This is a genomic window from Streptomyces albofaciens JCM 4342 (assembly GCF_008634025.1).
GTDB classification, from domain to species: Bacteria; Actinomycetota; Actinomycetes; order Streptomycetales; family Streptomycetaceae; genus Streptomyces; species Streptomyces albofaciens.
Genome location: NZ_PDCM01000001.1, coordinates 833,170 through 890,164, shown reverse-complemented (window position 1 = coordinate 890,164; position 56,995 = coordinate 833,170). Strand labels below are relative to the sequence as shown.

Genomic DNA, 56,995 nt, shown 5'->3' with positions numbered 1-56,995 from the left:
CACCGCCGCCCCCACGCAGTCCCTGCTCATCGTCCGTTCCGCCCAGCGCGCCGACAACTCCCCCACCGGTCGATAGACCACGAGATCGTTCGCCGAGCTGACAGCAGTTCACATCCTTGACCACCAGCCCTCTTGACCACCCCTCGTCATGAACGGTTCAATCCCCGAAGTCCCCGCTCCCGCACGGGGGCGACCGCCCCGCGGAACGTACGGCGACGTGTTTCCCGTTCACAAGGCGGACCCCTGGAGGGGCCATGAACAGTCTCGACTGGGCCGTGCTCATCGGCTACTTCGGCGTGATGGTCGCGATCGGTGTGTGGTCCCACAAGCGCGTGGACGACGTGGGCGACTTCTTCACCGCGGGCGGCCGGATGCCGTGGTGGCTGTCCGGCATCTCGCACCACATGTCGGGCTACAGCGCGGTGATGTTCACGGGCTACGCGGGCATCGCGTACCAGTACGGCATCACGTCCTACGTCACCTGGTCGTTCCCCATCGCGATCGGGATCGCCATCGGGGCGCGCCTGTTCGCCGGGCGGCTGAACCGGCTGCGTTCACGGCTGCATGTCGCCTCGCCGCTGGAGTACCTGAAGAGCCGCTACAACCTGCCCACCCAACAGGCGCTCGCCTGGTCCGGCGTCCTGCTGAAGATCGTGGACGTGGGGGCCAAGTGGGCCGCGATCGCCACCCTGCTGTCCGTCTTCACCGGCCTCACCCTCAACCAGGGCATCCTGATCACGGGCGCGGTCACCGGCGTCTACTGCACGGTCGGCGGCCTGTGGGCGGACGCGCTCACCGAACTCGGCCAGTTCGTCATCCAGTTGCTCGCGGGGGTGGCGATGCTGGTGGCGGTGCTGGCCGAGCTGGGCGGCGTCAGCGCGCTGTGGACGGTGTGGGACCGGCTGCCCGACAGCCACGCGCACCCGACGGTCGGACCGTACACGCTGACGTTCCTGCTCGCGTACCTCTTCATCAAGACCTTCGAGTACAGCGGCGGGATGTGGAACCAGGCCCAGCGCTACATGGCCACCCGCAGCGCCCATGAGGCGCGGCGCTCGGCGCGGCTGTCCGCCGTCCTGTGGTTCGTGTGGCCGATGGTGCTGTTCTTCCCGATGTGGGCCGCGCCGCTCCTGGTGAAGGCCGAGAAGCCGGACGCGTCCGACTCGTACGCGCTGCTCACCGAGCACCTGCTGCCGCACGGCCTGCTGGGCCTGGTCATCGTCGGCTTCTTCTCGCACACGATGGCCATGTGCTCCTCGGACGCCAACGCCATCTCTGCCGTCTTCACCCGGGACATCGCGCCCGCGCTGCCGAAACTGGGCGCGCGGGCCCGCACCTGGTCGCACCGGGCGGGCCTGCTGGCGGCCCGGCTGTCCACCGTGGCCTTCCTGGCCCTGTCGATGGCCGTCGCGACGCAGGTCAACTCACCGACGTTCAAGGACATCATCACCGTCGTGATCAAGTGGGTGGCCGGGCTGGTGGGGCCGGTCTCGATCCCGTTCCTGCTGGGCATGGTGCCGCGGTTCCGCCGGTCGGGGCCGACCGCGGCGCTGGTGTCCTGGGCGGCGGGCCTGTTCGCCTTCTGGCTCACCAACTACGGGCTGACCGGCGTCCAGCTCCAGATCCAGATCGTCGCGCCGGTGGCCACCTCGCTGGTGCTGTACGTCCTGATCGGCCGCCTCAAGCCGGAGGACACGCCGGAGCGGGACGCGGTGCTGGCCCGTATCAACCCCGATGACGACGGGGACGGCACGGACGGTGCATACGGTGAGGACGGCGCGTACGGTGAGGACGGCGGCGGCGCCGGTCGTGCGGACGCCGCCGCCCAACCCCCTACTTCGTGTAACCGATCCGCTCGTAGGTGATGTCCGCCATGCCCTGCGCCCCCAGGTTGGCCAGGGACTTCTTCGCCGCGGTGATCTCGGGGAGCTGGTACGTGGGCAGTACACCCGCGATCCGCCACACCTCCGCGTCGGCCTCGTTCACCGCCTCCAGGGCCGCTGCCGGATCGGTGGTGCGTCCGGCCTTGCCCAGCAGGTCGTCCAGCTTCGCGCTGCCGGTCTTGGAGATGTTGCTGCCGCCGTCGCCGGCGTAGATGTTGCTCGATCCGGTGGCGGAGAACGGCGTACGGGAGAAGCTGTACGGCGCCACGTCGAACTCGCCCGGCGTCAGGTACTTGTCGAAGAACTCGTTGACCGGCACCGTACGGACATCCAGCTGCACCCCGACCTGGGCCCACATCTGGGTGAGGATGGTGGCCTCGTTCTTGGAGGCGGGCTGGCCCGTGGGGATCAGGAAGCGCAGCTTCAGCTCCTCACCGCCCTTCTTGCGGACCTTGCCGTCCAGCTTCCAGCCGGCCTCGTCGAGCAGCCGGCCCGCGGCCTTGGGGTCGTAGGTGCCGAGATCACCGGCGTTGTCGCGGTAGCCCTTCTGGTTGGGGACCAGGAAGTGGTTGTTCAGCGGCTTGGCCTCCCAGTTCAGGCCCTTGGTGCTGGACTTCGCGAGGGTGTCCCGGTCGGTGGCCTTGAACAGCGCCTTGCGGACGTTGGGATCGCTCAGCTTCGGGCTCTTGCCGTTGAAGGTCAGATGCCGGTAGTTGGGCCCGCCCGCTTCCCGTATCTCACCGGACTTGACCGCCGAGGCCTGCTTGAAGGCGGCCACACCGGCGTTGAGGTCGAAGTAGTCGATCTCCCCGTTGGCGTAGGCGTCGGGCATCGACTCGGTCGTCATCGCACGAAAGACGATCTTGTCGAGCTTGGGCTTCTCGCCCCACCAGCCGGGCTCGGGCACCAGGGTCACGGTCTGCGCGGTCTTGTCGATGCCGGCGAGCTTGTACGGCCCTGCGGTGAGCGGGATCTTGTTGAGGTACCCGGTGGTGAAGCCCTCGGCGTCGGCCATGTACTTCGCCGGGTAGAGCGGCGTGTTGTTGGGCGCGCCGAACAGGGCGCGCCAGGACGCGTACGGCTTGTCGAAGGTGAGCACGGCCTCGTGGTCGTCCTTGCCCTTGCGCACCGACGACACGTCCTCGTACCCGGCCGGGGAGCCGACCTTGAACGCCGGGTCCTTGCTGCTCATGGCCCGTACGTTGGCCTCCAGGTCCCGGTAGGTGATCGGCGTGCCGTCCGACCACTTGGCCTTGGGGTTCAGCCGGTAGGTGACGATCTGCTTGCCGCCCTCCGTACGGCTGGTCGCGTCCAGCAGGAAGGCCTTGTTCGGGACCTGCTCGCCGTTCGGCGTCGAGTGCCACAGGGAGGGCATCAGCGCCTCGACGACGGAGTTGGTGGCGGCCTGGTTGCCGTCCACCTCCATCTCGTTGAACTGCACGGGGAACTGGTCGATCGCCCAGTTCAGCGTCCCACCCTGCTTGAGCTGCGCCGGGTCGGTCCGGTTGATGTCCAGCGCGGTGGTCTTCGGCGCTTCCTTCTTGCCGCCACCGCCCCCGTCGTCCGACCCGCCGCAGGCGGTCAGCGCTGACGACGCCACCGCGACGGTGGCGACGAGGGAGAGCGGAACTCTGGAGAGCTTCATTGCGGAGATCGTTCCCTTTCTCGACTGGACTGACGAAAACACAGGGAGGGAGCCGCGCGGGAGTGGTTCTTCAGCCTCCTGCGGGCGGGGTGGGGTGGTGGCTGGTGGGGTGGTGGCTGGTGGGGTGGTGGCAGGCGGAGAGGTGGGGGGAGTCCTGGTGGGGGGAGCCTTGAAGGAGAGAACCCTGGAGGGGAGCGCCCTGGGAGGGGGAGCCCTGGAGGGGAGAGGGCGCGCGGTCGGCCGGCACTGGCCGTAGCGGTGGGTCGTCCTCCCGGCAGCGCCGCTGCTCCGGCGCGCCGAGCGTCGCGTACAGCGGGCAGCGGCCGCGGAAGCGGCAGCCGGACGGCACGTCCGCCGGGCTCGGCAGGTCGCCGCGCAGCAGGACCCGGGCGCGGGTCCGCTCTTTGCGCGGGTCGGGCAGTGGTACGGCGGAGAGCAGCGCCCGTGTGTACGGGTGGGACGGCGCGGCGAAGACCTCCGCGGTGTCGCCGGATTCCACGATGCGGCCCAGGTACATCACCGCGATCCGGTCGGCGCTGTGCCGTACGACGGACAGGTCGTGGGCGACGAGCAGGTAGCTCAGGCGCAGCCGGGCCTTCAGCTCGTCCAGCAGGTTGAGCACACCGGCCTGGACCGACACGTCCAGCGCGGAGACCGGCTCGTCCAGCACCAGCAGCCGCGGCTCCAGGGCCAGGGCGCGGGCGATGGCGATGCGCTGGCGCTGGCCGCCGCTGAACTCCCGGGGGTAGCGCCCGGCGTCGTCGGCCGCCAGGCCGACCAGTCCCAGCAGTTCGGGGACGCGCGCTGCGATCCGGTCCTTGGGGACGCGGTGGGTGCGCAGCGGCTCGGCGAGGATGTCACCGACCGGCATGCGCGGATCCAGGGCGGCGGCCGGGTCCTGGAAGACGATCTGGAGGTCTCGGCGCAGCCTCTTGCGCCCGGCCCGGTCGAGTTCCCGCACGTCCCGGCCGAAGAGCCGGACGGTACCCGCCTGCCCGGCCGCCAGCTCCATGATCTCCAGCAGGGTGGTCGTCTTCCCGCAGCCGGACTCACCGACGAGGGCGAGCGTCTCCCCTTCCCGTATGGCGAAATCGATACCGTCGACGGCCCGGACGGTGCCGGTGGTGCGCTTGAGGAAGGTGCCGCGGGTGAGGTGGAAGTGCTTGGTGAGGTTGGTTACTTGGAGGAGGGTGGGGGCGGGTGGAGCGGAGCTTGCTGAAGTGGGGGTGGGGGCGGGTGTGGCGGGCGGTGGGGCGGGGGTTCGGGCTTGCCGCCCCTGGGTAACCCCCTGCTGGGGGGCCGAGTCCGTTCGATTCGGCCTGGTAGAGGCCCGGTTTGCGGGGATGGGGGCGGGGGCGTGCGTGGTGGCGGTGGCGGTGGGCCCCGGGCCCGTACGCACCGGTTCCGGGCCGCCCGTACGCACCCCCCGCCCCACACCAAAGATCTCCCCCCGCGGCAAGCTCCCCTCAGCGATCTCATCGCCCCGATGGCAGGCAACGGCGTGCCCGGCGTCCGTGCCCCGATCCGGCACAGACTCCGTGCCCCGATCCGGCACGGCCCCCATACCCCGCCCCGGCACGGCCCCCATACCCCTCCCCGGCACGTGCTCCGTACCCCACGCCGGCACAGGCTCCGTCCCCCACGCCGGTGCGGGTTCCTCTTCCCGGCAGCGGTCCACGGCGACGGGGCAGCGAGGTGCGAAGGGGCAGCCGCGTGGCAGGGAGGACAGGGACGGCGGACTGCCGTGGATGGGCACCAGGGGCACGCCGGCGGGGGCGTCCAGCCGTGGCGTGGCACCCAACAGGCCGATCGTGTACGGCATCCGGGGCCGGTAGTAGATGTCGTCGACCGTCCCGTACTCCACCGGCCGCCCCGCGTACATCACCTGCACCCGGTCCGCGAAGCCCGCGACCACCCCCAGATCGTGCGTGATCAGGACGATCGCGGCGCCGGTCACCTCCCGGGCGGTCTTCAGTACGTCGAGGATCTGCGCCTGGACGGTGACGTCCAGGGCGGTGGTCGGCTCGTCGGCGACGATGACCCGCGGGTCGTTGGCGATGGCCATGGCGATCACCGCGCGCTGCCGCATCCCGCCGGAGAACTCGTGCGGGAAGGCGTCCGCGCGCCGGTGCGGGTCCGGGATGCCGACCAGGCCCAGCAGCTCGACGGCGCGCGCACGGGCGGCCTTGCGGCTCAGGTCCTGGTGGACGCGCAGCGCCTCCACGAGCTGGCTGCCGACGCTGTAGACGGGCGTGAGGGCGGACAGCGGGTCCTGGAAGACCATGCCGATGCCCTTGCCGCGGATCCGGGAGAGGGCGGCGTCGTCGAGGCCGAGCAGTTCCCGGCCGTCCAGCCGGACGGAGCCCCGTACCTCCGCGCCGTCCGGCAGCAGCCCGAGTACGGCCTGCGCGGCGGCGGACTTCCCGGCGCCCGACTCGCCGACGATGCCGAGGACTTCGCCCGCCCGTACGGCATGGCTCAGGCCGCGTACGGCGTGCACCGGACCGGTCTCCCCGGGGAAGGTGACGTGCAGGTCGGTCACCTGGAGTACGGGGCCGGGGGCCTGCGTTCCCGGCGCGGAGGCGCGCTGCCCGGTCACCGCCGGCGGCCTTCCGCGACAGCGCCGTACCCGCGCTTCCCCCGCCTCTTGACGCGCGCCTGCGCCCCCGCCGCGTCAGGGTCCAGCGCGTCCCGCAGCCCGTCGCCGACGAGGGCGAGCGAGACCCCGATGAGCACCAGGCACCCGGCGGGGAAGAAGAACAGCCACGGGTAACTCGCCGCCATGTTGGTGTTGTCCGCGATGACCGTGCCCAGGGACACGTCCGGGGGCTGCACCCCGAAGCCGAAGTACGACAGCCCGCTCTCCCCGATGACCGCGGCCCCGGCCTGGATGACCGCCTCGATGATCAGAAGTGAAGCCATGTGGGGCAGGATGTGCCGGAAGACGATCACCGGTGCCGGTACCCCCAGGTACTTCGCGGCCTTGACGTACTCCCGTTCCTTGAGCGTGAGGGTCACGCTGCGCACCACCCGACCGGTGATCATCCAGCTGAACGCGGCCAGCAGCACGACGAAGACCGGCCAGCCCGCCCCCCGTACCAGAGGCGACAGGACGGCGACGAACAGGAACGCGGGCATCACCAGCAGCAGATCGACGGCGCCCATCAGGACGCGGTCGGTCCAGCCGCCGAAGTACCCGGCGAAAGCGCCCACCACGGCCGACAGGAAGGTGGAGATCACCCCCACCAGAAGGCCGATGACCAGAGACTTCTGGAGCCCGCGCAGGGTGAGCGCGTACAGGTCCAGGCCGCTTTGCGTGGTGCCGAACCAGTGCTCGGCGGACGGCCCGGACAGCAGGTTCAGGAAGTCGTGGGTGCGGTGGTCCCACCGGGTCAGCAGCGGGCCGGCGTACGCGGCCAGGAAGAGCAGGACGAGCAGCGCGAGGCCGAGGAGCGCGGGCCGGTTGCGGGCGAAGCGGCGGGCGGTGAGGCGGGGGCGGGACGTCCGCCTGAGCGGTGACGTACGGGCGGGGGACCTCTGGCTGACCGGCGATGTACGGGCGCGGGCGGTCACGGGACGCGTCACCGTACCCGTACGCGGGGGTCCAGCGCCGCGTACAACAGGTCCGCGAGCAGGCCCGCGACCACCACCAGGGCGGCGGTGAACAGGCCGACCGCCGCGACCGAGTTGACATCCTGCCCGGTGACCGAGTCGACGAGCAGCTCGCCCATGCCGTGCCAGCCGAAGGTCTTCTCCACGAAGGTGGCACCGGCGAAGAGCAGCACGATGTTGTAGACCAGCAGCGGTACGACCGGCAGGACGGCGGTGCGCAGCCCGTGCCGTACCAGCGCGGTGCGGCGGCGCAGGCCCTTGGCGCGGGCGGTGCGCAGGAAGTCGGCGCCGAGCACGTCCAGCATGGTGCTGCGCTGGTAGCGGCTGTAGAGGGCGACCTGCACGATGATCAGGGTCAGCGCGGGGAGCAGCATGTGCTGGGCGCGGTTGAGCAGGGCGGCGGGGTCCCACCGGCCGGCGTACTGCGCGTCGTACTCGCCGAGCACCTTGATCGTCTGCGTACCGTCGTTGAGGGCGGTGGCCCCGATCTTCAGCGCCACGCCGATCACGAACACCGGCATGGCCAGCACGAAGAACGAGGCCAGGGTGGAGAACCGGTCGAACAGCCGGTACTGGCGGATCGCGCCGTACGCGCCGACCGCCACGCCGAGGGCCGAGCCGACGAGGGTGGCCAGGAGCAGCAGCCGGGCGCTGACGCCGACCCGGCGGCCGAAGTCGTCGTTGACGGAGTCGCCGTCGACGGTACGGCCGAGGTCGCCGTGCGCGACATCAGCGGCCCAGCGTGCGAAGCGGATCACGACCGGGGTGTCCGGGTTGAGGTTGTAGTCGTCGAGGGTGCGGGTGACGGCGGCTTCGGGCAGCGGCGGGTTACGGCCCTCGAACCGGGCCCGGGGGTTGAGGCTCAGGCCCGCGAGGAAGTACGTCAGGGACGCCGCCACGGCCACCAGGACCAGGTAACTGGCCAGCCTGCGCAGCAGGTAGCGGCCCATGGTGACTCTCCCCCTCGTACGCCTTCGCCGCGGAACGCCCGCGGCCCCCTGGGCTGTTCTCGCATGCGCGGGGCCGGTTTGTCGACCAAGGGCGGGGCAAAGCGGGGCATTGGGGTGGGGCGGGGCGCGAGGCGGGACGCCCCTAGGCCCGCGGGTACCGCTCCAGCCACCCCGGCGCCGAGTTCCCCGGGCCGTGCAGTGCCGGGCCCTGTGTCATCTCCATGGCGAAGTCGTCGGCGAGTTGGAGGATCGTGGCGCGGCCCTCCAGCTCGGCCAGCCACAGTGGCGGGAGTGCCGTCTCGCCGTGCAGGGTGCCCAGGAGGTTGCCGCAGACGGCGCCGGTGGAGTCGCTGTCGCCGCTGTGGTTGACCGCCAGCAGGAGCCCGTGGCGGACGTCCTCGGCGACCAGTGCGCAGTACACGCCGATGGCCAGGGCTTCTTCGGCGGTCCAGCCCTCGCCCAGCGACTCCACGCGCGCGGCCGTGGGCATCCCCTGCCGTACGGCGCCGAGCGCCTGCTGCAAGGCCTCGGTGGTCTCCTCGTGGCCGGGCCGGGCGGCCAGGTGGGCGAGGGACTTCTGCACGGCGCCGTCCAGGTCCTCGCCCCGGGCCAGGGAGTGGGTGATCACGGCGAACGCGCCGGCCGCGAGGTAGCCGGTCGGGTGCCCGTGCGTCTGGGCCGCGCACTCGACGGCCAGCTGGAAGACCAGCTGCGGCTCCCAGCCGACCAGCAGCCCGAACGGCGCCGACCGCATCACCGCGCCGCAGCCCTTGGAGCCGGGATTCTTGGGCTGTTCCAGCGTCCCCATCGTGTCGTCGCCGAGGCCGGACAGGCAGGCCCGGCCGGGCGCCCGCTGCGCGTACAGCCACTCCTCGCGCGCCAGCCACCCGTCGTCCTTCTTGCGCTCGTCGGGGCCCCAGTCGCGCTGGGTGGCGGCCCAGCGCAGGTACGCGCGGTGCACGTCGGTGGGCGGGTGCCAGGCGCCGGTGTCGCGGCGTACCTGGGCGCGGATCAGGCCGTCGACGGTGAACAGCGTCATCTGGGTGTCGTCGGTGACGGTGCCGCGCCGCCCGAAGGCGGGTACGTAATCGGTGACGCCCTCCTGGCCGTGCGCCTCGCGGATCGCGTCCAGCGAGTCGAACTCGATGCCCGCGCCGAGCGCGTCGCCGATCGCCCCGCCCAGCAGGCAGCCCCGCACCCGGCTGCGGAAGTCCTGCTGTTCGGCGCGGCCCCAGATGGCCGCGCCGCCTGCCGCTGCGCTCACGTTCGTTCCCTCCCCGTAGCCGCCCATTCCTTTACGGGGTCCTTACGCTCCCCCTGCCGCAGCACTGTAATCGACCAAGAAAGGCCAAAACTGGGCGAGGAGCGTTATGCGATCAGTCACCCTGGCCGAGGCTTTTTGATCGATACGGTCCCGATCAGCACAGACGTGCCCCCTGCGTACCGAGGTCATGCGACCGGCGCCCGGTGGGCATGCTCCCTCCATGCCCGAGTTCGAATGGGACCGCACCGCCATGGCCGTCGTCGCCTGTGCCCTGGCCGGTGACAGCGACGGCGCCGTGGAACTGCTCCGTCCGCTCTCCCAGCGCGACGTGTGCCAGATCACCGTCCGGCTCGCCGCGATGGCCGCCGACGCGCTGATCTCGGCCGCCGAGGACACCGGCGGCGACCGGGCGGAGGCGCTGGCGCAGTGGCAGCAGTGCATCCTCCAGCACGAGGCGGAGGCGGAATCGGGGGACGGGTGAGGGGTGCCGGGGGGCGGCCGGTCAGGCTGAGGTGGGCGCGGCTTCGGCCATCCGGTGCAGGAGTGCGCGGCGGACCGCCGCCAACCGGCCGGTGGTCGTGGCGTCGCGGTCCGGCCACAGCGCCGCGAGGTCGCGCAGCCCGAACTCCGCCTCGGCCATCCGCTCCCAGGGGGTGCCGTCGCCGAGCAGGCCGGCGAGCGAGGTCCGCGCGCCCGCCCAGTCGGAGAGGGCGCAACGGCTGACGATCGCGATGGCGGCCGGGCCCGTCAGGTCGTCGTCGTACGGCGGCCGGACTTCCGCGTTCCGTGGCGCCTCCCAGAAAGGCGCCAGTGCCTCCCAGACGGGCGCGGCTGCCCGTACCCCGCTCGCCGCGGTGGCCAGCAGCGCGGACTCGTACCGGACCACCGGTTCGTCAGGGGCGAGCGCCGAGGCCGCCCCGACGGCCTCGCGTGCCGCGTCCGGTCGTCCCGCCCGGCGCAGGCACCCGGCGCGCGCGGCCTGGAAGACGGCCCGGGGAATGTCCGGTACGTCTGGGTCGATGGCTCGGTCGTAGTCGGCCAGCGCCTGGACCTCCGACCCCAGCAGCTGGTGCGCCTTGGCGCGGCGGGCGGGGACCCACGGGTTCGCCGTCCCGAGGGCCACCGCCAGGCCGAAGTTCGCCACCGCTTCGTCGAGGCGGCCCGTGAGGAGGGCGATCCTGCCCCGGGTGGCGGCGGCCCACGCGTACTCCGGGTCGGTCGCCAGCGCGCGGTCGAACTCCGCCAGCGCCTCCGTGTACCGGCCCATGGCGCGGTAGGTCATACCGCGCTCGGCCATCGCCCAGGCGTAGCCCGGGTGCAGTTCGATGGCGCGTGTCAGCCCCGCCAGCGCCTCCTCGTAGCGGTTCAAACGGCGCAGGCAGACGGCGCGGCTGCCGTGGGACGGGCCGTGCTGCGGGAACAGTTCCAGCGTCCGGTCGAACACGGTCAGTGCCTGCTCGTGGTGGCCCATGATGCGTTTGATCTCGCCGAGCTGGAACAGCGGGGCCGCCTGGTCCGGGTCGATGTCCAGGGCCCGGGCGAAGTCCTCGGCCGCCCGCTCGAAGTCACCGGCGTAGCGGTGGGTCAGGCCACGGCCGAAGACCGCGTCCGCGTCGTCCGGTACCAGCTCCAGGGACCGGTCGAAGTCGGCGAACGACTGCTGCCAGCGCTCCGCCTTGCGGTGTTCACGGCCGCGGACCCGGTGGATCTCCGCCTGCCCCGCCGCGTCGAGGCCGGGCCCGGCGAGCAACGCCGTCAGGGCCCCCGCCAGGCCGTCCGGCCCGTCGAGGGCAGCCGTCAGCCGGGTGCCCCAGTCCCGGACCTCGGGCTCGTCGCCGTCCTCGCCCGCCTGCCGGACGGTCTCGGCGACCAGGCGTACGGCGGTGGGCTCGTAGCGGGCCATGGCCGTCACCTCGGACAGCGCCTCGGCCAGGCACGCCCTCGGGTCGGCGCACAGCGCGTGGTAGATCTCCCTCAGCCGCAGCTCGCGCCAGCGCTCGTCCCACCGGCACCCGGCCGGGCTCCTGCCGCTCCCGCGCTCCTCCCGCCCCCGCCGCGCCGCCTCCGCCAGCCGCCCGTGCCGCTCCGTCCAGGCGCGCGGCGACCTGCGCCGCTGGAGCCGCAGCATCGCCGTACGCACCACCTCGTGGTACCGCCACCGGCCCCCGCGCTCGGACACGAACGGCAGCGTGCACAGCCAGCCGAAGTGGTCGGCGGCCTCCGCGTCCACCGCCTCCCGGTACACGTCCTCGTCCAGGTGGCGCGGCAGGGCGGCGGCCAGCGCAGCTTCTCTGCGTACCGGATCGGTTTCCCACTTCAGGAAGCGTTCGACGGCGGTGTCACTGGGGTCGTCGACGGCGTCCGCCGCGCCCGGCCTGCTTCCGGCGAGGGTGGAGACGAGCACCGGCAGGCCACCGGAGAGCCGCAGAATGGCCTCGACCGTGTCCGCGTCGGTCACGTCCCGGGCCGCGAGATACCGCCGGGCCTCGGCCTCCGTGAAGGTGTCCAGCGGTACGTCCGTGACGTGTTCCAGGTGGTCGGCCCAGCAGCGCCGGTCCAGCGGATCCCGGCCGGACAGGATGACCATGACGTTCTGCGCCAGCGGTCCGTAGCGGTCGCTGAAGAGGAGGTCGCGCAGCCAGGTGTCCAGGAGCGGGCCGGTCGCCTCGTACGTGTCGAAGAACAGCGCCAGTACGGGCACGGCGTCGGCGGCGTCGCCCAGCTCCCGTACGAAGACGGGGGTCAGGACCTCGACCGGGGACAGCACCAGCTGCACCTCGTCGTGATTGCGCAGCCGCGCGCCGATGCGGCTGCGCAGCCGGTCGGCGCCCCGGGCCAGTTGCGTGGTGTCCACCGCGCCGGCGAGGGGCCCGACGCCCGGGATCAGGCCCATGCCCGCCACACCCGCCCTGGCGATGACCATGCTGCCGGGCGACGGCGGTGCCTCGCCGCCCGGTTCGTCCGGCCCGGCGAGCGCCGCCTCCGCCTCGTGCCGCCGCTCCCGGTAGGTGGCCAGCAGCTTGTCGAAGGACTTCAGCGGGCTGCCCTGGCGGCCCAGCCGGGCGCTGATCTCGGCCATCGTCTCCGGAACACCGTGCACCGACTCGTCGACGTACACGGTCAGCGCGCCCAGCTCGCGTGCCATCTGCTCGAACCGCTGCGCCAGGGAGGTCTTTCCGACGCCTCCCTGGCCGTGCAGGTGATGGAGGAACCGGAAGTCCGGGTCGGCGGGGTCACGGGCGAGGTCGGCCCGGAACGCGGCCAGTTCGCCGTCGCGGCCGACGAACCCGTCGCCGCGCCGGGCGCGGATCAGCTCCTGGCGCGAGAGCCGCCTGCGGTCCACCGCTCACCTCCCGGGCCCGCGCTCCCCCGGCGGGCCTCCGGGCGCAACCGTAGCCGGAGACGGTGACGCCCGGCCCCCCCCGTTACTCCACCACCGGCAGCAACTCCGGCAGATGCCCGTCCGAGGCCAGCGCCGCCGCCTCCCGCTCCGCCGCCACCGGTCCGTACGTGGTCGTGCGGGCCCGCGAGGGGCGGCCCGCCGCGTCCGCGATGGCGACCAGGTCCTGGATGGAGCGGTAGGACCCGTAACTGGAGCCCGCCATACGGGAGATGGTCTCCTCCATCAGGGTGCCGCCGAGGTCGTTGGCGCCGGAGCGGAGCATCTCGGCGGCGCCCTCCGTGCCCAGCTTGACCCAGCTCGTCTGGATGTTGGGGATGTGCGGGTGCAGCAGGACGCGGGCCATGGCCGTCACGGCGCGGTTGTCCCGGGTGGTGGGGCCGGGGCGGGCGATGCCGGCCAGGTAGACGGGCGCGTTGGTGTGGATGAACGGCAGCGTCACGAACTCCGTGAACCCGCCGGTCTCCTGCTGGATCCCGGCGAGCAGCCGCAGGTGGCCGAGCCAGTGCCGGGGCTGGTCGACATGGCCGTACATCATCGTCGAGGACGAGCGGATGCCCAGCTCATGGGCGGTCTTGATGACCTCGACCCAGGTGGCGGTGGGCAGCTTGCCCTTGGTCAGCACCCAGCGGACCTCGTCGTCGAGGATCTCGGCGGCGGTGCCGGGGATGGTGTCCAGGCCCGCGGCCTTGGCCTCGCTGAGCCATTCGCGGATCGACAGGCCGGTGCGCGTGGCGCCGTTGACGACCTCCATGGGCGAGAAGGCGTGGACGTGCATGCCGGGGACGCGTTCCTTGACGGCGCGCGCGATGTCGAAGTACGCGGTGCCGGGCAGGTCGGGGTGGATGCCGCCCTGCATGCAGACCTCGACCGCGCCCACGTCCCACGCCTGCTGGGCGCGGTCGGCGACCTGGGAGAGGGACAGGGTGTAGGCGTCGGCGTCCGTACGGCGCTGGGCGAAGGCGCAGAAGCGGCAGCCGGTGTAGCAGACGTTGGTGAAGTTGATGTTGCGGGTGACGATGTACGTGACGTCGTCGCCGACCGTGGCGCGGCGCAGGTCGTCCGCGATGCCGCAGAGCGCGTCGAGCGCCGGGCCGTCGGCGTGCAGCAGGGCGAGCGCCTGGTCGTCGGTGAGCTTGGTGGGGTCGTCGGCGGCCTGCGCCAGGGCGGCGCGCACGTCCGTGTCGATGCGCTCGGGCGCCATGCCGGGCGCGGCGGCCTCGCGCAGCGCGTCCCAGTCGCCGTACACCTCGTCGAAGTCGTCGCGCCGGTCGGCCGTGCGGCCGTCGGTGTCGATGGTGCGGTGCAGGTCCGTACGGCCGGTGGAACTCATCGAGAAGCCCTCGTCGGGCTCCTGCCAGGGGCGGCCCTCGACCTTCGCGTCCGGGAGGGCGAGCCCGGTCTCCGGGTCGGCCAGGGCGCGGACGTGCGGCAGCAGGCGCGGGTCGAGCCAGGGCTCGCCGCGCTGTACGTACTCCGGGTAGACGGCCAGCCGCTCGCGCAGCTCGAAGCCCGCGGCGGCGGACTTCTCGGCCAGCTCCTCGATCCGGGGCCACGGCCGCTCGGGGTTGACGTGGTCGGGCGTCACCGGGGAGACGCCGCCCCAGTCGTCGATGCCCGCGTCGATGAGCAGCGCGTACTCGGAGTCGACCAGGTTGGGCGGCGCCTGGATGCAGCCGGCCGGGCCCAGGATGTGCCGGGCGACGGCGACGGTGGCGGCCAGGTCCTCCAGCTCGGCGTCCGGCATGCCGCGCATGGCCGTGTCCGGCTTGGCGCGGAAGTTCTGGACGATGACTTCCTGGATGCCGTGGTACGCGCGCTGCACCTTGCGCAGCGCGAACAGCGACTCGGCACGCTCCTCGTACGTCTCGCCGATGCCGATGAGCAGGCCACTCGTGAAGGGCACGTTGGAGCGCCCGGCGTCCTCCAGGACGCGCAGCCGTACGGCCGGTTCCTTGTCCGGGGAGCCGTGGTGCGGGCCGCCGGGCTCGCTCCACAGGCGCTCGGCGGTGGTCTCCAGCATCATGCCCATGGACGGGGCGACCGGCTTGAGCGTCTGGAAGTCCGTCCAGGACAGCACGCCGGGGTTGAGGTGGGGCAGCAGCCCCGTCTCCTCCAGGATGCGGATGGCGATGGAGCGTACGTACGCGATCGTGGAGTCGTACCCCTCGGCCTCCAGCCACTCGCGCGCCTCGGGCCAGCGCTCCTCGGGCTTGTCGCCGAGCGTGATCAGCGCTTCCTTGCAGCCCAGTTCGGCGCCGCGGCGGGCGATGTCCAGCACCTCGTCCGGCGACATGAACATGCCGTGGCCGGCGCGGCGCAGCTTGCCGGGCACGGTGACGAACGTGCAGTAGTGGCACTTGTCCCGGCAGAGTCGGGTGAGCGGGATGAACACGCTTTTGGAGTACGTGATGACACCGGGCCGCCCGGCGGCCGCCAGCCCGGCGTCGCGCACCCGGGCCGCGGACGCGCACAGGTCCCGCAGGTCGTCGCCGCGCGCCTGGAGCAGCACCGCGGCCTCGCCGACGTCGAGCGCGACGCCGTCGCGGGCGCGCTTGAGGGCGCGGCGCATGGCGTTGGCGGTGGGGGCGGTGACGGGAGGAGCGATGTCGGCGGGGACTGCCACCGGGTCCGTCCCCTGCCCGGGTACCTGCGCGCTGCTAGTCATCCAACGAGCATACGAGCGACCACCGACGGTGCCGCCGACCGATCCCCCCGGGTCGGTGTGCCACTGATCACGTGAGACGGAGGTTCCCTCCGGGGTCGGGGCGGGCAGGCGGGGAGGGGCGGTGCGGCCGGACGGGAGCCGTCGCCCGCACCTCACAGACTCGGCGCCCGCACCTCACAGATACTGCGCGAACTCGTCCAATGCCCGCAGCACCTCCGCCTCCCCCGCCGCCGGCAGCCCCACGACGACCTCTTCCAGCCCCAGGTCCCGCAGCCGCGCCAGCTTCCCGGCCGACGGCTGCACCGAATACGGCACCACCACCGGCTCGCCGTCCCGGCCCGCCTCCGCCCACGCCCGCCGCAGCTCCGGCAGCGCCTCGCCCAGGCCCCCGCCGCCGATCGGCAGCCAGCCGTCCGCGAACTCCGCCACGCTCGCGAAGAGGCGGGGCCCGGCCGCGCCGCCGAGCAGCGTGCGCGGCGCGCCCTTGACCGGCTTCGGGTGCGCCAGGCTGGCCCGTACGGACGCGAACCGGCCCTCGTACGCGGTCGGCTCGTCCGCCCACAGGGCGCGCATCACCCGCATCCGGTCCCGGACCAGCGCGCGCCGCGTCGACCACTCGACCCCGTGGTCGGCCGCCTCCTCCACGTTCCAGCCGTAGCCGACGCCGAGCGTGAAGCGCCCGCCGGAGAGGAAGTCCAGCGTGGCGACCTGCTTGGCCAGGGTGATCGGGTCGTGCTGGGCGACGAGGGTGATGCCGGTGGCGACCGCCAGCCGTTCGGTCACGGCGGCGGCCTGACCCAGCGCCACGAACGGGTCGAGGGTGCGCCCGTATTCCCGGGGCAGCGGCTCGCCCATGGGCGCGGGCGTGTCGCGGGTGGCCGGAATGTGCGTGTGCTCGGGAAGGTAGAGCCCGGCGAAACCGCGCTGCTCCAGTTCCCGGGCCAGCCGGTCCGGCCGGATCGTCTCGTCGGTCAGGAAGATGGTGGTCGAGATCCGCATGCTGGACGTACCTCCGCGTTCGGCAGTGCCCCTTTCCTACCGGCGGGGCGGGGCAGCGTCCATGAGGCGCCCACGGCATTCGCGGGCCACACGAGTACGTCTCCGTCCCGCCCCCTTCCCTTGTCCACCCGTTCACGCCTCAATACGAGGGTCTACGAAGGCGCCCGAAGGCCTGCGAAGGTCTGCGGAGCCTCACGAACGTCTCCGTACGCCGGTTCCGCCACGTCTCCCCGGGAGTGCTGCCCCATGTGCGACCACGACAGAACCAGCGGCCCGCTCGGACGCCGCACGCTCCTGGTGACGGGAGCCGCCACGGCCCTTACGTTGAACGGTGTGGACTTCGCCGCAGCCGACGACACCGGCGGGCCCGCCCAGGGCGGCGACCGGACCGGCGCCCGCACCGGCGAGGAAACCCGCAAGATCACCGGCCGCCTCCCCACCGGCGCCCCCGACTATGTCTACCTCCCCGTGGAAGTCCCGCCCGGCGTACGCGAGATCGCCGTCTCCTACACCTACGACCGCCCCACCACCCCACCCGGCACCGCGGGCAACGCCTGCGACATCGGCATCTTCGACGAACGCGGTACGGACCTGGGCGGGCGCGGCTTCCGCGGCTGGTCGGGCGGCGCCCGCACGGAGTTCTTCCTCCGCGCGGACGACGCCACGCCCGGCTATCTCCCCGGCCCCGTCAACCCCGGCACCTGGCACATCGTCCTGGGCCCGTACACCGTCGCCCCTCAGGGCCTCGCCTACGAAGTAACCATCACCCTCCACTACGGCACACCGTCGAACCCGCCCGCCCCTGCCTACCCACCCCAACGCGCCAAGGGCCGAGGCCGTTCCTGGTACCGGGGCGACAGCCACCTCCATTCCGTCTACTCCGACGGCAAGCGCACCCCCGCCCGGATCGCCGCCCTCGCCCGCGCCGCCGGCCTGGACTTCATCACCACCACCGAGCACAACACCACCGCCTCGCACCGGGCGTGGGAAGGCCTCTGGGGTGACGACCTGCTCATCCTCACCGGCGAGGAGGTCACCACCCGCAACGGCCACGTGGTGGCGTTGGGCACCGACCCCGGCGTCTTCATCGACTGGCGCTACCGCGCCCGCGACGACGCCTTCCCCCGCTTCGCCCGCCGCATCCGCCGCGCGGGCGGCCTGGTCGTCCCGGCCCACCCGCACGCCACCTGCATCGGCTGCAACTGGAAGTTCGGCTACGAGGAGGCGGACGCGGTCGAGGTCTGGAACGGCCCCTTCACCCTGGACGACGAGGTGGCCATCGCCGAATGGGACAACGCCCTCGCAGCGCACACGCGCGGCCGGGGCCGCTTCCTCCCCGCCGTCGGCCACAGCGACGCCCACCGCGACCCGGATGTCGTCGGCCTCCCCCAGACCGTCGTCCTGGCCGACGACCTCTCCCGTGAAGCGATCCTCTTCGGCATCCGCGCGGGCCGCGCCTACCTGGCCGAATCCTCCGCCCTCACCCTCACCTTCACCGCCACCGGCCCCAAGGCCGAACACGCCACGATCGGCGGCCGTCTCCCCGTACACGACAGCGCCCAGGTCACCGTCCGCCTCCACGTGACCGGAGCACCCCCCGGCAGCACAGCCCGCCTCCTCACCGACCAGGGCCAGCTCTTCACCACACCCCTCCCCGCGTCCGGCACGATCACCTGGCACACGACCCCGGCCAACGCCACGTACGTACGGGCGGAGGTCCGCCGTGCGGCGACCACGGCGGGGGTGCCGGGCCCGATGGCGGCCATGACGAATCCGATTTTTCTGGGGCGGGACTGACACGAGGTCGCGGCCGCCTGGCCACCAGGGCGCTCCGCCTGTACGGCCGTGTGTACGCGTTCGGGGCCGAATGAGCCGAGCGATCGGGCCTCTTTGCCGCTTCGGCAAGGAAGCTTGCCGACCTGACAGCGCAGGCGCACTCTCGTCCTCCTACGGAGGAGGTAGCGCGAATGATCGTGAAGGGGAAGCAGAGCGCCGAGCCGGCCGGTGAGAACGACCGCGCCTACGACGTCGTCGTGATCGGTGGTGGCGCGGCAGGACTGTCCGGCGCGTTGATGCTGGGGCGGGCGCGGCGGTCCGTGTTGGTGGTGGATGCCGGGCGGCCGCGTAACGCGCCGGCGGCGGCTTCGCACAATTACCTGACGCGGGACGGGGTACCGCCCGGCGAGTTGCTGGCCGAGGGGCGCGCCGAGGTGCTGCGGTACGGCGGCGAGGTCGTGGCGGACGAGGTGGTGGCGGCCGAGGCGGACGGGGAGGGGTGGTTTCTAGTCACGCTCGGCGATGGGACGTCCGTAGGGGCTCGGCGGCTGCTTCTTGCCTCCGGGACGGCTGACGAGTTGCCCGGCATTCCCGGGCTCGCCGAGCGGTGGGGGCGGGACGTACTGCACTGCCCGTACTGCCACGGTTACGAAGTGCGCGACCAGGCGATCGGGGTGCTGTCCACCGGGCCGATGGCCGTGCGGCAGGCGCTGTTGTGGCGGCAGTGGAGCGACGACGTGCGCCTCTTTCTGCACACGGGGCCGGAGCCGTCCGAGGAGGAGTACGAGCAACTGGCCGCGCGGGGTGTTGCCGTGGTGGACGGTGAGGTAACGGGGCTGGAGGTCAGCGGCCGGGCGGAGGCCGGGGGCGGCCGGATCTCGGGGGTCGAGCTGGCCGGTGGGGCGGTGGTGCCGTGCGAGGCGCTGGTCGTCGCGTCCCGTTTCGACGTACGGGCCAAAGTGGTGGACAGCCTGGGGCTGGGGGTGGCGGAGACGGTCGTGGGGGACGGGGTCGTGCTGGGGAGTCACGTCGCCGTCCGGCCCGGTGGGGCGACGAGCGTTCCCGGGGTGTGGGCGGCGGGCAACGTCGCCGATCCGGTGGTCACGGTCAGCGGGGCCGCCGCCATGGGCGTACGCGCGGCGGGGGAGATCAATCTCGACCTGGTCGAGGAGGAGGTCCGGCACGCGGTGCGGGAGCGGAGGGCCGCTTGAGCACCGGGCCGGGTCCCCGTCGGCCGGCGGTGACGTGTGGAGATGAGGGGTGCTGCCCTCGGACAGCGGAACTTCCAGAGGCCGACCGCCATCGGGTCAGACCGTGGCCATCAGGAAGTCCTCACCGCTGGACGGACGGAGGCCGTCCGTGCGGTCGGCGAAGTAGCGCTCGGCGAGTACGGACCCAGGTACGTGGCGGGCATTTTCGAGGCCGGCTTCCCGGGCCAGGGTCAGCATGTCCTGTGGGGAGAAGAAGCTGACGAACGGTGTGCCGGAGGCGCGTGCCCCTTCCTGGCTCGTGCGGAGGCCGGGGCGGTCCGCCTCGGCGACCAGGTCGGACGGCAGCAGGAAGGACATGGCGAGGGTCGATCCCGGTGCGAGGGCGGCGATCCGGCGCAGTGTGGCCGCGATCGCGTCCTCCGTGAGGTACATGCTGACGCCGGTGGAGACGATGACCGCCGGGCGGTCCGGTTCGAATCCGGCCGCGGCCAGCCGCTCCCACCACGACTCGCCCGCCTCGAAGTCGACCGGCACCAGGCGCAGCCCTTCGGGGACGCCGTAGCCGAGTCGGGTCAGGCGCCGGCGCTTGAAGGACTGGGTGGCGGGTTGGTCGATCTCGAACACGCGCAAGCGGGCGGCGAGTTCGGGCCTGCGCTGGGCGAACGTGTCCAGGCCGGCGCCCAGGATGACGTACTGGGTGACGCCCTGCCCGGCCTGCTCGGCGACCAGGTCCTCCGCGAACCGGGCGCGGGCCACCATCGCCGCCCGGAACGCGCGGGTGGCCTCGGGGTCCATGTCCGGGCGCTTCGGCCAGTCGGGGCCGGGATCCACCAGGCGCAGGCCGACCTCGTCCTCCAGTACGTGGGGAGGCGCGTCGACCCGTACGTGCATCGCCCGCCACAGCGCGCAGCGCACCGCGGTGTTGTCGGGCGCTTCGGTGACCTCGTTCAGCATGGTGACGCCTCCTTCGGCCGGTCAGCCCTTGGCGGGAGCCTGGAGGCTCCACAGTCGTCCGTCGGGGTCGCGCACGGTCGCCATCCTGGTCCCGAAGTGGGTGTCCTCGAAGGGCGTGACCAGCTCGACGTCCGGGCCGGGGCGGAACGCGTCCTCGTCCGGCACCTTCAGGACGACCCTCGTCCCGGGCTCGCGGTCCTCGGGCACCTCGGCGATGAAGACGTACGGCCCGTCGCCGTTGCGCAGTTGTCCGGAGTTGTGGCCGGTGTCGAATTCCAGCTCATAGCCCAGGGACTGGAAGAACCTCGCGGTCTTTCCCCAGTTGTGCGTCTCCAGGAAGACGGCTTCGACTCCCTCAGTCACCATCTCGGTTCCCCTTTCCCCTCGCATCGCGGTTCCGCTCGCCGTGCTCGTCCAGATAGGCGCGCAGCGCGTCCGCCACCAGGGCGGACAAGGAGCTGCCCGTGTCGAGGGCGTGGTACTTGACCTGCTTGATCAGCGAGACCGGCAGGTAGACGTTGAACTGCTTGACTTCCTCATCTCCCACGAGGAGAGGCTAGCATCCTAGCTGGCTAGGATGCTAGCAATCCGTACGAGCGGCAGGAGGCGCGACGCCTCGTACGCCCCCTACTCCTCCACCACCAGCGCCGGCGTCCCGCGCCCCAGCACCTCGCCCCGGAAGAAGGCCGGGCTCCGCCGCCGCATCACGAGCATGAGGACGAAGCCGAGCAGCAGCAGGCCGACGCCGATGACGAAGACCGAGCCGACGCCGAGGACGGAGCTGCCGGAGCCGTAGGCCGGGTTCCACATGTCGATGAGGGTCTTGAAGAAGACGGCGGACAGGAGCACGCCGCCGGCGGCCGGGAAGACGCCCTTGAAGAGCAGGTCGCGGGCGGAGCGGCGGAGTTCGCGGCGGAAGTACCAGGCGCAGGCGAAGGCCGTGATCGCGTAGTAGAAGCAGATCATCAGGCCGAGGGCGTAGATGGTGTCGACGAGGACGTGCTGGGAGAGGAAGGTCATCCCGGCGTAGAAGACACCGGTGGCGACGCCCGCCGCGACGGTGGCGCGGGCCGGTGAGCGGAAGCGCGGGTGGACGCGGGCGAAGGACGGCGGCAGGGCCTCGTAGGCGCTCATCGCCAGGACCGTGCGGGCCACCGGGATGAAGGTGGTCTGGAGGCTGGCGGCGGCGGAGGCGAGGACCGCGACGAAGAGGAACACGCCGAGGACCGGGCCCATCACGGGGTGGGCGAGGGCCGCGAAGACGTTGTCGGCGGTGTCGGGGTTGCCGAGTCCGGGGCCCTTCGCGCCGACGCCCGAGTACATCTGGGCGGCGACGGCGGTCAGCAGGTACGAGCCGATGAGGACGACCATGGCGAGGAGGGCGGCGCGGCCGGGGGTGCGCTCACTTCCGGCGGTCTCCTCGTTGACGGTCAGGCAGGCGTCCCAGCCCCAGAACATGAAGATCGACAGGGACAGGCCCGCGGTGAAGGCGGAGAAGGACTGGACGGCGAAGGGGTTCAGCCAGGCGAGGGAGAAGTGGAGGGAGCCGGGGAAGTCGCCGGAGCCGGATTTGGCGAAGGCCAGGGCCACGAAGACGGCCAGCACGGCGAGTTGCAGACCCACCAGTGCGTACTGGACGCCCTTGGTGGCGGTCATGCCGCGGTAGCTGACGGCCGTCGCGAGGGCGATGAAGGCCAGGCAGGTCAGGACGTGCACGGCCTTGTTGCCGTCCAGCGCGGCGATGGCGTCGCTGCCGGTGAGTTCGCCGAGCAGGAGCCAGAAGAAGGAGGTGGCCACGCCGGCGAGGTTGGAGAGGACGATGATCGTGGCGATCACCAGGCCCCAGCCGCACATCCAGCCGATACGGGGGCCGAAGGCCTTCACCGACCAGGTGAAGGACGTACCGCAGTCGGGGACGGCCTTGTTCAGCTCGCGGTAGGCGAAGGCGACCAGCAGCATCGGCAGGAAGCCCGCGAGGAAGACGGCCGGCATCTGGAGGCCGACCTCGCCGACGGTGGGCCCGAGGGTCGAGGTCAGGCAGTAGACGGGGGCGACGGTCGAGACGCCGATGACGGCGCTGCCGAGCAGGCCGACGGAGTTGCCGCTCAGGCCCTTGCCGCGGGTCCCGCCGGCGCCGCCGCCGGCCGCGCCGCCTGCCCTCGTCACCGTGTCTCCGGCCCGGAGCCGGGGGTCTGCCTGAACCATGAACAGGACGTTAAGGGCTGCTGTTTCCGCATCGTGGGGCTGAAGATCCACCCTTGGGCGGCGCCGGTTTCCTCGCTTCGTGAGGCGTGAAGCGTTCAGCGGTCGCGGTTTGCAAGGCAGCCTGCCCGTTACGGTCGGTAACTTGAAGGTCGTACCGTCGAGTTCCGGACTGCGGGAACCGCAGCCCCGCCCGTTTCGTCCCGTTTCAAAATTTTCCCGTCCCTTCTCGCCCCGGTCTTCCCGGCCTCACCCCGGCCACACCACCGCCTGCGTCTCGCTGTACGCGTGCAGCGCGTACGAGCCGACGTCGCGCCCCACCCCGCTCCGCTTGAAGCCGCCGAACGGCGCCTCCATGTTGCGGCCGACCGTGTTGACGCCGACGCCGCCCGCGCGCAGCCGCCCCGCCACCCGGAACGCGCGCGCCACGTCGCCGGACCACACGTAGTCCAGCAGGCCGTAATCGGTGTCGTTGGCGAGCGCGACGGCCTCCTCCTCGTCGGCGAAAGGGAGGACGACGACCACCGGGCCGAAGATCTCCTCCCGTACGACCCGCATGGCGGGGGTGCAGTCGGTGAGGAGGGCGGGGGCCGTGTAGAAGCCGCGCGGGAGGGGCGGGCGGTCGCCGCCGGTGATCAGGCGGGCGCCTTCCTTGCGGCCCAGTTCGACGTACGACTCGACGCGGTCGCGATGCGCGGCGGAGATCAGCGGCCCGACGACCGTGTCCCGCTCGCCGGGGTCGCCGGTCTTCAGCCGCGCCGCGTAGGCGGCCAGCTTCTCCACCAGCCGGTCGTGGATGCCGCGCTGGGCGAGGACGCGCGTCGGCGCCGTACAGATCTGTCCGCTGTAGAAGGAGTACGTGGTGCCGATGCCGGCCACCGCCGCGTCCAGGTCGGCGTCGTCGAAGACCAGCGCGGCCCCTTTGCCGCCCAGCTCCATGAGCTGACGTTTCATGTCCCGCCCGCACACCTCGGCGATGCGCTGCCCGACGGCCGTGGAACCGGTGAAGCTGACCATGTCCACGTCCGGGGAGTCCACCGCGGCCTCGCCCACCGCAGGGTCCCTGCCGGTCACCAGGTTCAGCACACCCGGTGGCGCCCCGGCCTCGCCCAGCGCCTCCTGGAGCGCCTCGGCCAGGCGGTGGACGGAGAGCGGGTCCTGCGGCGCGGGCTTGATCACGACAGTGTTGCCCATGGCCAGAGCGGGCGCGATCTTGCCCGCCGGGTTGGCCCACGGGTTGTTGTACGAGGTGATGCAGGTGACGACGCCCACGGGGCGGCGGACCGCGAGCGCGCCGAGGACGGCCGCCTTCCCGAACGGGCCCGCCTCGTTGATCTGCGGCGGGAGGGGCGTTTCCACGGGCTCCAGCGCTCCGCGCGCGTACCTCCTGAGTCGGGCGACGGCGACGCCGACCTGCATCGCGCGCGCCGTGCCGGCCGTCGCGCCGGTCTCCGCGCGCGCGAGCCGGGCGTACGGCTCCAGGTTGCGCGCCAGGATCGCGGCGGCCCGGTCCAGGACCCGCGCCCGCGTCCCGGGCGCGGTGCGCGACCACGGTTCGAACGCCTCGCGTGCCGCGCGGGCCGCCGCGTGCACCTGGTCGCGGCTCGCCTCCGCCGCCAGCCCGACGACTTCTTCGGTCGCCGGGTCGATCACCTCGTAGTGCCCGCGGTCGGGCGCGGTCCACTCGCCGCCGATCAGCAGCCGCTCGGGACGGGGCGGGGCCGCGTCGGAGAACGCGCTCACCGCGTACGCACCGTCCCGGTGTCCCGCCCGGACCGCAGCACCCTGCCCGGCACCGCCCCGGTCACCTCGCCGTCCCGCACCGTCTCGACGCCGTTGACCCGTACGCTCACGATCCCGGCCGCCCGCGAGTCCAGCCGCGGGCTGTCCCCCGGCAGGTCGTGCACCAGCGTGGCCGGGCCCGCGTCGATCCGCTCCGGGTCGAGGAGCACCAGGTCGGCGTGGTGGCCGACGGCGATCCGGCCGCGGTCGCGCAGCCCGAACAGCCGCGCCGGGTCGTCGGTCAGCATCCGTACGGCCGTCTCCAGGTCCACCAGCTTCCGGCCGCGCAGACAGTCGCCGAGGAAGCGGGTCGTGTACGGGGCGCCGCACATGCGGTCCAGGTGGGCGCCCGCGTCGGAGCCGCCCAGCAGGACGTCCTCGTGCTGCCAGGTGCGCTGCCGCAGCGCCCAGCTCTCCGGGTCGTTGTCGGTGGGCATCGGCCACAGGACGGTGCGCAGGTCGTCCGCGGCGCAGATCTCGACCAGGCAGCGGAAGGGGTCCTGGCCGCGCTCGGCGGCGATGTCGCCGACCACGCGGCCGGAGAGCCCGGCGTTGGCGGCGGAGTACGTGTCGCCGATGACGTACCGGGCGAAGTCCGTCAGCCGCCGGAAGACGCCCGCCTCCTCGCTCGCCGCGCGCCGCAGCATCTCCTCCTGTACGGCGGGGTCGCGGAGCCGGGCGATGCGCTCCGGTACGGGCAGGGCGAGGACGTCGCCCCAGCCGGGGATGAGGTTGAGGGCGCAGAAGGTGCGCAGGGACATGTTCATCGGGGTGAGGATCGGCATGGTGAGGGCGACGATCCGGCCGCCCGCCTTGCGGGCGCGTTCGCTCGCCTCCAGCTGCCGGGGCACGCGTTCCGGTACGGCGCTGTCGATGGTCAGCACGTTCCAGTTCAGCGGGCGTCCGGCGGCGGCCGTCATCTCCACGAGCAGGTCGATCTCCTCGTCCGCGAACCGGTCGAGGCAGCCGGCGACGATCGCTTCCAGCTGGGTGCCCTCGTGGTCGGCGACCGCGCGGGACAGGGCGAGGAGTTCGGCGGGGCGGGCGTGCCGGGAGGCGACCGGCCGGCCGTCGCCGTCCGCGTGGGTCGAGGACTGGGTGGTGGACAGGCCCCAGGCGCCCGCGTCCATGGCCTCGTGCAAGAGCCGGAGCATGGCGTCCAACTGGGCATCCGTGGGCTGTCCGCCGATCGCGTCGGGGCCCATGACGTGGCGGCGCAGCGCGCAGTGGCCGACCATGAAGCCCGCGTTGACGGCGGTGCGGCCCTCCAGGGCGTCCAGGTACTCGCCGAAGGTGGACCAGTTCCACGGCGCGCCCTGTTCCAGCGCGGCCAGCGACATCCCCTCGACCCGGCTCATCATGCGGCGGGTGTAGTCGGCGTCGCCGGGGCGGTCCGGGTTGAGCGGGGCGAGGGTGAAGCCGCAGTTGCCGCCCGCGACGGTGGTGACGCCGTGGTGCATGGAGGGGGTCGCACAGGGGTCCCAGAACAGCTGGGCGTCGTAGTGGGTGTGCGGGTCCACGAAGCCGGGCGTCAGGACGAGGCCGTGGGCGTCCTCGGTCGTGCGGGCGGGGTCGGTGATCCGGCCGACGGCGGCGATACGGCCCTGGTGGACGGCGAGGTCGGCCTGGTACGCGGGGGCGCCGGTGCCGTCGACGATCGTGGCGCCCTTGATCAGGTGGTCGAGCATCCGGGTCCCTTTCGCTCGGAGCGGCCTGGCCGGGCGGCGGCCTGCTCAGGTGACGGCCCGGTCGGGCGGCGGCCCGCTCAGGCGGCGGCCTGCCGGAAGCGGGCGGTCCGGTGGACCGGGTCCGTGTCGATCTTCGGGATCACGTGCTCGCCGATCAGCCGGATGGTGGTGAGGGTGTCCTCGCGCGAGACGCCGATCGGCAGGCCGAAGGAGAGCTGGTCGGCGCCCGCCTGCTCCCAGCGCTTGCACTGCCGGAAGACCTCGTCGGGGTCGCCGCAGATCATCAGCTCCTCGGCGATCAGCAGCTCGATGATCTCCTCGGTGTACTCGGGCAGCAGCTCGGGCCACTCGGGGATGCCCTCGGGGCGCGGGAAGGTGTCGTGGTAGCGGAACAGCAGCGACTGGAGGTAGTTGAGCCCGCCCCCGACGGCGATCTCGACCGCCTCGCGGTGCGTCTCGGCACAGATCGCGGTGGAGGTCACCATGACGTTGTCGTTGACGTACGCGCCGACCGGCTCGGCCTGTTCGACGGCCGTCTTGTACGACTCGACGACCCACTCCATGTCGGCGACCTTCTGCACGCTGAAGCCCAGCACGCCCAGCCCCTTCTTCCCGGCCATGGCGTACGAGGACGGCGAGCCGGCCGCGTACCACATCGGCGGGTGGGCGGGCCCGTACGGCTTGGGCAGGACCTTGCGGGGCGGCAGTTGCCAGTGCTTCCCCTGGAAGCCCTGGTACTCGTCCTGGAGCCACATCCTGGGGAACTCGGCGATGGTCTCCTCCCACAGCTCCTTGGTGTGGTTCATGTCGGTGACGCCCGGCATGAACCCCAGGATCTCGTGGCTGCCCGCGCCCCGCCCGGTGCCGAACTCGAAGCGGCCCCCGGAGAGGTGGTCGAGCATGGCCGCCTTCTCGGCGACCTTGACCGGGTGGTTGACCGGCGCGAGCGGGTTGAAGATCCCGGAGCCGAGGTGGATGCGCTCGGTGGCGTGCGCGAGGTAGCCCAGGTACACGTCGTTGGCCGACAGGTGGGAGTACTCCTCCAGGAAGTGGTGCTCGGAGGCCCAGGCGTACTTGAACCCGGACCGGTCGGCCTGGATGACGTACTCGGTCTCCTCCAGCAGTGCGTGGTGCTCCGCCTCGGGGTCCACCCTGGCCCGCGCGGCGGGTACGTATCCCTGTACGAACAGCCCGAATTCCACGGAGGTTCACCGTCCCTCGTCCGCCCTGCCGCGACTAACTGACGGCACGTCAGTTACGGGCCCGACTGTGGCACCGGGCGGGCGGAGCGTCAATACCTGACGGCCCGTCAGGCACCGCTCCCGTGCCGCGCGTCAGCTGTCGAGGTACGGCGCCACCTCCTCCGCGAACGCCGCCATCTGGTCGGTGAGTTCGGCGCGGCTCCGGCTGCGGAACCGCACCTGGATCTGCTGTACGCCCATGGCCCCGTACTCCCGGAGCGAGTCGGCCAGCCGCTCGGGCGCCCCGGCGAGCGTGCACCGCCCGACCTCCCACGCGGGCGCGCCGACGTACAGCGGCTCGGTGATGGCACCGGCCTCGGCGGGCGTACGGATGCCCGCCTCCTCGCGCAGCCGCCGCAGCTTCGCCAGCTGTCCCGGCAGCCGGTCCCGGCGGTCGCCCTGCGGCAGCCAGCCGTCACCCCGGACCGCCGCCCTGCGCACGGCGGCGGGTGAGGAGCCGCCCACCCAGACGGGCGGGCGCGGCACCTGCGCGGGGCGCGGTGACTGGCCCAGCCCCGCGAAGGCGAATCGTTTCCCTTGAAAGGCGGGGAACTCCTCGGGCCCCAGGGCCGCCTTCAGCGCGTCGACCGCCTCGTCCAGCAGGGCCCCGCGCCGCGTGAAGTCCACGCCGAGGGCGTCGAACTCCTCCCGTACGTGCCCGGCGCCGACGCCGAGGATCAGCCGACCGCCCGAGAGGCGGTCCAGCGTCGCGTACTGCTTCGCCGTGATCAGCGGGTGCTTGAGGCCGACCAGGGCGATGTGGCTGAGCAGGCGGACGCGGGTGGTGGCCGCCGCCAGGTACGCGAGGGTGGCGACCGGGTCGTACCAGACCGTGCTCATGGCCGCGGCCAGCCGGCGCGGGACACCGATGTGCTCGCAGCAGGCGATGTAGGCGAAGCCGTGGCGGTCGGCCGCGCGGGCGATCTCGACGAGGTCGGCCGGCCCGGCCCCGGCCTCCCAGGGCTCCGCGTACAGGGTGCTCTGCGACTGCACCGGGAGCTGCATGCCGTACGACAGCCGCCCTTCGGGCAGCACCCGCACGCCGGGTCCGTTGCTTTGCGTACCGCTGTCCACGTCCACCCCCGCAGCCCCGGCTGACGACCCGTCCTCGACGGCTGTCGGCCATCGTGTGGGCCGACGGGCCGTCAGGCAAGGGGGCGGGCGGGGACGCGGGTCAGGGCCTGAGGTGGGAGGGCAGTGAGCAGGCGGCGGTGCCGCCGGGCATCCGGTGCCGGTTGTCGGCCACCAGCCGGTAGACGACGTGGGCGAGCTGCCGGAACGGGGGCAGGGTCAGCAGCGCCCCGGGCACGGCCCAGCCGCCCCGCGCGCTCATCAGCAGCTTGGCGACCGCCTGCGCCCCGCCGTACACCGTCCCGGCCGGGGTGATCCACAGGACCTCGTGCTCGGCCCGCTCCCGGGTGACGCCGAGCGCTTCGAGATCGGCGAACTGCCAGGCGGTGACGGTGCAGCGGGGGCGGATACGGCGCTCGGCGAACCGCACGGAGGTGGTGCAGAAGCCGCAGTCCCCGTCGTAGACGAGTACGGGTCGGTTGCTCATGATCCCATCATGCCGGGGCGCCGGGGGCGGGCCGGAGGCGGCCCGGCCGGGCTCATCGGCCGGGTGCGCCGAGCCGCTCCCCCTCGTCCGCCGCGGCCCGCAGCAGCAGGTCGGCCAGCTCGCCGGGGCAGGACAGCATGGGCCAGTGCCCGGTGTCGAGGTCGAAGAAGCCGTACCGGGGGTCGGCGAGCGCGGCGAAGCGCGGGTCGCCGGACGCCACCAGGTCGCGGAGGGCGGCGGTGCTGGTGACGTTCTTCGTGCAGAAGATGCCCGTGGCCGGCAGTGCGGCCGTGGCGCCGGTCAGCCGGATCGGCTGGGTGAGGGTGGCCAGGGGCTGCGGCGCCGCGAAGCGGGCCAGCCGCTCCCGGCCCTCCTGCGAGATGCCGTCCAGGCTGCCCCAGATGTCGGTCTCCTCGAAGGCCGGGGGCGGCAGACGCCAGCCGTCGCCGTGTTCCTGGGCGCGGCGGTGCAGGCGTTCCCGTACGGCCGGGTCGGGCAGCGCGTCCAGGACGGACGCGCCGTCGGTGGGCAGGCCCGCGTCCACGTGTACGAGGCGCGCCAGGCGGCCCGGGTCGCGGTCCGCGGCGCCCAGCGCCGGGTAGGCGCCGTAACAGTGGGCGACGAGCACCGTCTCCCCCGCCTCGCCCTCCTCGCCCGCGCCGACGTGGTCCAGGACCTGCGCCACGTCCTCGATGTGGGTGTTCAGGTCGGTGCCGGGTCCCGAGAGGTGGCGGCGGTCCCCCATGCCGGTCAGTGTCACCGGTTCCGCCCGGTGCCCCACCGCCCGCAGGTGCTCCGCCACCTCCCGCCAGATCCACCCTCCGGTGTAGCCGCCCGACACCAGCACGAACGTCGTCATCCGCGTCACCTCCTGTCCCCCGTCGGCCGCGGACCGCGTCCGGCGGACGCGGTCCGCGCGGGCGGTCCGGTCCCGGCCGCCCCTCCCATGGTGGCTCACGCCGCGTGCGCCCACAGCCCTTCCGGCGTCAGCCCCAGCAACTCGATGGCGTTGCCGCGGACGATCCGCTCGACCACGTCGGGCGCCAGGTGGCCCATCTGGGCCTCGCCGACCTCGCGGGAGCGCGGCCAGGTGGAGTCGGAGTGCGGGTAGTCGGTCTCGTACAGGACGTTGCCCACGCCGATCGCGTCCAGGTTGCGCAGGCCGAAGGCGTCGTCGAAGAAGCAGCCGTACACATGGCCGGCGAAGAGCTCGGACGGCGGGCGCAGCACCTTGTCGGCGACCCCGCCCCAGCCGCGGTTCTCCTCCCAGACCACGTCGGCGCGCTCCAGGATGTACGGGATCCACCCGATCTGTCCCTCCGCGTACATGACCTTCAGGCCGGGGAAGCGGTCGAACGCTCCGCTCATCAGCCAGTCGACCATCGAGAAGCAGCAGTTGGCGAAGGTGATCGTGGAGCCGACGGCGGGCGGCGCGTCGGCGGAGGTGGACGGCATCCGGCTGGAGGACCCGATGTGCATGGCGATGACCGTCCCGGTCTCGTCGCAGGCCCGCAGGAAGGGGTCCCAGTGACCGGTGTGGATGCTGGGCAGTCCCAGATGTGGCGGAATCTCGCTGAAGCAGACCGCCCGTACGCCCCGTTCCGCGTTCCGGCGCACCTCCTCGGCGGCCAGCTCCGGGTCCCACAACGGGACGAGCGTGAGCGGTACGAGGCGTCCGCGCGCGGCCGGGCCGCACCAGTCCTCGACCATCCAGTCGTTGTACGCGCGCACACCGAGCAGCGCCAGTTCGCGGTCCTTGGCCTCCGTGAAGGTCTGTCCGCAAAAGCGCGGGAATGTGGGGAAACAGAGGGCGGACTGCACATGGTTGGCGTCCATGTCCGCCAGCCGCTCCGGCACGCTGAAGGAACCGGGGCGCATCTGCTCGTAGGTGATGCCTTCGAGTCTGATGTCGTCCCGGGGGTACCCGACGGCCGTGTCGAGGCGGGTCAGGGGGCGGTGCAGGTCCTCGTAGACCCACCAGTCGGCGAGCGGGCCGGGGTCGCCCGGCCGGCCCATTTTCGGCGCGAATCTTCCGCCGGCGAAGGTCATTTCCGCCACCGGCGCCCGGACGATTCGGGGGCCGATGTCGTGATATTTCGAGGGGAGGCGGTCCCGCCAGACATCGGGCGGCTCCACCGTGTGATCGTCCACCGAGATTATCTTCGGAAAACTCTCCATGTTTTTACCGTAGCGCTGAACTGACGGACCGTCAGCAATGCTGTGACGGCAGGGAATGGATGCACACGACACGGGCCGATGCCCGGCGCGTACGCCGGGCGGCCGTACAGGCGGCTGAGCAGCGACGCTCCTCCGCGCACCCCCGCATGGAGCGCGCACGGGCAGCTGCACGCGCATCCGCACGGGATTCCGCGCCCGCCCACGGCCCGCCGCCCCACCCGCCGCACAGCCGAACACCAGCCCGAACAGCGGGCGTGGAGACACGGTGCCGAGACCGGACCCCTACTGACGTAAGGGGCTACGACAAGGCAGACTGGCCGATGCGAACGAAGTGCACAGGGCAGGGGGACACCATGGACGACGGTCCGGGGCAGGGCCAGGAGCGGCTCCGCTTCACCGTGCTCGGTCCCGTACGGGCCTGGCGCGGCGCGACCCCACTGGCGGCCGGCTCCCCGCAGCAGCGCGCGCTGCTGGCCGCCCTTCTGCTGCGGGGCGGGCGCACCGCCACCGCATCCGAACTCGTCGACGCCCTGTGGGGCGACGAACCGCCGCACGCCGCCCTCGCGGCGCTCCGCACGTACGCCTCACGCATCCGCAAGGCGCTGGGCGCCGACGCGGACACCCTGGTCAGCGAGTCCGGCGGCTATGCCATCCGCCCGGTGGACCACCAGCCGCTGGACCTGGACATGGATCACGCCGAGCAGTATGCGGCCGACGCCGAGAAGGCCAGGGCGGCCGGCGACCGCTGCCGGGCCCGCGACCTCCTGGACTCCGCGCTGGCGCTGTGGGACGGCGAGCCGCTGGCCAACCTCCCCGGGCCGTACGTGGAGAACCAGCGCACCCGCCTGGTGGAGTGGCGCCTGTCCCTCATGGAGACGCGCCTGGAGCTCGATCTGGAGCTGGGCTGCCACGCCGAGGCCGTCTCGGAGCTGACCGCGCTGACCGCCTCGCACCCGCTGCGCGAGCGGCTGCGAGAACTCCTCATGCTGGCGCTGTACCGCAGCGGCCGCCAGGCCGAGGCACTCGCCGTATACGCCGACACGCGGCGTCTGCTCGCCGACGAGCTGGGAGTGGACCCCTGCGCGTCGCTGTCCGACCTCCAGCAGCGCATCCTGCGCGCGGACACCGAGCTGGACGCGCCCACCATGCCGCCCGAGGCGCGCGACCCGGCCGAGCCGGTCTTCGTGCGGCCACAGCAACTTCCGGCCACGGTCGCCGACTTCACCGGGCGCGCCGCCTTCGTCACCGAGCTGAGCGAGCAGCTGGCCACCGCCGAGGGCAGGGTGATGGCCGTCTCGGCGCTCACCGGTATCGGCGGCGTCGGCAAGACCACCCTCGCCGTCCACGTCGCGCACGCCGCCCACGCGCACTTCCCGGACGGCCAGCTGTACGTGGACCTCCAGGGCGCCGGGCACTCCCCGTCCGACCCCGAAGCGGTGCTGGGCGCGTTCCTGCGCGCACTCGGGACCCCGGACGCCGCCATCCCGAACGGCGTCGAGGAGCGGGCCGCCCTCTACCGCTCCGCCCTCGCCGGGCGCCGGGTGCTCGCCCTCCTCGACAACGCCCGCGACGCCGCCCAGGTCCGCCCGCTGCTGCCCGGTACGGACGGCTGCGCGGCACTGATCACCAGCCGGGTCCGGATGATAGACCTGGCCGGCGCGCACCTGGTCGACCTGGACGTGATGAGCCCCGAGGAAGCGTTCACCCTCTTCACCCTCATCGTGGGCGAGGAGCGGGTGAACGCCGAGCGCGAGGCGTCCATGGACGTGGTCGGCGCCTGCGGCTTCCTGCCGCTGGCCATCCGTATCGCCGCCTCCCGGCTCGCCGCCCGCCGTACGTGGACCGTCTCCGTACTGGCCCGCAAGCTCGCCGACGAGCGCCGCAGGCTGGACGAGCTGCGCGCCGGCGACCTCGCCGTGAACTCCAGCTTCGAGCTGGGCTACAAGCAGCTGGAGCCGCGCCAGGCGCGGGCCTTCCGGCTGCTCGGGCTGGCCGACGGCCCGGACATCTCGCTCGCCGCCGCGGCCGCCCTGCTCGACATGGACACCGACTCCGCCGAGGAACTCCTCGAATCGCTCGTGGACACCTCCCTCCTGGAGTCCGCGGCCCCCGGCCGCTACCGCTTCCACGACCTGGTGCGCCTGTACGCGCGCTCCTGCGCGGAGCGCGACGAGCAGCCTCCGGAGGAGCGCGAGGCGGCGCTGTCCCGGCTGCTGGACTTCTACCTGGCCACCGCCGCCCACATGTACGCGCTGGAGCGCCCCGGCGACCGGCTGGCCGACCACACCGAGACGCCGCACTACCCCGGCCTGGTCTTCGACAACCGCTCCGAGGCGCTGAGCTGGCTGTTCAGCGAGACCCGGTGCCTGATCGCCTGCGCATTGCAGCACACCGGCGAGAAGGGGCTGCGGCGCGCCGTCGACCTGTTGCTGATGACCCGGGACATGGCCGAGTCCGGCGCCAACAACCGGCAGTACGAGCAGGCCAGCCTCACCCTGCTGGCCGCCGCGCGCCGGGCGGGCGACCAGCACGCGGAGGGCCGGGCGCACTGGCCGCTGGCCCCCATCTACATCCAGTCCGGCCGGCTCGACGAGGCCGACGAGCACGCGAAGCTGGCCACCTTGCTGGGGCTCGCCGCCGGGGACTCCTTCGCCGCCTCGCAGGGCCTCAACGACCGCGGCATCATCGCCAGCATCCTGCACCGCTACGAGGAGGCGGAGGGCTACCTGAACCAGGCCCTCATCGCCTTCCGCGAGAACAACAACAAGCAGTCCGAGGCCAGCGCGCTGAACAACCTCTCGCGCCTGCACCTGGACACCGGACGCGTCGAGAGCGCCATCCGGCTCGCCGAGCAGGGCACCGCCTGCTACCGGGAGGCCGGTGCCTCCCGCCGGCTCGGCAACGGCATGTACGCGCTGGGCATGGCCCTGACGCGCGCCGGCAGACTGGAGGAGGCCACCGCCCAGCTGACCGAGGCGCTGGCCATCTTCCGGGACAGCCGGCAGCGGTTCTGGGAAGGCATGACCTACCTCCGGCTCGCCGAGGCGGACCTCGCGGCCCGCCGTCCCGCCAGCGCGGCCAACTACGCCGAACAGGCGCTCTCCGCGCTGCGGGGGATCGGCGGAGGCCGCTGGCGCGCCCACGCGCTGACGACGCTGGGCCACGCCCTCAACCAGATCGGGCACACCGGCCGGGCAAAGGTCTGCTGGCAGGAGGTCATGTCCATCCACGAACAGATGGGCCTGCCCGTGGACGGTGAGGTACACAATCTCATCGCCCCTGTCGCGGTGGCATAAAACCGCCCCGGACCTCGGGCTTCAGGCGTTTATCGATCGTTCATCGCGAGGGGCCACTCTTCTAATTACCGATCCGCCGCCTCGGGGGGCAAGCGGCTCGGTGACCAGGCCCCACCGTAAGGTGTCCGGCCCTGGTCCGCCCGTCCGGCGACCCACGGGGGAGTTGCCGGCCGGGCGGACCGGATTGCGCCCACACAACGGAGTTGATCACCGTGAGCACTCAGAATCAGGCTCGAAAGGACGACGACAAGGACATCGTCAAGCCGCTGGACAGCAACCGTCCCATTCAGCCGATGGACAGCAACCGTCCGATTCAGCCGATGGACAGCAATCGCCCGATCCAGCCGATGGACAGCAACCGTCCCATCCAGCCCATGGACAGCAACCGGCCGATCCTGCCGATGGACAGCAACCGGCCGATCCAGCCCATGGACAGCAACCGTCCCATCGCGCCTCAGGACAGCAACCGTCCGATCACCGACGGCCAGCTGATCACCGAGGACGGCACCCGGCCCGCGCCGGGCAAGGACGGCAACGTGGTCGTGATGGGGGACAGCAACCGCCCCATCGCCGACCCGACGTAATGAGCGGCCCGTAGGGCGGGCCACGGGGGGAAGCACCGGCCCGCCCTATGGGACAACACAAGACCCACTGCGGGGCCGGCAATCCGGGGGATCGGGGGATCCAGGGGGGATTGCCGGGCCCGGGGACCGGGGGATCCGGGGGGATCCGGGGGATCGCGGGGGCCGGTTTCGATGGCATCTAGGGGGGAGCCATCGAAGCCGGTCCCCGCGGCATACCCACAGATATACGCAATCCCCTAATTTTTATGGCTTTTTCCAGCCAGGGGGATCGAACACGCGCCTCACCTGCCACTAGCGTCACCCACAAGCGATTCCCCCACCGAGGAGTTGGAATGAGCCGTATCAAGCGCACCGTCGTCACGCTCGCCCTCACGGCCGTCGTCGCCGGCGCCACCGCGGGCACCGCCATGGCCGGCCAGCACACCCCCGGCGGCCCGTCCGGCGTCATCGCCGGGGACAACAACCGCCCGATAGCGCCCGGCCGCTCCATCGCCCCTGACAACAACCGCCCGACTCACGGCCAGAACACGGTGCTTCCGGACAACAACCGTCCGGACACCGGCGACCGTGCCGTGCTCCTGGACAACAACCGCCCGTAATCACTCCGGCGCAGGGGGCCGGACCAGGCGAGGCCGGCCCCCTTCGGCACCGCGCGGCCGGCTACCCGACCTGCCCCATGTCCGACGACAGCCAGTGCCGCGGCCGCATCCGGATGGTCACCCCGGGGCCGAACGTCGGCTGCACGTCCTTGAGATACGCGGCCGCCGCCTCGGGCGGGAGATAGCGCTCGACCATCGCGCGCGCCTCCTCGTCCGTCGTCGGCTCGGTCGAGACCACCTCGCCCTCCACCGACACATAGCGGACCGTCGGGGCGAGCCGGTCCACCATCAGCGAGAACCGCCCCGCCGCCGCGATCAGCCGCGCCTTGCGCGAGTCCCGCTCGGTGGTGATCCACAGCTCCCCGCCCGGCTCGTACGCGTACCAGATGGGTACGGTCAGCGGGGCGCGGCCCGGCTCGCCCGAGTCCACCGACAGGGCTCCGATGTGCGGCTCGGCCAGGAATGCCTCGCGTTCTTCCTTGGTCAACGGCATGGCGTCTCCTCGTGTGTGCGGCGGGTTGTGGACGACCGTACCCAACGCGTCCCGAGGCCCGGTTGTTCCACGCCGCCCGCCTCCTGACGGGTCGTCATGTTCTCTGCTAACGTCGCGCCCCCGCACCCTAGGAGGCGCGACGTGTTCGAACCCGATCGTGTGCGCTCGCTCTGGGAACTGATGGAGTACCGGGCCGAGGTGTCCCCGCGGGCGCCGATGTTCTTCGACGAGAGCACCCGGGGATCCGGCCGGGCCCTCACCTTCGGCCGGGTGCGCGACCGGGCCCTGCGGCTGGCGGCCGGCTTCCGGGGGCTGGGGATCGGCGCCGGGACGCGCGTGCTGTGGCAGCTGCCCACCTGGCCCCTGACGGTCGCGGTGTCGCTCGCGCTGGCCCGGCTCGGCGCCGTACAGATACCGGTGCTGCATCTGCACCGGGAGCGCGAAGTCGGCTTCGCGCTGCGGCAGTCGGCGGCGGAGTACGCGATCGTGCCGGGCGAGTGGCGCGGCCACGACTACGCGGGCACGGTACGCAAGGCGGCCGACGGCGGCGTGCGCGTGCTCTCCGTCGCGGACGGGCTGCCGGAGGCGGCGCCCGACGGCGTACTCCCGGAGTGCGTACGGCCGGACCGTGCCACCCCGACGTGGATCTACTACACCTCGGGCACGACGGCCGAGCCCAAAGGCGTCCTGCACACCGACGCCTCCCTGATCGCGGGCGGCATCGGACTGGCCACCGCGCTGGGCATGACGGACGCGGACATCGGCTCGATGGCGTTCCCGTACGCGCACATCGCGGGCCCGGACTATGTAATCGCCATGCTGCTCAGCGGCTTCCCCGCGGTGGTGCTGGACACCTTCGACCCCGCCGCGGCGACCGAGGCGTACCGGCGGCACGGGGTGACGATGGCCGGCGGGAGCACAGCCTTCTACCAGGCGTTCCTCGACGAGGCGCGGCGGCGCGCCGGGTCCGGCGGGGCGGCGCCGACGGGCCGGCTGATCCCCTCCCTGCGGCTGCTGTCCGGGGGCGGGGCGCCGCTGCCGCCCGATCTGTACCACGCGGCGGTACGCGAGCTGGGGTGCGCGGTGGTGCACGGGTACGGGATGACGGAGTGCCCGATGATCGCGATGGGTACGCCGTACGACACCGACGAACAGCTCGCCCACACCGTGGGGAAGCCGGTGACCGGCGCCCGCGTACGGATCGTCCGCGCGGACGGGTCAGCGGCGGCGACCGGCGAGGCGGGCGAGGTCACGGTGCGCGGCCCGATGGTCTGCCGCGGCTACACCGACCCCGCGCTGACGGCCGCGGCCTTCGACGCGGACGGCTGCTTCCGTACCGGCGACCTGGGCCTGCTGCGCCCGGACGGGCACCTCGTCCTGACCGGGCGGCTGAAGGACATCATCATCCGGAAGGGCGAGAACATCTCCGCGCCGGAGGTGGAGGAGCTGGTCCGCGCCCACCCGGCGGTGGCCGAGGCCGCCGTGATCGGGCTGCCGGACCGCGAGCGCGGCGAGCGGGTCTGTGCGGTGGTGACGCTCGACAGGACGGCCGGCGCGTCCGACGGGCCGCTGACGCTCCCGGCGCTGACCGCTCACCTGCGCCGCTCCGGCCTGATGCCCCAGAAGCTGCCGGAGCAGCTGGAGATCCTGCCCGAGCTCCCCCGCGGCGGGCCGCTGAACAAGGTGCTCAAGGCGGCGCTGCGGGAGCGGTACGGGGGCGGGGCGGCCGGGGCCTGAGCCGGGGCCCGGTGGTCAGGCGAGCGGGCCCGGCTGCGGGCAGGGCTCGGGGGCCGCGTCCGGGTCGGACGGCCGGGGAATCGGGTCCGGGGCCATCGGGTCGCTGGGGCCGGGAGGCGGCGGGCCGGGGTCGGGTCCGGGCGGGTAGGGCGGTCCCGGTTCGGGTCCCGGGCGGGGGTCCGGGCCGGGCGGGTCCGGCGGCTCGGGCACGGGGCCGCCGGGCTCGGGCCCGTCGGGGTACGGACTGGTCATGCCACCCACACCTCCCACTACAGGGTGCTTGCCAGGCAATCACGCGGGGCCGGGCGGGCACGAGGCGGACGGGGCCATTCAGGTGGGCCCGGGACGCCCGCCGCCTCCGTGGGCCGAGTGCCCGCGCTTACGGGTGGTAGTGCTCGACGACCTTGGCCGCGACGCCCTTCCGCACCGTGACGCGGACCTTGACCGTGTTCTTCTTGGCGGCCTTTTCGAGGTCGTCCGTGGTGCAGGTGGTGGTGCCGTAGCTGCCCTTGTCGATGGTGACCCGGCCGTCGGGCCCGCCGCAGATGGTGGTCGCGCCGAGGATCCTGGTGTCGGTGGCGACGAAGAACGCCTGCTCCATGCCGGACTCGGGGGCCACGGTGTACTTGCCCGGGGCCAGGTACTTGAGCGTGCCGTTCAGGGTGGTGGTGCCGCCCTGGTGGCCGGTGCCCGTGCCCGTACCGCCGCCGGAGCCGGTGGAACCGGTGGAACCGGCGGAGCCCGAGCCACCCGACGTGCCGGAACCGTGGTGCCCGGAGCCGCTGCCCCCGGTGGACGCGGCCGAGCCCTGCGAACCCGAGGAACCCGAACCCGAAGTGCCCGAGCCCCGCGAACCCGAAGAACCCGCACCCGAGGAACCCGCGCCCGTGGACCCGGTGTCGCCTCCGGCGGCCCCCGCGCCGCCGGACGAGGCGTTCCCGGGGGCTTCGCTCGCGGGGCTCTTGGCCGGCTTCGGGTCGTCGCCGCCCGGGGCGTTGCACGCGGTGAGCGAGAACGCCGCGACGGCGACGACCGAGGCGGCGGCGATACGGCGGCCGCGGCGGAAGGCGGCGGTGGTGATGCTGGGCATGCGGATCCCCCAAGGGCGGTGCGACGGTGTTCGTTGGTGCGTACACCAAGGTGCCGGGCGCCGCTAACGGGCGGCTAACACGTCGGTAATCCGCCGCCAACCGCCCTGAGCTGGGGTTTCCCCGTCATGACACGGCCGGGGCGCCGCCCCGCAACTCCCCCTTCACGACCTTCCCGCTCGCGTTGCGCGGCAGTGCCGGGACGAACGCGACCTCTCTCGGCACCTTGTAGTTGGCCATCTCCCGCCGGGCCCACGCGATCAGCTCGTCCGCCGTCAGCGCGGACCGCGGGCGGCGCACCGCGTACGCCTTGCCGACCTCGCCCAGCCGCGCGTCGGGGACGCCGACGACGGCGACCTCCGCCACGTCCGGGTGGCGGGCGAGCAGCTGCTCGATCTCGGCGGGATAGGCGTTGAAGCCGCCGACGATGAACATGTCCTTGAGGCGGTCGGTGATGCGCAGGTTGCCGTCCGCGTCCAGGACGCCGATGTCGCCCGTGCGCAGCCAGCCGTCCTGCGTGAGCACCTCGGCGGTGGCCCGCGGGTCCTCGAAATAGCCGGTCATCACGTGGTAGCCGCGGACCAGCACCTCCCCCGCCGTGCCGGGCGGCACGGCCCGCCCGTCGCTGTCCACGACCCGTATCTCCGTGTCCGGTACGGCGCGTCCGGAGGTGGCCGCGACGACCTCGGGCGGGTCGCTGCGGCGGCACATCGTGGCGATACCGGAGCTTTCCGAGAGGCCGTAGGCGGTCAGCACGGTGGTCACGCCCAGCTCGGCGCGGAGCCGTTCGACCAGGGTGAGCGGGACGACGGCCGCGCCGGTGACGACCAGGCGCAGCGAGCCGAGGTCGTACCGCCCGCGCCCGGGGTCGTCCAGGAGCTGCTGGTGGAGGGCGGGCGGGCCGGGGAGGACGGTGACGCGTTCGGCGGCGATGTTGGCCAGCGCCGTGGCGGCGCCGAACACCGGCTGCGGGATCATCGTCGCCCCGCGCAGCAGGCAGGCGAGGATTCCGGCCTTGTAGCCGAAGGTGTGGAAGAACGGGTTGACGATCAGATAGCGGTCGCCGGGCGCCAGTCCGGCGAGGGCGCTCCAGACCCCGTAGGCGCGCAGGGTCTGGGCGTGCGTGATCACCGCGCCTTTGGGGCGGCCCGTGGTGCCCGAGGTGAAGATGATGTCCGAGGGGTCGTCGGGGCGTATCGCGTCGGCCCGGGACCGTACGGCGTCCGTGGGCACCGGCTCGCCCGCCGCGAGGAAGTCCTGCCATGCGAGGAAGCCGGCGGGGGCGTCGCCGGAGAGGACGACGGCCCGTTCGAGGTGCGGCAGGCCGGGGAGCGGGCCGTCGCCGGTGCCCTCGCGGGCCGCGCGGCGCAGCGAGGCGACGTACGACGTGCCGAGGAACGTGCCGGTGACGAACAGCAGCCGGGCGCGGGTGCGGCGCAGGACGTAGGCCGCTTCGGCGCCCTTGAAGCGGGTGTTGACCGGGACCAGGACGGCGCCCGCGGTGACGGCGCCGAGCGCGGCGGTGATCCAGTCGGCGGTGTTGGGCGCCCAGACGGCCACCCGGTCGCCGGGCTCGACACCGGCGGCGAGGCACGCCGCCGCGGCCCGCTCGACCCGCTCCCCCAGCTGCGTGTACGTCAGGCGGGTGCGCCCCTCGGCGACCGCCTCGGCCGGTCCGTACCGCTCGGCGGCGGCGCGCACCAGGCGCGGGACGGTGCCGTACTCCAGATCGGCGCGGGGGTCGGCGGCGTCGGGCTCTCGGGCGCCGGTGCGCGGGTCGGGGGCGTCGGTCGAGCGGACACCGGTATGCGGGCCGGGGACGTCGGCCGCGCAGTCATCGACGCGTGGGCCGGTGACGTCGGTCGAGCGGACACCGGCGCGCGGGTCGTGCTCTGACGGATCGGCACACCGCATCGCACAACCTCCCGCGGAAGCGCTGGCTGGACCAGGGAGCTGACTACCCGTCAGGTTAGCGGTAGCCTCCTCGGCTGTCAGCACGGATGTCCGCGCCGTCCGTACGGGGACCCGTACGGACGGCCGACCACGGAGGTGACGATGGGGGCGACCCTGAAGGACGCGGCGGTGATAGCCGGGATCGGCCGGACGGCGTTCGCCAAGCGGCTGCCCGAGTCGGAGCGCACGCTGGCCTGCCGGGCGATCGTCGCCGCCCTGGACGACGCCGGGATCGCCCCGTCCGAGGTGGACGCCTTCGCCTCCTACACCATGGAGGAGACCGACGAGGTCGAGGTCGCCAAGGCCATCGGCGCCGGTGACGTCACCTTCTTCGCCAAGGCCGGTTACGGCGGCGGCGGTTCGTGCGCGACCGTGGCCCACCTGGCGGCGGCCATCGCCACCGGGCAGGCGAGCGTCGGTGTCGCCTGGCGCTCGCGCAAGCGCGGCTCCGGGCCCCGCCCGTGGCGGAACACCACTGTCCAACTGCCCACTCCCGCCCAATGGACCCGCCCCTTCGGCCTGCTGCGTCCCGCCGACGAGATCGGCATCCTCGCCCGGCGCTACATGCACGAATACGGCGCCACCCGCGACCACTTCTTCAACGTCGCCCTCGCCTGCCGCAACCGCGCCAACCAGAACCCCGCCGCGATCATGTACGAGCGCCCGCTGACCCGCGAGATGTACATGACCGCCCGCTGGATCAGCGAGCCGCTGTGCCTCTTCGACAACTGCCTGGAGACCGACGGGGCGCTCGCGTGCGTGGTCGTCGCCGCCGAACGCGCCCGTGATCTGCGGCAGCGCCCGGTGTATGTGCACTCCGCCGCGCAGGGCCTGCCCGCCCAGCACCACGGCATGGTCAACTACTGGACCGACGACCCGCTCACCGGACCGGCCTGGACCGCGGCCCGGCAGCTGTGGAAGCAGGCCGACTTCGGCCCCGAGGACGTCGATGTCGCGCAGATCTACGACGCGTTCACCCCGCTGATCCCGCTCTCCCTGGAGGGCTACGGCTTCTGCGGGCGCGGCGAGGGCGCGGCCTTCACCGAGGGCGGCGCCCTGGAGATCGGCGGCCGGCTGCCGCTGAACACCTCGGGCGGCGGGCTGAGCGAGGCATACGTCCACGGCTTCAACCTCATCACCGAAGGCGTGCGGCAACTGCGCGGCACCGGCACCGCACAGGTCCCGGGCGCCACCACCTGCCTGGTCACGGCCGGGGAAGGGGTTCCCACATCGGCTCTGCTGCTGAGGAGTTGAGTTTCCATGTCCACCAGCATGAGGGGGACCACTGACAACGCCCCCGAACCGCGCCCGTCCCCCGAACCGTCCCAGTCCCCCGAACCGTCCCAGTCACCCGAACCACCCCCGTCCCCCGGCCCGCAGCCGCCCGACGGCACCGCCCTGCTCCTCCCCGTCCCCGACGACGACGGCGCCCCCTTCTGGCAGTACGCCGCCCGCGGCGAACTCCGCGTCCAGGCCTGCGCCGCCTGCGGCGAACTCCGCTTCCCGCCCCGCCCCTGCTGCCCGCACTGCCGGTCCTTCGACGACCGCTGGCAGCGGATGTCCGGGCGCGGCCGCATCTGGTCCTACGTCCTGCCGCACCCGCCGCTGCTGCCCGCCTACGCCGCGCAGGCGCCGTACAACGTCATCGTGGTGGAGCTGGCCGACGCCCCGCGCATCCGGCTGGTCGGCAACCTGGTCGCGGCCCCGGACGCGCCCCTGGACTCGGTCGATCCGGCGCGCATCCGCATCGGCGCCGCGGTGAAGGCCGCCTTCCACGAGCAGGCGCCGGGCGTGACCGTGCCGCGCTGGCTGCTGGAGCGGCCGTGACGCCGCCTTCCGTACGCGTGGAGACGGGGGCGGACGGCGTCGCGCTGGTCACGATCGACCGGCCCGGGCGCCTCAACGCCCTCGATCTGGAGGCGGCCGAACGGCTCGCGTCCGTATGGCGCGGGTTCCGCTGCGACGACGACGTGCGCGCCATCGTGCTGACCGGCGCCGGGGGCAGAGCCTTCTCCACGGGGATCGACCGCTCCGCGCAGGTCCCGCAGCCGTCCTCCCCGTACTCGCTGGACGATCCGCTGCTCACCGTCGGGCCGAAGGCGAACGACCTGTGGAAGCCGGTCGTCGCGGCCGTCGAGGGGATGGCCTGCGGCGGAGCGTTCTACCTGCTGGGCGAGTGCGAATTCCTGGTCGCCTCCGAGGAGGCGACGTTCTTCGACCCGCACACGTCGTACGGGATGGTCAGCGCGTACGAGTCGGTGTTCATGGCGCAGCGCATGCCGTACGGCGAGGCCGCGCGGCTGGCCCTGATGGGCACGGCGGAACGGCTCGGCGCCCGCCGCGCCTACGAGACGGGCCTGGTCTCGGAGCTGACGCCGCCGGGCGGCGCGGTGGCCGCGGCCCGGCGCGCCGCCGCGGTGCTCGCCGCGCAGCCGACCGGGGCGGTGCAGGGCACCGTGCGGGCCCTGTGGGCGTCGCGGGAGGCCGCGCGGGCGCAGGCGCTGGCGCACGCCCCGCAGCTGATCGCGCTGGGCAGCCTGCCACCGGAGCGGCAGGCCGGCCTCTTCACGTCCCGCTCCCGGGACTTCAAGGTCCGCTGACCCGGACGGCCGCCGCCCGGCGCCGCCGCGGCCTCTACAGCTCCGACTTGCGCGCCCTGCGGATCTCGCAGGTGTACCACATCTGCCGTGTCGAGGTGTTGGTGTAGTAGTAGGTGGCCGTGTACGTCTCGGTCTGCCCCGGGCGGACGATGATGCTGCGCTGGTGCAGCCCGAGTGCCGTGCCGTCGGCGGGCCGGTCCCTCATCCAGTTGACCGCCATCTCGTACTTGAAGGTCTTGGTCAGCGACGGGTTGGTCACCGAGACCGAGTATTCGAGGCGGCGGGCCGACGTGTCGTAGCGGCAGTTGTTGCCGCGCGCGTCCGAGCGGCCGTCCGGGTCGTAGGTCTCCTCCGGCGTGGGCGACGGGGAGTACGAGTACGACGGCGTGGAGGAGCCGTACGGCGTCGGGGAGTAGCTGTAGCCGCTGGGCATCGGCGGCGGGGGCAGCCTGCGGTGGCCGCCGGGCAGCAGCGCGCCGCAGCCGGCCACCCCGAGCCCGGTGGCGGCCACCATCCCGGCCGCGACGGCGGCCCGGCCGATGCGTCGTCCCTGGGCCGTCATCAGGAGAGCGGGGTGCGCTGGACGTCGGTGACCGAGCAGCGGTACGTGCCGCTGGTGGCGGCGTCACGGGGCACGTACTGGATCACGTCGGTCGAGTCGGTGCGGCCCGGCATCACGTACGGGATGCTCGGGTGGCGGGTGCCGAGGTCCTTGCCGCCCGGCGCGGTGAACTTCACCGTGAGCATGTAGGTGTACTTGGTGGTGGACGAGCTGTTGGTGGCGCTGACCGTGGTCTTGACGCTCCCGGCGCCGTTGTACTGGCACCCGTTGATCTTGATGTCGCCCATGGCGCTGCGGCTGCTGCCGCCGCCGGAGGTGTAGCCGGTGGTGCTGCCGCTGGACGTGCTGCCGCTCGTGGAGCTGCCGCTGGTGCTCGTACCGCCGTCGTAGCCGCCACTCGTGCTGCCGCTGCTGCCGGTACTGGCCTCGTAACCGCCGCTGGTGCTGCCGCTCGTGCTGCTGCCGCCGCTGGAGCTGCTGTGGCTGCTGCCGCAGCCGCCGCCGTGCGAGTGCCGGGCACCGGTCAGCGCGACGACCACCACCCCGGCCGCTGCGACCATGCGGACATGACGGAACTTCATGATGTTGTGCCCCCGTTGACCCCGTTGCAAGTACCGCGCCGCACACGCGGCGCACCCTCGTCCTTATGTGTTCTTGACGAGTGCACGGCAGACTAGCAACCTCCTCGCATTACCCAAAATCTCTTCCTGACCTGGTAAAACGCGCACCCCTGGCGCACGCGTGCAGTCGGGCGTAGCGTCGTTTACAGAGGGAAACGGGACGAATCAGCGACCGGAGAGGCGACGCCTGTGGTGCGCAACGTACTCGGATCCGTGCTGGCCCTCATCGGAGCGGCGGCCGCCGTCTGGAGCCCCTTCCGTGCCTGGTACGACGGCCGCCCCGGACGCGAGATCCGCATCGAGGACCTGTTCCGGGGCATCGGCGGCGAGAAGGCCGAGCTGTTCGGCTCGGTCCTGCTGCCGATACTCTTCGCCGCCGTGGTGACCCTGTTCGGCATCCTGCTGCGCTCCCGCGCGCTCGTCTTCGTCGCGGGCGCGGTGGTGCTCGGCTTCACGATCCTGTGGATGGTGCGCCAGGGGCAGGCCGCGGGCAGCCTGACGGTCGGCGAGAACGCGAACCAGGGCCTGGGCATCGGCGTGGCGAGCGCGCTCGGCGGCGGCGCGGTGCTGTGGCTGGCGGCGCTGGTGATGAGCGGGCGCCGCGGTGCGCGCGCCCGGCGCCGCGAGGCGGGGTTCGACGACCGGTACGGCGATCAGCAGCCGTATCCGGCCCCCGGGCCCGAGTGGGAGCCCGGCCCGGTCCGGGCGGGTGACACCCCTCCGCAGGGCGTGCCCGCGTACGGTGCGCCGCCGCCCTCGACGCCCCACCACCAGCCGCCCGTGCGGTGGCCGGGTGCGGGCCACCCGCCACCGGAGGCCGGTCAGCGGGCCACGGACGACCAGCCCACCCGGGCGGTACGGATGCCGCCTGCCTCGGACGATCCGGGCCGGCCGCCGCCCCGGCCCGACGCCCCGCCCCGCTCCCACGAGGCACGGCCGGACGACGAGACGCGGCCCGTCAAGCCCGTCGAACGGGACGACACCTGAGAGCGGCGGACGGTCAGGACCGCCGCGCCAGCCCCGTCCCCTTCGCCGCGTCCAGCGCGTACACACAGCGGTCCTTGCTGCACGCGTAGACGACGCCCCCGGCGGCCACCGGCGTGCCGGTGATCTCGCCGCCGGTGGCGAGCTTCCAGCGCAGCTGGCCGCCCATCGCGTCGAGCGTGTACAGGCAGTGGTCGGCGGAGCCGAAGTGCACCCGGCCGTCCGCCACGACGGGCGCGCCGATCACCTCGCCGCCCGCCTGGAAGCGCCAGCGCGGCGTGCCCGTGACGGCGTCGAGCGTGTAGAGCGCCTTCCCGCTGCCGAGGTGTACGGCGCCGTCCGCGACCAGCACCGGTTCGGTGGACTGCCGCGCCTCGGTGGCGATGCGCCAGCGGTCCCGGCCGTCGGCCGCGTCCAGGGCGTAGACCGTGCCGAGGTAGTCGGCCAGGTAGATGCCGCCGCCGGTGACCGCGGGGCCCGGCGCGTACGCGGGCGGGCTGAGGAACGCGGCGGGCGCCTCGAAGTGCCAGCGCACCTCGCCGCGCGCGATGTCGATGGCCAGGACCCGTGTCCCGGCGGTGACGTACACCGCGCCGTCCGGGGCGGGCAGCAGCCGCACCGGGACGCCGCCGCAGGCGACCGCGTCGCCCACCGGGTACGACCAGCGCTCGGCGCCGCTACGGGCCTCCAGGGCCTTCAGCCGGCCGTCGGCCCAGACGAAGACCGTGCCCTCGTGCACGACCGGGCCCAGGTCGGCGGTCTCGAAGTCGGTCTGTACGCCGCCGGTCTCCCACAGCCGCTCGCCGGTGGCCGCCTCCCACGCCTGCACGCCGCCGCCGCGGGTGCCGGTGACGACGGTGCCCCGGTCGGCCTTGAGCGCGTAGATCCAGCCCTCGCTGCCCAGCCGCCAGCGTTCGGCGCCGTCGGCCGCGTCCAGCGCGTACAGGCTGGGGCCGTCCGAGGCGTGGATACGGCCGTCCGCGACGGACATGGTCCAGGCGACGTCGCGGGTCTTGAACTGCCGCCGCCCGCTGGCCACGTCGAGGGCGTGCACCTCGAAGGAGGTCACGTACAGCAGGTCGCCCGCGACCGTGGGGGTGCCCCACACGTCGTTGGACATGCGAAAACGCCAGGGGCGCCAGCGGGCCGGGGCCGCGCCGCCGGAAGGGGCGGGGGCCTGCCCGGGGACGTGCGGCGCCGCGCCGCCCTGCTGCGGCCCGGCCGCGGCCGGGTCGGCTTCGTGGCCGCCGGCGGCGGGGGCCGGTGCGCCCGCGGGCGGCCGGACCCAGTCCGTGGCGGGTGCCTGGGCGTGCGGCTGCGGCTCCCGGCCGTCCCCCGCGCGGGGGCCGGGGCCTATCGGCGCCGAGGTGCCGGCGAGGCGTACGGAGCCGTCCGGCACGTCGGCGTCCGGCAGCCGCGACGGTGCGGGCGGTGCGGCGGAGACCTGCGGGGCCGGGGAGACGGGCGGTGCGGCGGCCACCGGGCCGGCCGGCGCGGACTGCGGCAGCTGCGCCGCCCCGCGCGGATCGGCGCCCCGGCGCGCGCCGGGGCCGACGCCCGCGCCACCGGCCCAGCCCGGCTCGGCCGCGGCCATCGCGCCGCCCGCCTGCGCCGCGGCGGCCGCCGGGGCGTTGCGCGGGCGCGGCGGTGGCGGCTGGGCGGGCGGCGGCGACTGCGGTACGGGCTGCCGTGCGACGCGGCCCTGGCCGGAACCGCCGCGGCCCGCGGCCGCCGGTGCGGCCTGCCGCCCGCCGCGCCGCCCTTCGATGAGCGCGACCGCGCCGGCCGGCAGCCAGGCGGAGGCGGTGCCGCTGTCGTCGCTGCCGGAGCCGAACAGGTGCGGCGCGAGCTGGGACTGGAGGTCGGCGGGGGTGGGCCGCGCGGACGCCTCCATCTGCATGCAGGACTCGATCAGCGGCCGCAGCTCGTCCGGCAGCCCGGCCAGGTCCGGTCCCTCGCGCAGCAGCATGAAGACCGTCTCGACCGGGTTGGCGCCGTGGAAGGGGGCGTGTCCGGTGGCGGCGAAGACCAGGGTGGAGCCCAGCGAGAAGACGTCGCTGGCGCCCGTGACGCTGCGGGAGTCACGGGCCTGCTCGGGCGACATGTACGCCGGTGTGCCGACGGCGACGTTCGTCATGGTCAGGCGGGTGTTGGAGACGCCGCTGGCGATGCCGAAGTCGATGACGCGCGGGCCGTCCTCGACGACCAGCACGTTGGACGGCTTCAGGTCCCGGTGGACCAGGCCCGCGCCGTGGATGGACTGCAGCGCCTCGGCGATGCCGGCCGCGAGCCAGCGCACCGCCTGGGCCGGCAGCGGCCCGCACTCATTGACTATTTCCTCCAGGGAGGGCGCGGGCACGTACGCGGTCGCCAGCCACGGCACCGCGGCCCGCGGGTCCGCGTCCACCACCGCCGCGGTGTAGAAGCCGCTGACCGCGCGGGCCGCCTCGACCTCGCGCGTGAAGCGGACCCGGAACAGCTGGTCCTCGGCGAGTTCCGTACGCACCGTCTTGATCGCGACGCGCCGACCGGACGCCGAGCGCGCGAGGTAGACCAGCCCCATGCCGCCGGCCCCGAGACGCCCGAGCACCTCGAACGGGCCGATCCGCCGGGGATCGTGCTGCGTCAGCTGTGTCAGCTGCTCCACCACTTGCCTGCCACCTCCCCGTGGGGCGTAAATGAGACTCTCAAAAGCCAGTGGCCGCCGAGAGCCACTGCCCCGTGCAGCGTCTCACCGCCTGGCCGATTCGGCCGTACGCGTGCTGATTCTTCCTGGCCGGGCCCACGGTTGCGAACCCGGGGCCGCTCCCGTCGTGTCCCGGCGGGCTCCCGCGCCGCGCGGCGCCGCCGTCACATCTCGTGACGAGGTACCGCGTACGGCCGCCCCGGAGCGCCGGGCCCGGTGTCCGCGCGTCCCTCGAACACGGCCCGAAGGGGCATCCGCCCCGGCGCCGTCACCACGGCCGCGCGGCGACGGATATGTCCGGCGAGGCCGCCCGGCGTCCCGTGGGGAGCCGTCCGCCGAGCCCGCTGTCCGTATCCGTACCGGTCATGCCGTCCCGTCCCCGTGTCCGTCCCCGTGTGTGCGCAGCGCCGCCCGCGCGGGCCACGGCGGCCCGGACGGGCCCGCTGCCGGGCCGCGCCGTCCGCGGCCCGACAGCGGGAGCCGGTACCGGCCCGGGGTGCTGTGCGGGATGCCCGTGCAGCACGGGCCGGTTGTCTATTCAGGGGACAGGACGCCGAACGCGGCTCCCTGGTTGTCCGCGAGCACCGCGAAGAGCCCGCCTGGAGTAGTGACCGGCTCCGCCACGGCCCGGCCGCCGAGCCGGCCGGCGGTCCGTACGGCGTCGTCCATCCCGGCGACGAGGAAGCACACGGTGAAGTGCGGCGGCATCTCGGCCGGGAACCGGTCGTCCATGAGGGTCCGGCCGCCGATCTCCGCCTGCTGCCCGGCGAGCCGCCAGGGCCGGAACCGCTCGTCCGACGCGGGGCTGCCGGCCACGCTCTCGAAGCCGAAGACCGCGCCGTAGAAGGCGTCGGCGCCCTGCGGGTCGCGGGTGCTCAGGCCCGTCCATACGTACGCGCCGGGCTCGCCCGTGACCTCGAAGCCGGGGTGGCTGCCCGCCTGCCAGACGCTGAAGACCGCGCCCGTGGGGTCGGCGGCGACCAGCATGGTGCCCAAGTCGCCGACGGGCACGGCCTCCGAGACGATCCGGCCGCCCGCTTCCAGGATCTTCGCGCTGGTCCTGGCGGCGTCCGGGGTCGCGAAGTAGATGTTCCACGCGGTGGGCATCCGGCCGTCCCGCTTGGGCATCAGGCCGGCGGCGGCCCGGCCGTCCCGGTACGCGTCGGTGTAGCCGCCGTGCTCGGCGGAGCCCTCGGAGAACGTCCAGCCGAACAGCTCGCCGTAGAATCGCTTGCCCGCTTCCAGGTCGGGCAGCATGACGTCCGCCCAGCAGGGCGCGCCCGCCGCGAATGCAGTCATGGGAACAAAGTAGCCCTGGATCAAGCATTGCGCCCGGACAGCAATCGAACATTTTGCCAATTCTCTGCGATCACGCTCATTACCGGACACTTCTCGGCGTCCGACAATCAGCCGTCCACCGGCCGTCGTACGGCAGCCGGAACCTCGTCCACCGGTTCGGATAAGTTGTCCACAGCCTGTTGATAAGACGATTCACTTGTTCGGGCCAAGCCGCCCCCGGCGCCGTCGCGGGCCTCCGGTGACGCCGTGGGCCGGGGAACGGCCGGTACCGATACGGCCGAACTCCCGCATCCCCATTTGCAGGCAGCCAAATCGCGCTCCGATCACCCCTCGGTAAGCTGACGGCATGACAGGACAAGTACGAACCGTCGACGGCAGAGTCGCCGGGCGCCGCGGACAGGCGACCCGGCAGAAGCTGCTCGACTGCCTCAGCGACATGCTCAGTTCGTCCCCGTACAGAGACGTCAAGGTCATCGATGTGGCCCGCAAAGCGGGCACTTCGCCCGCGACGTTCTACCAGTACTTCCCCGATGTCGAGGGCGCGGTACTGGAAATCGCCGAGGAGATGGCCAAGGAGGGCGCGAGCCTGACCGATCTGGTGGCCGGACGCTCCTGGGCGGGCAGGTCCGGCCGGCAGGCGGCCGAGGAACTCGTCGAGGGATTCCTCTCCTTCTGGCGGCAGAACGACGCGATCCTGCGCGTCGTCGACCTCGGTGCCGCCGAGGGCGACAAGCGGTTCTACAAGATCCGCATGAAGATCCTCAATGCCGTCACCAACTCCCTTACGGATTCCATCAAGGAACTCCAGTCCAAGAACAAGGTCGACAAGGACGTCAGCGCGGCCGCGATGGCCGGTTCGATCGTCGCCATGCTGGCGGCGGTCGCCGCCCATCAGAAGGGATTCACGAGCTGGGGTGTCAAGCAGCAGGAACTGAAGCCGAACCTGGCCCTGCTGGTCCATCTCGGTGTCACCGGGAAGAAGCCCGCGAAATAGGCCTGCCCGGCCCGGTCCCGTTCGATCCGCCCCGGGCGACATTACGGGGATTCGCGGAATTCCGGGAATCCCGGCCAACTCGGGGAATTCACGGAACCCGGCTCACGGAACACTCTTCTGCGTTCGCGCTCGTCCTGCCATGGCTGTCCGGTGCAGCGGGTGTTGACCGCCTTCCGGGGCGGCCGGCACCCGCTGTACGCGTTCACGGCCGTGCCTCCAGCCGGAAGATCCGGATCTCCCGCGTGACCCGCGCCTGGTACGCGGCGTACGGCGGCCAGATCTCCCGCACCGCCGCCCACGCCCGCGCCCGCTCGTCCCCGCTCAGCAGCCGCGCCCGTACGGGAATGTCCCGGCCCCGCCAACTGATCTCGGCCGCCGGGTGCTTCAGCAGATTGGCCGTCCAGGCCGGGTGTCCGGTACGGCCGAAGTTGCTGCCGACCAGCAGCCAGGTGCCGGACTCCTCCGGCAGGCACGCCAGTGGCGTACGCCGTGGCAGCCCGGTCCGGGCGCCCGTCACCGTCAGGACCGCCCCGGGCAGCATCCGCGCGCTCGGCAGCACCTTGCCGCCGGTGAGCCGGTGCACCGTACGGTCCAGCGCGGGCACGACGTACGGCGCCACCCGCGCGAACGCCCGCGTCGCCGATGCCTTCTGCACCAGCCGCCTGCCGAGTCCTCGCACGTCACCGGCCTCCCTCGCCCGTACGGACACCCTTCCCCGCCCGGCCGCCCTCACGCCGGAACCGCCGCCCGCCCGCCGGCCCCGAAGAGGCCCGCCGCCTCGGCGGCGTGTGCCCGCAGCCGGTGCACGGGCCCCAGCAGCAGTTCGTCGCAGGCGGCGCGCTTGAAGGTGAGGTGGGCGTCGTGTTCCCAGGTGAAGCCGATGCCGCCGTGCAGCTGGATGGCGTCCCCGGCCACCGCGCGCAGCGTCTCCAGCGCGTGCGCGAGCGCGAGGCCCGGAGCGCCGGGATCGGCGGCCTGTGCCGGTGCGCCCACCGACCACGCCGCGTAGTAGGCGGCGGACCGGGCGGCCTGTACCCGTACATACAGGTCCGCCAGCCGGTGCTGAACGGCCTGGAACGACCCGATGGGCCGCCCGAACTGCTCCCGCTCCCGTACGTACTCGACGGTCCGCCCGAGCGCCGCGTCCGCCGCCCCCACCGCCTCGGCCGCCAGAGCCGCCGCCGCACCGGCCCCCACCCGCGCCAGAGCGGACACGACCGCTCCCGGCTCCTCCTCCGCCCCAAGCAACGCGGCGCTCACATCGCGCAGTTGGACACGCGCCGACGGCCGGGTCTCGTCCATCGCGGTCTGCCGGGTCCGTACGAGGCCGGGCGCGTCACCGGGCACCACGAAGAGCAGCGTGCGACTGCGCGCGTAGCCTCCCGCGTGCGCGGTCACCAGGAGCACATCCGCACCGTGCCCGCCCAGCACCTGCGCGGCCTCCCCGTACAGCCGCCACTCCCCCTCCGCCCCGCCCGGCTCCGTCCCGCACCGCCGCGCCTGGACGCCACCGGCCCGGCCGCCGCCCGCCCAGTCCCCGTCATTACGGCCGGTCAGCGCGAGTGCGGTGGCCAGCCGGTCACCCGGTACGGCGAGCGCGCCGGTCAGCTCGCCCGCCGCGAGCGCGGGCAGCAGCTCCGCACGCTGCCGCTCCGTCCCCAGCGCCAGCACGAGCGGCGCGACGAGGAGGGCGGTGGGCAGCAGTGGCGAGGGGAGCAGCACCCGCCCGGTCTCCTCGCAGGCCAGAGCGAGTTCGGTGGGCCCGCAGCCGACTCCGCCGTAGGCGGTGGGCAGGGCCAGCCCCGGCAGTCCGAGCTGCTGCGCGAGCTGCCGCCACAGGCCCGGGTCGTATCCCTCGGGGGTGCGGACGGCGGCCTTGACCTCGTCGGGGCCGCAGCGCTTCTGGAGCAGTTCCCGCAGCGTACGGCGGATCTCGTGCTGCTCCTCGGTGAACGCGGCATCCATCGGCGGGCTCCTCCCGGCCGTCACCACCGTTACCTGACGACCCGTCATATTAGGTACCCGCGCGGCGAAAGCCCACCCCCAACACGCCTGTTGCCGACAGCCGAAACTGATATACCGTCAGCTTCATGCTGTCAGGAATCCCAGGACCCAGCAGCACCTCCCCCCGCAAGGTCGCCATAGCCGGTGTCGCCCTCTCCGACTGCGGACGCGTGGACGACGCCACCCCGTACGCCCTGCACGCCCAGGCCGCCCGCCGCGCGCTGGCCGACGCGGGACTGGACCGCTCGCTGGTCGACGGTTTCGCCTCGGCCGGGCTCGGCACGCTCGCGCCCGTGGAGGTGGCCGAGTACCTGGGGCTGCGCCCCACCTGGGTGGACTCCACCTCGGTGGGCGGCGCCACGTGGGAGGTGATGGCCGCGCACGCTGCCGACGCGATCGCGGCCGGGCAGGCGCGCGCGGTCCTCCTGGTGTACGGGTCGACAGCGCGCGCGGACCTCAAGGCCCGCCGCCGTACGGCCAACCTCTCCTTCGGCGCCCGGGGCCCGCTCCAGTACGAAGTGCCGTACGGCCACACGCTCATCTCCAAGTACGCGATGGCCGCCCGCCGCCACATGCACCAGTACGGCACCACACTGGGCCAGCTGGCAGAGATCGCCGTCCAGGCGCGGGCGAACGCGGCCGCCAACCCGGACGCCATGTACCGCACGCCCATCACGGCCGACGAGGTCCTGTCCGGACCGGTGATCGCCGACCCCTTCACCAAGCTGCACTGCTGCGTCCGCTCCGACGGCGGCTGCGCGGTCCTGCTCGTCGCCGGGGAATACGTACGCGACCTGGCCGGACCGCCGGTCTGGGTACTGGGCACGGGCACCGCCGTATCGCACGCCACGATGTCCGAGTGGGACGACTTCACCGTCTCCCCCGCCGCCGTCTCCGGCCGCCTCGCCTTCGGGCGGGCCGGGGTCCGCCCCGAAGAGATCGACGTGGCCGAGATCTACGACGCCTTCACCTACATGACCCTCGTGACCCTGGAAGACCTCGGCTTCTGCGCGAAGGGCGAAGGCGGCCCGTTCGTCACCAAGGGACGCCTCCTACGGGACGGCGATCTGCCCGTCAACACGGACGGCGGCGGCCTGTCCGCCTGCCACCCCGGCATGCGCGGCCTGTTCCTGCTGGTCGAGGCGACGCGCCAGCTACGCGGCGAAGCGGGCCCCGGCCGCCAGGTGCGCCGCGCGCACGGCCGCCTGCCCGAACTCGCCGTGGCTTCGGGGACGGGCGGGTGGTTCTGCTCGTCGGGGACGCTGGTGCTGGGGCGGGGGTAAGGGTGCCCCCGAGGACTCAGCGGGTGCCGACTGCTTCTGCTGCTTCTGCTGCTTTCGCTACGTCTGCTGCTTTCGCTACGTCTGCTGCTTCCACTGCTTCCGCTGCCTCCGCCGCTTCTGCTGCCTCTCCTGCTTCTGCGGCTTCCGCTACTTGTGGTGCTTCTGCTGCTTCCGCTACTTCTGCACCGGCGGGCAGTAGCCGGTCTTCTCGCCGATGGAGTTGATCACTGCGTTGGAGCGCGGGTCGCCCGCGTAGTCGATCTGGTTCGTGCAGCTCTTGCCCGCTTCCTTCGGGGTGCCGGACGGCGTGGCCCGGTCCTTCGAGTCCGGTGCCGCCTTCTTCGGCGCCGGGCAGCGGCCGGTGTCCGCGCCGATGGAGTTGATCTCGGCGTTGGAGCGCGGGTCGCCCGCGTAGTCGATCCGGTCCGTGCACTTCTCGCCGGTCTTCTTCGGGGTGCCCGACGGGGCGCTCTTCCCCGAGCCCTGCGGCTGCTGGACCGTGGCCTCGGGTGACTGCTGACCACTCGCGGCGGCCGAGGTGGACGGCGCGGACTTCACTCCGGCACCGTCCTGGCAGGCGGTGAGGCCGAACGCGGCGGCGGCGATCACCAGGGCGGCGGCGGCCTTGCGGACGTGGTGGAGGGTGGTGCGCTGCGACATGTTCTTCCCCGTTCTGCGAGTGGTGCTTCCTGGCCTTTCCGGGTCACCGAGTGGTGTTTCCGGCTCGTGGGAACAAGGCTGTCGGGTCCCGCTGATGAACCACCGCCGTGCGGCTAACGTCTCGCTAACATCCGGCACGTCCGGGGCCGGCCGGCGCGCCGGAGGCCGCAGGCGCGTGGCCGTAGGCTCGGCGCATGGACTCCGGGTATGTGGATCAAGGCAGCGATGTGCACCCTTCCTCCGCCGGCACGGCGCGGCAACGCGCCGTGCACGGCTCGTTCTCCCTGTCGCGGGACTTCTCGGTGCCGCCCGCCCGGGTCTTCGCGGCCTTCGCCGAACCGGCCCTGCGCACCCGGTGGTTCCGCATGCCGGCCAGGCGCGAGGACGTGCACCATGAGCTGGACTTCCGTGTCGGCGGCAGCGAACTGGCGCGCGCCACGACCGGGGTCTCGGGCGTCGAGGAGCACCTGGAGTACCGGTCCCGCTTCCTCGACATCGTCCCCGGCACACGCATCGTGCACGTCTACGAGACGTACGTGAACCACGTCCGCCGCTGGGTCTCCCTGACCACGGTCGAGCTCGCCGAGCGGCCCGGCGGGTGCCGCCTGGAGTGGACCGAGCAGTACGCCTTCCTCGTCACGACCGCGGGCGGCGGACAGGACATCGCCCACCTCCGCGGCAGTGCGCAACTGCTGCTCAACGGCCTGTCCACCGTCGTCGAACCGCACCTCTACGGGCACCTCGGTACGCAGGGCCGCACCGTGTCGTGAAGCGGACCGAAGGGGCTCGTACCGGCCCGGCTACGCGAGCGGAAGCGTGTATTCCACGGCGCGTTCGGTCGTCGGGGTGAAGCCCAGCCTCTGGAGGGCGGCGTGGAGTGCTTCGTCCTCGGGGGCCGCGTTGACCTCGGCCGCGCGCAGGCCGGGGTGGTCCGTGTCGAGGGTGTGCAGCGCCGCGGCGGTGAGGGCGGTGAGCGCGTCGGCGTTGCTGTCGGCTTCGCGGTTGTGGACGAGGCGGGCGCGGGTGTCGGTCAGCTCGACGCCGTACCAGGCCTCGTCCGTGCCGATGCGGAACGCCACATCCTCGTCCCCTTCCTCGGCGGGGAGCCGCCGTACCGCCGCGTCTCCCACGGGGACGCCGGCCGGCAGGTCGCGCCGCCACCAGCGGTAGACCTCGCCGCTCTCCATGGCGTTCAGCTCCACCGCGGCCTTGCCGGGACTGGTGGCCTCCTCCGTGATCCACCGCAGCGCCGTACCGCCCGCCCGGCGGACCGCGTCCGCCGCCTCCCGCAGCAGCGGGACCAGCAGCTCGTCCTCCGCGCAGTCGAGTACGGCGACGAAGCGCAGCCCGGCATCGGGCGCGCCCAGGTCGAGCAACGCGACGGAGCCTTCGACGGCTCCCTGCGGGCGCGCGGCGAAGACCGCGACGGTGCGCTCGCCGCACCACAGCTCACCGGCGCGGGACGGGTCGGTTATGCATTCAACGAAGTTTGCCATTTCTTTACCCTACGGAGATATGCCCCCGGTTGTCCACTATGGGCCACGTGAAGGGTCCCTCCGGTCCGGTTGTCAGAGGGTGGCGAGGAATTCCCGTACGGCCGCGGCCAGCCCGTCCGGATCCTCGCTCGGGATGAAGTGCCCGGCGTCCAATTCGACCCGGCGGGTATGCGGTCGGCGTTCGGCCATTTCGCGGGCCAGCTCCGGGGACAGCAGGAAACTCGTACGGCCGTGGACAAGCAGGGCCGGGCAGTCGCTGCCCAGCCAGACCGCCCAGTGATTCCCCCGTACGGCGAGATCGGACGCGACGACGTCCTCCGGGACGAACGGCAACCGCCAGCTGCCGTCCGGCTGTTGCCGCGGCCATTTCCCGGCGATCGGCGCCGCCTCGCCGAGCCCGTCGAGCAGCGCCTGCCTGGTCGGCGCCTGCCGCGGCCAGTCGAGGCAGAAGGAGATGCCGCTCGGGCCGGTGTCCGTGATGACGACCGGGTCGTCCACGTTGACGAGGGCGCGTATCCGGCCGGGGTGCCGGGCGGCCAGGTGGTACGCGTTCTTGCCGCCCATGGAGTGGCCGAGCACGACGGCGGACGGCAGGCCGAGGTGGTCGAGCAGGGCCACGGCGTCGGCGACATAGCCCTCACGGGAGTAGTCCGGGGCGCGGCCCGACTCGCCGTGGCCACGCTGGTCGGGAGCGATCACCCGCCATTCCGGGGCGAGTTCGGCGGCCAGCGCGGTGAACTCGCGGCCTTCGGAGAAATGCCCGTGCAGGGCGAGTAGGGGTTTTCCGGTGGCGGGGCCGAAGTCCAGATAGGAGAGACGGCGGCCGCCCAGGGGCAGTTCGGCACGTACGCATCGCGGACTTTCCATGCCCCGACAGTACGGGTGAGATCGTCTCACCGTACGCTTAAGGCCGTTTTTGGGCATTCATGGAAAATCGAGTGTGAGCGTATGAAGAAGCAGGCCCGTTTCACGGCCTTCCTCGCGGCCGCCGCCGTCGCGCCGGCCGTCCTTTTCTCGTCCCCCGCGGTCGCCGCCGAGGCGCCGCC

48 protein-coding genes (1 of these 48 cut by a window edge) are annotated in these 56,995 nt (G+C 72.9%); 16 read left to right on the top strand and 32 right to left on the bottom strand.

The window, feature by feature from the left end; all coding sequences use genetic code 11:
• The first annotated feature begins 254 nt into the window (after positions 1-254).
• The gene (locus CP973_RS04215; RefSeq protein ID WP_150237649.1) at positions 255-1,865 is read left to right on the top strand and encodes a sodium:solute symporter family protein; all 1,611 of its coding nucleotides are present in this window, start codon (positions 255-257) and stop codon (positions 1,863-1,865) included.
• Here the strand turns inward: CP973_RS04215 and CP973_RS04210 are convergent.
• From CP973_RS04210 to CP973_RS04190, 5 genes are all read right to left on the bottom strand, one after another.
• Positions 1,834-3,528, bottom strand: coding sequence for an ABC transporter family substrate-binding protein (locus CP973_RS04210; protein WP_150237647.1), 1,695 nt, complete (start codon positions 3,526-3,528; stop codon positions 1,834-1,836). The genes CP973_RS04215 and CP973_RS04210 overlap by 32 nt on opposite strands.
• Positions 3,529-3,598: 70 nt before the next feature.
• Positions 3,599-6,127 carry an ABC transporter ATP-binding protein gene (locus tag CP973_RS04205; RefSeq protein ID WP_150237645.1) on the bottom strand — a complete coding sequence of 843 codons (2,529 nt, stop codon included), beginning with the start codon at positions 6,125-6,127 and terminating at the stop codon, positions 3,599-3,601.
• Positions 6,124-7,101, bottom strand: coding sequence for an ABC transporter permease (locus CP973_RS04200; RefSeq protein WP_150237643.1), 978 nt, complete (start codon positions 7,099-7,101; stop codon positions 6,124-6,126). The genes CP973_RS04205 and CP973_RS04200 overlap by 4 nt, the downstream gene beginning before the upstream one ends.
• A gap of 8 nt (positions 7,102-7,109) precedes the next feature.
• A complete protein-coding gene (locus CP973_RS04195) occupies positions 7,110-8,090 on the bottom strand; it encodes an ABC transporter permease (RefSeq protein WP_150237641.1) in 981 nt (326 codons plus the stop codon).
• A 142-nt stretch (positions 8,091-8,232) separates the two neighbouring features.
• Positions 8,233-9,381 carry an ADP-ribosylglycohydrolase family protein gene (locus CP973_RS04190; RefSeq protein ID WP_150237639.1) on the bottom strand — a complete coding sequence of 383 codons (1,149 nt, stop codon included), beginning with the start codon at positions 9,379-9,381 and terminating at the stop codon, positions 8,233-8,235.
• A 193-nt stretch (positions 9,382-9,574) separates the two neighbouring features.
• Between CP973_RS04190 and CP973_RS04185 the strand changes: the two genes are divergently transcribed.
• The gene (locus tag CP973_RS04185; protein ID WP_003981635.1) at positions 9,575-9,835 is read left to right on the top strand and encodes a hypothetical protein; all 261 of its coding nucleotides are present in this window, start codon (positions 9,575-9,577) and stop codon (positions 9,833-9,835) included.
• Positions 9,836-9,856: 21 nt separating this feature from the next.
• On the opposite strand, the gene CP973_RS04180 is transcribed toward CP973_RS04185, so the two are convergent.
• From CP973_RS04180 to CP973_RS04170, 3 genes are all read right to left on the bottom strand, one after another.
• On the bottom strand, positions 9,857-12,697 hold the full coding sequence (locus CP973_RS04180; protein WP_150237638.1) for a tetratricopeptide repeat protein: 2,841 nt from the start codon (positions 12,695-12,697) through the stop codon (positions 9,857-9,859).
• 82 nt (positions 12,698-12,779) lie between these two features.
• On the bottom strand, positions 12,780-15,422 hold the full coding sequence (locus tag CP973_RS04175; protein WP_280118996.1) for a bifunctional FO biosynthesis protein CofGH: 2,643 nt from the start codon (positions 15,420-15,422) through the stop codon (positions 12,780-12,782).
• A gap of 174 nt (positions 15,423-15,596) precedes the next feature.
• Complete coding sequence (locus CP973_RS04170) at positions 15,597-16,421, bottom strand: LLM class F420-dependent oxidoreductase (RefSeq protein ID WP_150237636.1); 825 nt, start codon at positions 16,419-16,421, stop codon at positions 15,597-15,599.
• A 246-nt stretch (positions 16,422-16,667) separates the two neighbouring features.
• Here CP973_RS04170 and CP973_RS04165 point away from each other — a divergent pair, with 246 nt between their 5' ends.
• Both CP973_RS04165 and CP973_RS04160 read left to right on the top strand, forming a co-directional pair.
• On the top strand, positions 16,668-18,218 hold the full coding sequence (locus CP973_RS04165) for a CehA/McbA family metallohydrolase (RefSeq protein ID WP_150237634.1): 1,551 nt from the start codon (positions 16,668-16,670) through the stop codon (positions 18,216-18,218).
• 170 nt (positions 18,219-18,388) lie between these two features.
• Positions 18,389-19,408, top strand: a complete 1,020-nt coding sequence (locus tag CP973_RS04160) for an NAD(P)/FAD-dependent oxidoreductase (protein WP_150237632.1) — start codon at positions 18,389-18,391, stop codon at positions 19,406-19,408.
• Between the two features lie 96 nt (positions 19,409-19,504).
• Here CP973_RS04160 and CP973_RS04155 read toward each other — a convergent pair whose 3' ends face one another.
• From CP973_RS04155 to CP973_RS04105, 11 genes are all read right to left on the bottom strand, one after another.
• Positions 19,505-20,362, bottom strand: coding sequence for a class I SAM-dependent methyltransferase (locus CP973_RS04155; RefSeq protein ID WP_150237630.1), 858 nt, complete (start codon positions 20,360-20,362; stop codon positions 19,505-19,507).
• A 21-nt stretch (positions 20,363-20,383) separates the two neighbouring features.
• The gene (locus tag CP973_RS04150; protein ID WP_150237628.1) at positions 20,384-20,728 is read right to left on the bottom strand and encodes a VOC family protein; all 345 of its coding nucleotides are present in this window, start codon (positions 20,726-20,728) and stop codon (positions 20,384-20,386) included.
• Complete coding sequence (locus tag CP973_RS04145) at positions 20,718-20,909, bottom strand: ribbon-helix-helix protein, CopG family (RefSeq protein ID WP_150237627.1); 192 nt, start codon at positions 20,907-20,909, stop codon at positions 20,718-20,720. Before CP973_RS04145 ends, CP973_RS04150 begins: the two co-directional genes overlap by 11 nt.
• An 80-nt stretch (positions 20,910-20,989) precedes the next feature.
• Positions 20,990-22,567, bottom strand: a complete 1,578-nt coding sequence (locus CP973_RS04140) for an APC family permease (protein ID WP_150237625.1) — start codon at positions 22,565-22,567, stop codon at positions 20,990-20,992.
• A 246-nt stretch (positions 22,568-22,813) separates the two neighbouring features.
• Positions 22,814-24,307: an aldehyde dehydrogenase family protein gene (locus CP973_RS04135; protein ID WP_150237623.1), complete on the bottom strand. Its 1,494-nt coding sequence runs from the start codon at positions 24,305-24,307 to the stop codon at positions 22,814-22,816.
• On the bottom strand, positions 24,304-26,034 hold the full coding sequence (locus CP973_RS04130) for an N-acyl-D-amino-acid deacylase family protein (RefSeq protein WP_150237621.1): 1,731 nt from the start codon (positions 26,032-26,034) through the stop codon (positions 24,304-24,306). Before CP973_RS04130 ends, CP973_RS04135 begins: the two co-directional genes overlap by 4 nt.
• A gap of 77 nt (positions 26,035-26,111) precedes the next feature.
• Entirely contained in the window at positions 26,112-27,236 is a 1,125-nt protein-coding gene (locus CP973_RS04125; protein WP_150237618.1) for an LLM class flavin-dependent oxidoreductase, read from the bottom strand.
• Positions 27,237-27,368: 132 nt separating this feature from the next.
• The gene (locus CP973_RS04120; protein WP_150243109.1) at positions 27,369-28,316 is read right to left on the bottom strand and encodes a TIGR03619 family F420-dependent LLM class oxidoreductase; all 948 of its coding nucleotides are present in this window, start codon (positions 28,314-28,316) and stop codon (positions 27,369-27,371) included.
• A 133-nt stretch (positions 28,317-28,449) separates the two neighbouring features.
• A complete protein-coding gene (locus tag CP973_RS04115; protein ID WP_150237616.1) occupies positions 28,450-28,833 on the bottom strand; it encodes a thiol-disulfide oxidoreductase DCC family protein in 384 nt (127 codons plus the stop codon).
• 52 nt (positions 28,834-28,885) lie between these two features.
• Positions 28,886-29,692: an alpha/beta fold hydrolase gene (locus CP973_RS04110; RefSeq protein WP_150237614.1), complete on the bottom strand. Its 807-nt coding sequence runs from the start codon at positions 29,690-29,692 to the stop codon at positions 28,886-28,888.
• A 95-nt stretch (positions 29,693-29,787) separates the two neighbouring features.
• The gene (locus CP973_RS04105; protein ID WP_150237612.1) at positions 29,788-31,011 is read right to left on the bottom strand and encodes an amidohydrolase family protein; all 1,224 of its coding nucleotides are present in this window, start codon (positions 31,009-31,011) and stop codon (positions 29,788-29,790) included.
• Between the two features lie 353 nt (positions 31,012-31,364).
• Here CP973_RS04105 and afsR point away from each other — a divergent pair, with 353 nt between their 5' ends.
• The 3 genes from afsR to CP973_RS04090 all read left to right on the top strand — a co-directional run bounded on the left by afsR (position 31,365) and on the right by CP973_RS04090 (position 35,490).
• Positions 31,365-34,307 carry an SARP-family global regulator AfsR gene (gene afsR, locus CP973_RS04100; RefSeq protein WP_150237610.1) on the top strand — a complete coding sequence of 981 codons (2,943 nt, stop codon included), beginning with the start codon at positions 31,365-31,367 and terminating at the stop codon, positions 34,305-34,307.
• 212 nt (positions 34,308-34,519) lie between these two features.
• Positions 34,520-34,891 (top strand): laminin G, encoded by a 372-nt coding sequence (locus CP973_RS04095; RefSeq protein ID WP_150237608.1) that lies wholly within the window; start codon positions 34,520-34,522, stop codon positions 34,889-34,891.
• Positions 34,892-35,223: 332 nt separating this feature from the next.
• Positions 35,224-35,490 (top strand): hypothetical protein, encoded by a 267-nt coding sequence (locus CP973_RS04090; RefSeq protein WP_150237606.1) that lies wholly within the window; start codon positions 35,224-35,226, stop codon positions 35,488-35,490.
• 61 nt (positions 35,491-35,551) lie between these two features.
• On the opposite strand, the gene CP973_RS04085 is transcribed toward CP973_RS04090, so the two are convergent.
• Entirely contained in the window at positions 35,552-35,983 is a 432-nt protein-coding gene (locus tag CP973_RS04085; RefSeq protein WP_150237604.1) for a pyridoxamine 5'-phosphate oxidase family protein, read from the bottom strand.
• A 141-nt stretch (positions 35,984-36,124) separates the two neighbouring features.
• Between CP973_RS04085 and CP973_RS04080 the strand changes: the two genes are divergently transcribed.
• The gene (locus CP973_RS04080; RefSeq protein ID WP_150237602.1) at positions 36,125-37,720 is read left to right on the top strand and encodes a class I adenylate-forming enzyme family protein; all 1,596 of its coding nucleotides are present in this window, start codon (positions 36,125-36,127) and stop codon (positions 37,718-37,720) included.
• A 15-nt stretch (positions 37,721-37,735) separates the two neighbouring features.
• On the opposite strand, the gene CP973_RS04075 is transcribed toward CP973_RS04080, so the two are convergent.
• The 3 genes from CP973_RS04075 to CP973_RS04065 form a co-directional block, all read right to left on the bottom strand.
• Positions 37,736-37,972, bottom strand: coding sequence for a hypothetical protein (locus CP973_RS04075; RefSeq protein WP_150237600.1), 237 nt, complete (start codon positions 37,970-37,972; stop codon positions 37,736-37,738).
• Between the two features lie 127 nt (positions 37,973-38,099).
• On the bottom strand, positions 38,100-38,810 hold the full coding sequence (locus CP973_RS04070) for a hypothetical protein (protein WP_150237598.1): 711 nt from the start codon (positions 38,808-38,810) through the stop codon (positions 38,100-38,102).
• Positions 38,811-38,934: 124 nt separating this feature from the next.
• Entirely contained in the window at positions 38,935-40,722 is a 1,788-nt protein-coding gene (locus CP973_RS04065) for a FadD3 family acyl-CoA ligase (protein ID WP_244409267.1), read from the bottom strand.
• A 141-nt stretch (positions 40,723-40,863) separates the two neighbouring features.
• Here CP973_RS04065 and CP973_RS04060 point away from each other — a divergent pair, with 141 nt between their 5' ends.
• Genes CP973_RS04060 through CP973_RS04050 form a run of 3 tightly spaced genes read left to right on the top strand, consistent with a single transcriptional unit; the run spans position 40,864 to position 43,361 of the window.
• Positions 40,864-42,015 carry a lipid-transfer protein gene (locus tag CP973_RS04060; protein ID WP_150237596.1) on the top strand — a complete coding sequence of 384 codons (1,152 nt, stop codon included), beginning with the start codon at positions 40,864-40,866 and terminating at the stop codon, positions 42,013-42,015.
• Positions 42,016-42,021: 6 nt separating this feature from the next.
• The gene (locus CP973_RS04055) at positions 42,022-42,588 is read left to right on the top strand and encodes a Zn-ribbon domain-containing OB-fold protein (protein WP_150237594.1); all 567 of its coding nucleotides are present in this window, start codon (positions 42,022-42,024) and stop codon (positions 42,586-42,588) included.
• Positions 42,585-43,361, top strand: a complete 777-nt coding sequence (locus CP973_RS04050; protein WP_150237593.1) for an enoyl-CoA hydratase/isomerase family protein — start codon at positions 42,585-42,587, stop codon at positions 43,359-43,361. Before CP973_RS04055 ends, CP973_RS04050 begins: the two co-directional genes overlap by 4 nt.
• Before the next feature lie 34 nt (positions 43,362-43,395).
• Here the strand turns inward: CP973_RS04050 and CP973_RS04045 are convergent, their stop codons facing one another.
• Both CP973_RS04045 and CP973_RS04040 read right to left on the bottom strand, forming a co-directional pair.
• Positions 43,396-43,923, bottom strand: coding sequence for a hypothetical protein (locus tag CP973_RS04045; protein WP_150237591.1), 528 nt, complete (start codon positions 43,921-43,923; stop codon positions 43,396-43,398).
• Positions 43,923-44,504: a hypothetical protein gene (locus CP973_RS04040; protein ID WP_150237589.1), complete on the bottom strand. Its 582-nt coding sequence runs from the start codon at positions 44,502-44,504 to the stop codon at positions 43,923-43,925. Before CP973_RS04040 ends, CP973_RS04045 begins: the two co-directional genes overlap by 1 nt.
• Before the next feature lie 228 nt (positions 44,505-44,732).
• Between CP973_RS04040 and CP973_RS04035 the strand changes: the two genes are divergently transcribed.
• Complete coding sequence (locus tag CP973_RS04035; protein WP_150237587.1) at positions 44,733-45,530, top strand: hypothetical protein; 798 nt, start codon at positions 44,733-44,735, stop codon at positions 45,528-45,530.
• A gap of 13 nt (positions 45,531-45,543) precedes the next feature.
• Here CP973_RS04035 and afsK read toward each other — a convergent pair whose 3' ends face one another.
• On the bottom strand, positions 45,544-48,177 hold the full coding sequence (gene afsK / locus CP973_RS04030) for a protein serine/threonine kinase AfsK (protein WP_150237585.1): 2,634 nt from the start codon (positions 48,175-48,177) through the stop codon (positions 45,544-45,546).
• A 570-nt stretch (positions 48,178-48,747) separates the two neighbouring features.
• Positions 48,748-49,512 carry a VOC family protein gene (locus CP973_RS04025; RefSeq protein WP_244409266.1) on the bottom strand — a complete coding sequence of 255 codons (765 nt, stop codon included), beginning with the start codon at positions 49,510-49,512 and terminating at the stop codon, positions 48,748-48,750.
• A gap of 346 nt (positions 49,513-49,858) precedes the next feature.
• Between CP973_RS04025 and CP973_RS04020 the strand changes: the two genes are divergently transcribed.
• Positions 49,859-50,506, top strand: a complete 648-nt coding sequence (locus tag CP973_RS04020) for a TetR family transcriptional regulator (protein WP_150237583.1) — start codon at positions 49,859-49,861, stop codon at positions 50,504-50,506.
• Positions 50,507-50,708: 202 nt separating this feature from the next.
• On the opposite strand, the gene CP973_RS04015 is transcribed toward CP973_RS04020, so the two are convergent.
• Complete coding sequence (locus CP973_RS04015) at positions 50,709-51,185, bottom strand: nitroreductase family deazaflavin-dependent oxidoreductase (protein WP_150237581.1); 477 nt, start codon at positions 51,183-51,185, stop codon at positions 50,709-50,711.
• 50 nt (positions 51,186-51,235) lie between these two features.
• Positions 51,236-52,471 carry an acyl-CoA dehydrogenase family protein gene (locus tag CP973_RS04010; RefSeq protein ID WP_150237579.1) on the bottom strand — a complete coding sequence of 412 codons (1,236 nt, stop codon included), beginning with the start codon at positions 52,469-52,471 and terminating at the stop codon, positions 51,236-51,238.
• A gap of 125 nt (positions 52,472-52,596) precedes the next feature.
• Between CP973_RS04010 and CP973_RS04005 the strand changes: the two genes are divergently transcribed.
• Positions 52,597-53,793: a thiolase C-terminal domain-containing protein gene (locus CP973_RS04005; RefSeq protein WP_150237577.1), complete on the top strand. Its 1,197-nt coding sequence runs from the start codon at positions 52,597-52,599 to the stop codon at positions 53,791-53,793.
• Between the two features lie 174 nt (positions 53,794-53,967).
• Here the strand turns inward: CP973_RS04005 and CP973_RS04000 are convergent, their stop codons facing one another.
• Positions 53,968-54,453 carry a hypothetical protein gene (locus tag CP973_RS04000; protein ID WP_150237575.1) on the bottom strand — a complete coding sequence of 162 codons (486 nt, stop codon included), beginning with the start codon at positions 54,451-54,453 and terminating at the stop codon, positions 53,968-53,970.
• A gap of 194 nt (positions 54,454-54,647) precedes the next feature.
• Between CP973_RS04000 and CP973_RS03995 the strand changes: the two genes are divergently transcribed.
• Positions 54,648-55,223, top strand: a complete 576-nt coding sequence (locus CP973_RS03995) for an SRPBCC domain-containing protein (RefSeq protein WP_244409265.1) — start codon at positions 54,648-54,650, stop codon at positions 55,221-55,223.
• Between the two features lie 30 nt (positions 55,224-55,253).
• Here CP973_RS03995 and CP973_RS03990 read toward each other — a convergent pair whose 3' ends face one another.
• Together CP973_RS03990 and CP973_RS03985 are read right to left on the bottom strand one after the other, a co-directional pair.
• On the bottom strand, positions 55,254-55,949 hold the full coding sequence (locus tag CP973_RS03990) for a hypothetical protein (protein WP_150237573.1): 696 nt from the start codon (positions 55,947-55,949) through the stop codon (positions 55,254-55,256).
• A 72-nt stretch (positions 55,950-56,021) separates the two neighbouring features.
• Positions 56,022-56,816, bottom strand: coding sequence for an alpha/beta fold hydrolase (locus tag CP973_RS03985; protein WP_150237571.1), 795 nt, complete (start codon positions 56,814-56,816; stop codon positions 56,022-56,024).
• A gap of 81 nt (positions 56,817-56,897) precedes the next feature.
• Between CP973_RS03985 and CP973_RS03980 the strand changes: the two genes are divergently transcribed.
• Positions 56,898-56,995, top strand: partial view of an ALF repeat-containing protein gene (locus tag CP973_RS03980; RefSeq protein WP_150237569.1) — the beginning only. Its footprint extends 919 nt past the window's final position; 98 of the gene's 1,017 nt are visible here — the first part of the coding sequence; the start codon lies at positions 56,898-56,900; the stop codon falls past the right edge of the window.

Excerpts from the sequence above, each read along its gene's own strand:
- CP973_RS04025 (WP_244409266.1), bottom strand. The coding sequence starts at position 49,512 with ATGACTGCATTCGCGGCGGGCGCGCCCTGCTGGGCGGACGTCATGCTG.
- CP973_RS04070 (WP_150237598.1), bottom strand. The coding sequence starts at position 38,810 with ATGCCCAGCATCACCACCGCCGCCTTCCGCCGCGGCCGCCGTATCGCC.
- CP973_RS04020 (WP_150237583.1), top strand. The coding sequence starts at position 49,859 with ATGACAGGACAAGTACGAACCGTCGACGGCAGAGTCGCCGGGCGCCGC.
- CP973_RS04105 (WP_150237612.1), bottom strand. The coding sequence starts at position 31,011 with ATGGAGAGTTTTCCGAAGATAATCTCGGTGGACGATCACACGGTGGAG.
- CP973_RS04175 (WP_280118996.1), bottom strand. The coding sequence starts at position 15,422 with ATGACTAGCAGCGCGCAGGTACCCGGGCAGGGGACGGACCCGGTGGCA.
- CP973_RS04155 (WP_150237630.1), bottom strand. The coding sequence starts at position 20,362 with ATGCTGAACGAGGTCACCGAAGCGCCCGACAACACCGCGGTGCGCTGC.
- CP973_RS04165 (WP_150237634.1), top strand. The coding sequence starts at position 16,668 with ATGTGCGACCACGACAGAACCAGCGGCCCGCTCGGACGCCGCACGCTC.
- CP973_RS03985 (WP_150237571.1), bottom strand. The coding sequence starts at position 56,816 with ATGGAAAGTCCGCGATGCGTACGTGCCGAACTGCCCCTGGGCGGCCGC.
- CP973_RS04150 (WP_150237628.1), bottom strand. The coding sequence starts at position 20,728 with ATGGTGACTGAGGGAGTCGAAGCCGTCTTCCTGGAGACGCACAACTGG.
- CP973_RS04040 (WP_150237589.1), bottom strand. The coding sequence starts at position 44,504 with ATGAAGTTCCGTCATGTCCGCATGGTCGCAGCGGCCGGGGTGGTGGTC.
- CP973_RS03995 (WP_244409265.1), top strand. The coding sequence starts at position 54,648 with ATGGACTCCGGGTATGTGGATCAAGGCAGCGATGTGCACCCTTCCTCC.
- CP973_RS04215 (WP_150237649.1), top strand. The coding sequence starts at position 255 with ATGAACAGTCTCGACTGGGCCGTGCTCATCGGCTACTTCGGCGTGATG.
- CP973_RS04115 (WP_150237616.1), bottom strand. The coding sequence starts at position 28,833 with ATGAGCAACCGACCCGTACTCGTCTACGACGGGGACTGCGGCTTCTGC.
- CP973_RS04160 (WP_150237632.1), top strand. The coding sequence starts at position 18,389 with ATGATCGTGAAGGGGAAGCAGAGCGCCGAGCCGGCCGGTGAGAACGAC.
- afsR (WP_150237610.1), top strand. The coding sequence starts at position 31,365 with ATGGACGACGGTCCGGGGCAGGGCCAGGAGCGGCTCCGCTTCACCGTG.
- CP973_RS04210 (WP_150237647.1), bottom strand. The coding sequence starts at position 3,528 with ATGAAGCTCTCCAGAGTTCCGCTCTCCCTCGTCGCCACCGTCGCGGTG.
- CP973_RS04185 (WP_003981635.1), top strand. The coding sequence starts at position 9,575 with ATGCCCGAGTTCGAATGGGACCGCACCGCCATGGCCGTCGTCGCCTGT.
- CP973_RS03990 (WP_150237573.1), bottom strand. The coding sequence starts at position 55,949 with ATGGCAAACTTCGTTGAATGCATAACCGACCCGTCCCGCGCCGGTGAG.
- CP973_RS04000 (WP_150237575.1), bottom strand. The coding sequence starts at position 54,453 with ATGTCGCAGCGCACCACCCTCCACCACGTCCGCAAGGCCGCCGCCGCC.
- CP973_RS04085 (WP_150237604.1), bottom strand. The coding sequence starts at position 35,983 with ATGCCGTTGACCAAGGAAGAACGCGAGGCATTCCTGGCCGAGCCGCAC.
- CP973_RS04140 (WP_150237625.1), bottom strand. The coding sequence starts at position 22,567 with ATGGTTCAGGCAGACCCCCGGCTCCGGGCCGGAGACACGGTGACGAGG.
- CP973_RS04170 (WP_150237636.1), bottom strand. The coding sequence starts at position 16,421 with ATGCGGATCTCGACCACCATCTTCCTGACCGACGAGACGATCCGGCCG.
- CP973_RS04065 (WP_244409267.1), bottom strand. The coding sequence starts at position 40,722 with ATGCGGTGTGCCGATCCGTCAGAGCACGACCCGCGCGCCGGTGTCCGC.
- CP973_RS04190 (WP_150237639.1), bottom strand. The coding sequence starts at position 9,381 with ATGGGCGGCTACGGGGAGGGAACGAACGTGAGCGCAGCGGCAGGCGGC.
- CP973_RS04005 (WP_150237577.1), top strand. The coding sequence starts at position 52,597 with ATGCTGTCAGGAATCCCAGGACCCAGCAGCACCTCCCCCCGCAAGGTC.
- CP973_RS04060 (WP_150237596.1), top strand. The coding sequence starts at position 40,864 with ATGGGGGCGACCCTGAAGGACGCGGCGGTGATAGCCGGGATCGGCCGG.
- CP973_RS04010 (WP_150237579.1), bottom strand. The coding sequence starts at position 52,471 with ATGGATGCCGCGTTCACCGAGGAGCAGCACGAGATCCGCCGTACGCTG.
- CP973_RS04045 (WP_150237591.1), bottom strand. The coding sequence starts at position 43,923 with ATGACGGCCCAGGGACGACGCATCGGCCGGGCCGCCGTCGCGGCCGGG.
- CP973_RS04195 (WP_150237641.1), bottom strand. The coding sequence starts at position 8,090 with ATGGGCCGCTACCTGCTGCGCAGGCTGGCCAGTTACCTGGTCCTGGTG.
- CP973_RS04130 (WP_150237621.1), bottom strand. The coding sequence starts at position 26,034 with ATGCTCGACCACCTGATCAAGGGCGCCACGATCGTCGACGGCACCGGC.
- CP973_RS04055 (WP_150237594.1), top strand. The coding sequence starts at position 42,022 with ATGTCCACCAGCATGAGGGGGACCACTGACAACGCCCCCGAACCGCGC.
- CP973_RS04075 (WP_150237600.1), bottom strand. The coding sequence starts at position 37,972 with ATGACCAGTCCGTACCCCGACGGGCCCGAGCCCGGCGGCCCCGTGCCC.
- CP973_RS04110 (WP_150237614.1), bottom strand. The coding sequence starts at position 29,692 with ATGACGACGTTCGTGCTGGTGTCGGGCGGCTACACCGGAGGGTGGATC.
- CP973_RS04090 (WP_150237606.1), top strand. The coding sequence starts at position 35,224 with ATGAGCCGTATCAAGCGCACCGTCGTCACGCTCGCCCTCACGGCCGTC.